This is a genomic window from Spirosoma flavus, from assembly GCF_054778555.1.
The window spans coordinates 230686-288356 of record NZ_BAAGZL010000003.1 but is presented as its reverse complement, the minus strand read 5'-3'; the positions used below and the strand labels follow the sequence as shown (position 1 = coordinate 288356).

The 57671-nt window shown below is 48.3% G+C and carries 50 protein-coding genes and 1 riboswitch (2 of these 51 only partly in view); of the genes, 32 read left to right on the top strand and 18 right to left on the bottom strand.

Annotated features, from left to right (window positions below; genetic code table 11):
• A protein-coding gene (locus tag ACYVF1_RS17850) for a ThuA domain-containing protein (protein WP_461081263.1) crosses the window boundary here: on the bottom strand, positions 1-311 show its 5' end (the start). The gene continues 3115 nt to the left of window position 1, outside the view; 311 of the gene's 3426 nt are visible here — the first part of the coding sequence; its start codon is at positions 309-311; the stop codon falls past the left edge of the window.
• A gap of 156 nt (positions 312-467) precedes the next feature.
• Entirely contained in the window at positions 468-1238 is a 771-nt protein-coding gene (locus ACYVF1_RS17845; protein ID WP_461081261.1) for an META domain-containing protein, read from the bottom strand.
• Positions 1239-1392: 154 nt separating this feature from the next.
• On the opposite strand from ACYVF1_RS17845, the gene ACYVF1_RS17840 reads away from it, so the two are divergent.
• Positions 1393-2307: an LEA/WHy family protein gene (locus ACYVF1_RS17840; RefSeq protein WP_461081259.1), complete on the top strand. Its 915-nt coding sequence runs from the start codon at positions 1393-1395 to the stop codon at positions 2305-2307.
• 295 nt (positions 2308-2602) lie between these two features.
• The gene (locus ACYVF1_RS17835; protein ID WP_461081257.1) at positions 2603-3955 is read left to right on the top strand and encodes an amidohydrolase; all 1353 of its coding nucleotides are present in this window, start codon (positions 2603-2605) and stop codon (positions 3953-3955) included.
• A 64-nt stretch (positions 3956-4019) separates the two neighbouring features.
• On the opposite strand, the gene ACYVF1_RS17830 is transcribed toward ACYVF1_RS17835, so the two are convergent.
• The 3 genes from ACYVF1_RS17830 to ACYVF1_RS17820 all read right to left on the bottom strand — a co-directional run bounded on the left by ACYVF1_RS17830 (position 4020) and on the right by ACYVF1_RS17820 (position 6908).
• Entirely contained in the window at positions 4020-4814 is a 795-nt protein-coding gene (locus ACYVF1_RS17830) for an SDR family oxidoreductase (protein WP_461081255.1), read from the bottom strand.
• A 94-nt stretch (positions 4815-4908) separates the two neighbouring features.
• Positions 4909-5817, bottom strand: coding sequence for a S66 peptidase family protein (locus ACYVF1_RS17825; RefSeq protein WP_461081253.1), 909 nt, complete (start codon positions 5815-5817; stop codon positions 4909-4911).
• 92 nt (positions 5818-5909) lie between these two features.
• Positions 5910-6908 (bottom strand): ion channel, encoded by a 999-nt coding sequence (locus ACYVF1_RS17820; protein WP_461081251.1) that lies wholly within the window; start codon positions 6906-6908, stop codon positions 5910-5912.
• Positions 6909-6958: 50 nt separating this feature from the next.
• Between ACYVF1_RS17820 and ACYVF1_RS17815 the strand changes: the two genes are divergently transcribed.
• From ACYVF1_RS17815 to ACYVF1_RS17785, 7 genes are all read left to right on the top strand, one after another.
• Positions 6959-8632 carry a Na+/H+ antiporter gene (locus ACYVF1_RS17815; protein WP_461081249.1) on the top strand — a complete coding sequence of 558 codons (1674 nt, stop codon included), beginning with the start codon at positions 6959-6961 and terminating at the stop codon, positions 8630-8632.
• A 149-nt stretch (positions 8633-8781) separates the two neighbouring features.
• Positions 8782-9786 (top strand): glycosyltransferase family 2 protein, encoded by a 1005-nt coding sequence (locus ACYVF1_RS17810; RefSeq protein ID WP_461081247.1) that lies wholly within the window; start codon positions 8782-8784, stop codon positions 9784-9786.
• Positions 9732-10541 (top strand): polysaccharide deacetylase family protein, encoded by an 810-nt coding sequence (locus ACYVF1_RS17805; RefSeq protein WP_461081245.1) that lies wholly within the window; start codon positions 9732-9734, stop codon positions 10539-10541. Before ACYVF1_RS17810 ends, ACYVF1_RS17805 begins: the two co-directional genes overlap by 55 nt.
• 92 nt (positions 10542-10633) lie before the next feature.
• A complete protein-coding gene (locus tag ACYVF1_RS17800; protein WP_461081244.1) occupies positions 10634-11803 on the top strand; it encodes a glycosyltransferase family 87 protein in 1170 nt (389 codons plus the stop codon).
• A 43-nt stretch (positions 11804-11846) separates the two neighbouring features.
• Positions 11847-12548: a class I SAM-dependent methyltransferase gene (locus tag ACYVF1_RS17795; RefSeq protein ID WP_461081242.1), complete on the top strand. Its 702-nt coding sequence runs from the start codon at positions 11847-11849 to the stop codon at positions 12546-12548.
• A gap of 68 nt (positions 12549-12616) precedes the next feature.
• Positions 12617-13621, top strand: coding sequence for a family 43 glycosylhydrolase (locus tag ACYVF1_RS17790; RefSeq protein ID WP_461081240.1), 1005 nt, complete (start codon positions 12617-12619; stop codon positions 13619-13621).
• A gap of 135 nt (positions 13622-13756) precedes the next feature.
• Positions 13757-14947: a glycosyltransferase family 87 protein gene (locus ACYVF1_RS17785; RefSeq protein ID WP_461081238.1), complete on the top strand. Its 1191-nt coding sequence runs from the start codon at positions 13757-13759 to the stop codon at positions 14945-14947.
• On the opposite strand, the gene ACYVF1_RS17780 is transcribed toward ACYVF1_RS17785, so the two are convergent.
• Positions 14940-15266, bottom strand: coding sequence for a DciA family protein (locus ACYVF1_RS17780; RefSeq protein WP_461081236.1), 327 nt, complete (start codon positions 15264-15266; stop codon positions 14940-14942). The genes ACYVF1_RS17785 and ACYVF1_RS17780 overlap by 8 nt on opposite strands.
• Before the next feature lie 178 nt (positions 15267-15444).
• Positions 15445-15549, top strand: a riboswitch (SAM riboswitch).
• A 222-nt stretch (positions 15550-15771) separates the two neighbouring features.
• Here ACYVF1_RS17780 and ACYVF1_RS17775 point away from each other — a divergent pair.
• Positions 15772-17061 (top strand): O-acetylhomoserine aminocarboxypropyltransferase/cysteine synthase family protein, encoded by a 1290-nt coding sequence (locus tag ACYVF1_RS17775; protein WP_461081234.1) that lies wholly within the window; start codon positions 15772-15774, stop codon positions 17059-17061.
• A gap of 74 nt (positions 17062-17135) precedes the next feature.
• Positions 17136-18200, top strand: a complete 1065-nt coding sequence (locus ACYVF1_RS17770; RefSeq protein WP_461081232.1) for a homoserine O-acetyltransferase family protein — start codon at positions 17136-17138, stop codon at positions 18198-18200.
• 14 nt (positions 18201-18214) lie between these two features.
• Here ACYVF1_RS17770 and ACYVF1_RS17765 read toward each other — a convergent pair whose 3' ends face one another.
• Complete coding sequence (locus ACYVF1_RS17765) at positions 18215-19306, bottom strand: lipase family protein (protein ID WP_461081230.1); 1092 nt, start codon at positions 19304-19306, stop codon at positions 18215-18217.
• Positions 19307-19440: 134 nt separating this feature from the next.
• Here ACYVF1_RS17765 and ACYVF1_RS17760 point away from each other — a divergent pair, with 134 nt between their 5' ends.
• Positions 19441-20490, top strand: coding sequence for a sialidase family protein (locus ACYVF1_RS17760; protein ID WP_461081228.1), 1050 nt, complete (start codon positions 19441-19443; stop codon positions 20488-20490).
• 34 nt (positions 20491-20524) lie between these two features.
• On the opposite strand, the gene ACYVF1_RS17755 is transcribed toward ACYVF1_RS17760, so the two are convergent.
• A complete protein-coding gene (locus ACYVF1_RS17755) occupies positions 20525-21586 on the bottom strand; it encodes an NAD-dependent epimerase/dehydratase family protein (protein ID WP_461081226.1) in 1062 nt (353 codons plus the stop codon).
• 90 nt (positions 21587-21676) lie between these two features.
• On the bottom strand, positions 21677-23620 hold the full coding sequence (locus ACYVF1_RS17750) for a KUP/HAK/KT family potassium transporter (RefSeq protein ID WP_461081224.1): 1944 nt from the start codon (positions 23618-23620) through the stop codon (positions 21677-21679).
• 250 nt (positions 23621-23870) lie between these two features.
• On the opposite strand from ACYVF1_RS17750, the gene ACYVF1_RS17745 reads away from it, so the two are divergent.
• From ACYVF1_RS17745 to ACYVF1_RS17710, 8 genes are all read left to right on the top strand, one after another.
• A complete protein-coding gene (locus ACYVF1_RS17745; protein ID WP_461081222.1) occupies positions 23871-24641 on the top strand; it encodes an FHA domain-containing protein in 771 nt (256 codons plus the stop codon).
• A 78-nt stretch (positions 24642-24719) separates the two neighbouring features.
• Positions 24720-25751, top strand: coding sequence for a hypothetical protein (locus ACYVF1_RS17740; RefSeq protein WP_461081220.1), 1032 nt, complete (start codon positions 24720-24722; stop codon positions 25749-25751).
• A 90-nt stretch (positions 25752-25841) separates the two neighbouring features.
• Entirely contained in the window at positions 25842-26444 is a 603-nt protein-coding gene (locus tag ACYVF1_RS17735; RefSeq protein ID WP_461081218.1) for an FHA domain-containing protein, read from the top strand.
• Positions 26445-26447: 3 nt separating this feature from the next.
• Positions 26448-27239: a PP2C family protein-serine/threonine phosphatase gene (locus tag ACYVF1_RS17730; RefSeq protein ID WP_461081216.1), complete on the top strand. Its 792-nt coding sequence runs from the start codon at positions 26448-26450 to the stop codon at positions 27237-27239.
• A 21-nt stretch (positions 27240-27260) separates the two neighbouring features.
• Complete coding sequence (locus tag ACYVF1_RS17725; RefSeq protein WP_461081214.1) at positions 27261-28028, top strand: caspase family protein; 768 nt, start codon at positions 27261-27263, stop codon at positions 28026-28028.
• A 25-nt stretch (positions 28029-28053) separates the two neighbouring features.
• Positions 28054-30276, top strand: a complete 2223-nt coding sequence (locus tag ACYVF1_RS17720; protein ID WP_461081212.1) for a serine/threonine-protein kinase — start codon at positions 28054-28056, stop codon at positions 30274-30276.
• A gap of 9 nt (positions 30277-30285) precedes the next feature.
• Positions 30286-31194 carry a tetratricopeptide repeat protein gene (locus tag ACYVF1_RS17715; protein ID WP_461081210.1) on the top strand — a complete coding sequence of 303 codons (909 nt, stop codon included), beginning with the start codon at positions 30286-30288 and terminating at the stop codon, positions 31192-31194.
• A 19-nt stretch (positions 31195-31213) separates the two neighbouring features.
• The gene (locus ACYVF1_RS17710) at positions 31214-32887 is read left to right on the top strand and encodes a LamG-like jellyroll fold domain-containing protein (RefSeq protein ID WP_461081208.1); all 1674 of its coding nucleotides are present in this window, start codon (positions 31214-31216) and stop codon (positions 32885-32887) included.
• Between the two features lie 73 nt (positions 32888-32960).
• On the opposite strand, the gene ACYVF1_RS17705 is transcribed toward ACYVF1_RS17710, so the two are convergent.
• Together ACYVF1_RS17705 and ACYVF1_RS17700 are read right to left on the bottom strand one after the other, a co-directional pair.
• Positions 32961-33752 carry a hypothetical protein gene (locus ACYVF1_RS17705; RefSeq protein WP_461081206.1) on the bottom strand — a complete coding sequence of 264 codons (792 nt, stop codon included), beginning with the start codon at positions 33750-33752 and terminating at the stop codon, positions 32961-32963.
• Positions 33749-34336, bottom strand: coding sequence for an RNA polymerase sigma factor (locus ACYVF1_RS17700; RefSeq protein WP_461081204.1), 588 nt, complete (start codon positions 34334-34336; stop codon positions 33749-33751). Before ACYVF1_RS17700 ends, ACYVF1_RS17705 begins: the two co-directional genes overlap by 4 nt.
• 231 nt (positions 34337-34567) lie before the next feature.
• Between ACYVF1_RS17700 and ACYVF1_RS17695 the strand changes: the two genes are divergently transcribed.
• The 3 genes from ACYVF1_RS17695 to ACYVF1_RS17685 all read left to right on the top strand — a co-directional run bounded on the left by ACYVF1_RS17695 (position 34568) and on the right by ACYVF1_RS17685 (position 39231).
• Positions 34568-36514, top strand: a complete 1947-nt coding sequence (locus tag ACYVF1_RS17695; protein ID WP_461081202.1) for a TMF family protein — start codon at positions 34568-34570, stop codon at positions 36512-36514.
• 277 nt (positions 36515-36791) lie between these two features.
• Entirely contained in the window at positions 36792-38651 is a 1860-nt protein-coding gene (locus ACYVF1_RS17690; protein WP_461081200.1) for a beta strand repeat-containing protein, read from the top strand.
• Between the two features lie 37 nt (positions 38652-38688).
• Positions 38689-39231: a T9SS type A sorting domain-containing protein gene (locus ACYVF1_RS17685; RefSeq protein WP_461081198.1), complete on the top strand. Its 543-nt coding sequence runs from the start codon at positions 38689-38691 to the stop codon at positions 39229-39231.
• A 146-nt stretch (positions 39232-39377) separates the two neighbouring features.
• On the opposite strand, the gene ACYVF1_RS17680 is transcribed toward ACYVF1_RS17685, so the two are convergent.
• Positions 39378-40712: an Nramp family divalent metal transporter gene (locus tag ACYVF1_RS17680; protein WP_461081196.1), complete on the bottom strand. Its 1335-nt coding sequence runs from the start codon at positions 40710-40712 to the stop codon at positions 39378-39380.
• Between the two features lie 212 nt (positions 40713-40924).
• Between ACYVF1_RS17680 and ACYVF1_RS17675 the strand changes: the two genes are divergently transcribed.
• From ACYVF1_RS17675 to ACYVF1_RS17640, 8 genes are all read left to right on the top strand, one after another.
• Entirely contained in the window at positions 40925-41587 is a 663-nt protein-coding gene (locus ACYVF1_RS17675; protein ID WP_461081194.1) for a metal-dependent transcriptional regulator, read from the top strand.
• Positions 41588-41689: 102 nt separating this feature from the next.
• Positions 41690-42766, top strand: coding sequence for an LptF/LptG family permease (locus ACYVF1_RS17670; protein WP_461081192.1), 1077 nt, complete (start codon positions 41690-41692; stop codon positions 42764-42766).
• 91 nt (positions 42767-42857) lie between these two features.
• Complete coding sequence (locus ACYVF1_RS17665; protein ID WP_461081190.1) at positions 42858-43802, top strand: DMT family transporter; 945 nt, start codon at positions 42858-42860, stop codon at positions 43800-43802.
• Between the two features lie 124 nt (positions 43803-43926).
• Positions 43927-45357 carry a DUF6056 family protein gene (locus ACYVF1_RS17660; RefSeq protein WP_461081188.1) on the top strand — a complete coding sequence of 477 codons (1431 nt, stop codon included), beginning with the start codon at positions 43927-43929 and terminating at the stop codon, positions 45355-45357.
• A gap of 6 nt (positions 45358-45363) precedes the next feature.
• Positions 45364-46122: a glycosyltransferase gene (locus tag ACYVF1_RS17655; RefSeq protein ID WP_461081186.1), complete on the top strand. Its 759-nt coding sequence runs from the start codon at positions 45364-45366 to the stop codon at positions 46120-46122.
• A gap of 35 nt (positions 46123-46157) precedes the next feature.
• The gene (locus ACYVF1_RS17650) at positions 46158-47909 is read left to right on the top strand and encodes a hypothetical protein (RefSeq protein ID WP_461081184.1); all 1752 of its coding nucleotides are present in this window, start codon (positions 46158-46160) and stop codon (positions 47907-47909) included.
• Between the two features lie 82 nt (positions 47910-47991).
• Positions 47992-49524, top strand: coding sequence for an MBOAT family O-acyltransferase (locus tag ACYVF1_RS17645; RefSeq protein WP_461081182.1), 1533 nt, complete (start codon positions 47992-47994; stop codon positions 49522-49524).
• Between the two features lie 135 nt (positions 49525-49659).
• Positions 49660-50460, top strand: a complete 801-nt coding sequence (locus ACYVF1_RS17640) for an FkbM family methyltransferase (protein WP_461081181.1) — start codon at positions 49660-49662, stop codon at positions 50458-50460.
• Positions 50461-50498: 38 nt separating this feature from the next.
• On the opposite strand, the gene msrB is transcribed toward ACYVF1_RS17640, so the two are convergent.
• The 4 genes from msrB to prmC all read right to left on the bottom strand — a co-directional run bounded on the left by msrB (position 50499) and on the right by prmC (position 53555).
• Positions 50499-50999 carry a peptide-methionine (R)-S-oxide reductase MsrB gene (gene msrB, locus ACYVF1_RS17635; protein WP_461081180.1) on the bottom strand — a complete coding sequence of 167 codons (501 nt, stop codon included), beginning with the start codon at positions 50997-50999 and terminating at the stop codon, positions 50499-50501.
• 104 nt (positions 51000-51103) lie between these two features.
• Complete coding sequence (locus tag ACYVF1_RS17630; RefSeq protein ID WP_461081178.1) at positions 51104-52081, bottom strand: AAA family ATPase; 978 nt, start codon at positions 52079-52081, stop codon at positions 51104-51106.
• Positions 52082-52304: 223 nt separating this feature from the next.
• On the bottom strand, positions 52305-52595 hold the full coding sequence (locus ACYVF1_RS17625; protein WP_461081176.1) for a four helix bundle protein: 291 nt from the start codon (positions 52593-52595) through the stop codon (positions 52305-52307).
• A 111-nt stretch (positions 52596-52706) separates the two neighbouring features.
• Positions 52707-53555: a peptide chain release factor N(5)-glutamine methyltransferase gene (gene prmC / locus ACYVF1_RS17620; protein ID WP_461081174.1), complete on the bottom strand. Its 849-nt coding sequence runs from the start codon at positions 53553-53555 to the stop codon at positions 52707-52709.
• A gap of 132 nt (positions 53556-53687) precedes the next feature.
• On the opposite strand from prmC, the gene ribD reads away from it, so the two are divergent.
• Positions 53688-54737 (top strand): bifunctional diaminohydroxyphosphoribosylaminopyrimidine deaminase/5-amino-6-(5-phosphoribosylamino)uracil reductase RibD, encoded by a 1050-nt coding sequence (ribD, locus tag ACYVF1_RS17615; RefSeq protein ID WP_461081172.1) that lies wholly within the window; start codon positions 53688-53690, stop codon positions 54735-54737.
• 67 nt (positions 54738-54804) lie between these two features.
• Here ribD and ACYVF1_RS17610 read toward each other — a convergent pair whose 3' ends face one another.
• Both ACYVF1_RS17610 and ACYVF1_RS17605 read right to left on the bottom strand, forming a co-directional pair.
• Complete coding sequence (locus tag ACYVF1_RS17610; RefSeq protein ID WP_461081170.1) at positions 54805-55311, bottom strand: hypothetical protein; 507 nt, start codon at positions 55309-55311, stop codon at positions 54805-54807.
• Between the two features lie 12 nt (positions 55312-55323).
• On the bottom strand, positions 55324-57671 hold the 3' portion of the coding sequence (locus ACYVF1_RS17605) for a TonB-dependent receptor (RefSeq protein ID WP_461081168.1). The gene runs 607 nt beyond the window's last position; 2348 of the gene's 2955 nt are visible here — the last part of the coding sequence; its start codon lies beyond the right edge, outside the window; it ends in the stop codon at positions 55324-55326.

Here is a 57671-nt window from a genome sequence, read left to right as displayed (position 1 = left end):
GCGCCGTATTGCTTGAGGTTGGCTTCGGTGAACTTGCTCGCGTCCTCGGTTGTGTCAACGGCGAAACCGTTTTCTTTACCGAGTTTCATAAGGGCCATTTTCCCCGCCGGAATCGACGAATGCCGGAACCCTTTGGTTTTCGAGAAAACCAACACCCGGTTCAGGGCAAGAGGAGCAGCCGCCGACGACGAAGCCGCTGTCGTACGTTTGGCCATTGTCTGGGCCAGCGCTGTTTCCGAAGTACCAGCTGTAGCCATTGCCAGTGCGCCCGTCAGCATCAACACGCGCGAGGGGAGCCGTAGGTTTTTCATAAAGATTAGTAAGTTATACAGATTGGTTGGACGTATCGACGCGAAAAAAAGGTTAAGTTATTCGGCGATACAATTGACTTTTTGTAAGAAACAAAAATAACAAAAAAGCGAACGCCATCTTGTAACCGTCCGCTTTAAATAAAGGTTAAAATGACACTAATCTACTTTTTTGAAAACCATCTGTACCTTGCCATCACGTAGCAGCATGAGTTTTCCCTGGCCAATCTGATACGTTAACGGGGTGGCCAGCGCATTTAGGAATGCCTTTTCAAGCTCCCCAACCGGACCCATACAAGCCATTTTGGTAGTCGCTAGCGGCCCAAATGAAATCAGATGCGTATCGGCAATGACAGGGCCGCTGAGTTGGTTGCAACCGGTGGTGCCTGTTACCCGGCCTTCGGTCAGCGAAATTTCGAGACGGGGCAGTTCGTTACGTGGACCGCCTGCACTGACGGGTTTTCCCTGAAATTCAGTCAGTACCCAGATGTCCTGCAACGTAGCAACCTGACGTAGCGAAACTCCACAGCCCACATAATTTTTGCCGCGTAAATCAACCTCAACCCGATAATCGAGCCGGTTGTTGGTTTTTTTATCAACGCAGCTATCGGGTCTGAACAGTACGTTCATGTGCCCCGCATCCACAGGAATATTGTAACGTAGCACGCCATCCGAGTCGTTCTGACGCTCTGGTACGTTTGTCTCAATACTGTCTTTTCCTGGTGCTTTGAAACGTAGCATTCCCTTCGACGGGTTGACGGTTAACGTCCAGGACGGGTCATTTCCGTAAGCCACTAATTCGTCGCCCGCTTTTATGTATTTACTATAATCGGCGGGGATTGGGGCGGGCGTAAGCATAGCTGCAAACTGGGTCGATGGTCGGCGGCAGGCAGCGGTTAAAAGAAGCAGGCCAAACAGAAGAGTACGCATGGCAAACGGCAGAATACACTATATCTGTAAGACTATCGGCTGACCGAAAAGTTTAATTTAGGCCGGATTGGCCATTGCCGTGTGATTCAAGTTCTGGAAAAACAGAATGCAGTATAAAATGTTGATATACCTACGCTTAAACGGGTGATACGTTATGAAAAAAGGATGGATAATCGCACTGGTAGTCTTACTACTTATCGGAATTGGCGGCTATGTATGGTATAGTCGGCTGAAAAATGAGGCTGCGGCTGAAGGCGGTCCCTACGATAATACGCTCAAGCCTCGTCTGGAACTAACCCGAATGGCGATTACCGACATCAGTGAGGAATCTATCCGCATGAATATGTATATGCTGATTGACAATCCGTTACCTGTGGGTTTCAAAGCCAATCAGATGGATTATACCGTGTACATTGCCGATACGCCAATCGTGAAAGATACGTATCGTAAGGCGGTTTCGGTTGAGGCTGGCGACAGTACGTTGCTGATGTTACCCGTTACGGTAATGGCTAAAACAGCTACCAACGTATTAAAAACGCTCGAACAGAAAGGTATCGATAGCACTACGTATAAAGTTCGGTCGTCGTTTGCGCTCGACGTTCCAATAGTGGGCGAGAAGACATTTGCAGTTACCATCGAACGACGGATGCCAACTTTTTATATTCCAAAGATTAAAATTGAAGACATTGACTTTGGTAAACTTGGCCTGAAACGTACCGACGTAGCAACGAAGGTGCTAGTGACGAATAAAAATAAGTTTCCGTTTAACATCACCGACGCTCAGTACACTGTTATTATTGACGGTAAAGAGATTGCCGATGGGAAACAGTCCGACCCGATTTTGATTAAAGCGCAGGCCACCACACCCGTTATTTTCCCGGTAACGGCCCGGCCCGGCAAAACGCTGAGTGTGCTCCCTAAAATGCTATTTGATAAAAAGGATACACCTTACGAGGTTGATTTTCAGTGTAAAATGGTTGATAAAGAGAAGAATCCGATGATTCAGCAGAGTAAGTTTATGGCAAAAATTACCGGTACACTGGATGATTTTAAGAAGCTAAAGAAATAGACTTTTCAAGACTTAAATTTGTCTTCAGAGAGCGCCAAAGTATTCGTGGTTTTATACGAATACTTTGGCGCTCTTTTTCGCGTATACATAATTTCGAACAGGATAATAGCAAGAGTAGCTTATAAAGTACTTAGAAAGTTTAAACGAGCATTTTAATGTGTCAGGAAAATTAATGATAGGTAAAGCTAGTGTTGAGGAAAACGTTAGTATAAATAATTCATGAATAGCCATATTTTCTACGTTCACCGTTGTAACTTAGAGCAAAAAATAAAAACGTATATACTTGTATAATTTCATGAAGAAATACTTTTCGGCTTTAGCTGGTCTGGCCATAGGAGGATTGGCCGTACAAAATGCTTCAGGACAGGCAGCCACGCTCAATGCCAAAATGGACAAACTGGCCGAAGGGCTGGAAAAGAAAGTAGTAACCTGGCGTCGTGATTTCCACCAGCACCCCGAACTGGGCAACCGGGAGTTTCAAACAGCGGGTAAAATTGCGGCTCACCTAAAGGAACTGGGAATGGAGGTGAAAACGGGAGTTGGTAAAACGGGCGTTGTCGGTTTGCTGAAAGGTGGAAAACCCGGTCCCGTAGTGGCGCTACGTGCCGATATGGATGGTCTACCCGTAACTGAGCGCGTCGATCTGCCGTTTAAATCCGAAGTAAAAACCGAATATAATAACCAGCAAACGGGTGTCATGCACGCTTGCGGACACGATACGCACGTAGCCATGCTGATGGGCGTGGCTGAGGTATTGACCAATGTGAAAAGCGACCTACGCGGTACCGTTAAATTCATTTTCCAACCTGCCGAAGAAGGTGCGCCGGAAGGTGAAGAAGGGGGCGCTTTCCTGATGGTGAAAGAAGGCGTTCTGGAAAATCCGAAAGTCGACGCCATTTTTGGCTTGCACATCAACTCCCAAACCGAAGTTGGTACGATCAAATATCGCCCCGGTGCGACGATGGCGGCTGTCGATTCATACGCCATTAAAATCAAAGGTCGCCAGGCGCACGGCGCGGCTCCCTGGTCGAGCGTTGACCCGATTGTTACGTCGGCTCAAGTGGTGATGGGTTTGCAGACCATCGTTAGCCGGAACCTGCCGTTGACGGAAAATCCGGCCGTGGTAACGGTTGGTGCGTTGCACAGCGGCATTCGGCAGAACATCATTCCTGAAGAAGCGAACATGATCGGTACGATACGGACGTTCAGCCCGCACGACCAGAAACTGGTTCACAAACGTATCAACGAGATTGCCACGAACATCGCGGAAAGTGCTGGTGCTAAGGCCGATGTGAACATCAATATCATGTACCCCGTTACGTATAACGATCCCAAGCTGACCGATCAGATGGCTCCTTCGCTTGAAGCGGTGGCGGGTAAAAACAACGTGAAACTGACCACGGTGCAAACCGGCGCTGAAGATTTCTCTTTCTATCAGCAGAAAGTGCCGGGCTTTTTCTATTTCCTGGGCGGGATGTCGAAAGGTAAAAAAGTTGAGGACGTACCTTCGCACCACACGCCCGATTTCCAGATTGATGAAAGCTGTTTTGTGTTGGGTATGAAAACGCTTTGCCGTTTAACGACCGATTATATGGAGTTCGCCAGCAAAGGCACTGCGGTGAAAGAGCTGACTGCCAGCGGGAAATAATTATAAGTCATTACGTTAAAATGGGGTGATACGTTCTCTTGACACGTATCACCCCATTTTGTTTTTATGCATCTGTTCGTCTCTTTAGCATCCAGGAAAGCAGACCCGGCAGAAAACGTTTGAGGTAGATGCCGTAGATTTCCTTGCCGCCAATATAAACTTCCTCTTTCTTCTGCTCCACCGCTTTCAAGAGTCGTTTGGCGAACGTATCAGGCGACATGCCCTGATCCTGATTGTCATCCATTTTTCCGTGTTGACGGCCATCGCCACTGAGCGCGTTAAACGAAATCGCCGTTCGGATATAGCCGGGACAGACAATCGTTACGTTCAGGCCAGCGCTGGAAGTTTCGGCACGTAATGAGTCGAAAAAGCCGTGCAGTGCGTGTTTACTGGCGCAATACCCCGATCGAAGTTTAGTTGCCAATTTGCCTGCTACGCTGCTCGTAACCACAAAATGGCCACTACGTTGTTCAAGCATTAGGGGCAAAACAGCTTTGGTGAGCGCGATCACACCAAAGAAATTTACGTCCATAATTCGCTGATAAACTGAAAGATCCGTGTCAACTACGCTGCTACGTTGCGTAATGCCTGCATTCAGAAAGATATAGTCAATACGTCCAAACTGCCGACGTACCGTTTCTACGTGCGCTGGTAGGCTCGCTACGTCTGTTACATCCATCGGCAGAATCAATACGTTGCTTTCGGGTAGGCCAGTTTTATCAGCCACGCGTTGTAATTCATCCTCGCGACGGGCGGATAGAACCAACTTTGGCTTGTACTGCGCCAGTTTGATAGCAATGGCTTCGCCAAGTCCCGATGAAGCTCCTGTAATCCAGACAACAGATTCGGTGAAGGGCATGAGTGAAATAATTGTATGGGCCAAGCTAGAGCTTGGCCGATGACTAAAAAAGCTGGCTTAGTACACGGCCAGGCTGGAGCTTGGCCCATCAATCCTATGTAAAATTGATACGTCCATTTCCGCTTTTCACCACCAATTCTACGTCTTTTCCGATGGGTAAGGCCAGATTGTACGGTACGTGTCCAGCCGGGAAATCGTAGAGTGTGGGGAAGGAGTAAGCAGCTACGGCGTCGGCAATGATCTCATAGGAATCCTTACCAAATTGAAGCGACGTATTGGTCCGCATATCGGTAAACTGCCCAACCACTAACCCGGCTAGTGCTGCCAGCCGACCCGACCGGCGCAGTTGCATCATCATGCGATCGAGCGAGAAAAGCGTTTCGTCGATATCTTCGATAAACAGAATTTTACCGGCGTAATCGAAATCAGTTAGCGTTCCGAGCGAATTGATGAGCATGGTCAGGTTGCCGCCGATGAGTGGTCCCGTTACGTTGCCAAGTCGGTTTAGGGGATGACTAGTGACTGCGTAGTGACTGGGTGGTTCGCCAAATAGCCACCGACGTAGCGATTCCAGCGATTCTGCGCGGTCAGGTGCACCAAAATTGCGGGGCATTAGCCCATGTAAACTAACAATCCCGGCCTGATTGAATAAGCTGAGTAACACCGTAATATCGCTGAAACCGACCATCCATTTCGGGTTTTCTTTTAGGGCCGTTACGTCAAGGCCATCAGCAATTCGGTAGCAGCCATAGCCCCCGCGAGTCGCAAAAATTGCCCGAACGGTTGGATCGTCGAAAAGTCGTTGCAAATCGGTTCGGCGCAGATCGTCGGAACCGGCAAACGGACCGTCAACAGCGTGTAAGCTTTCGCCTTCTATTACGTTGAGTTGCCAATCGTCGCGCATAATGCGAAGTCCATCGGCTAATTCGTCATACGGAAACCAACTGGCGGGCGACACAACGCCAACCGTATCGCCAGGACGTAGATAAGGAGGGAGAATCAAGCGAATTTATGTTTTAGTTTTGTTATCCCGACGAAGGGTGAACATTAAGATTACTCCTTTGTCGGAATGCCCAAATCCGGTTATTTAGCTATTCATTGGTTCAGCGGCACTTCTTCAGTATGATCGAGCGTATCGAGGTCAATCGTTACGTTGCCGCCTTTTTGACTACCATCGAACATCGGTATGAATTTATGGCCCCAGCGTACTTCGTTATAGCGATACGAAAAACGCGTATGCACACTTTGCACAAACGTATCTTCCAGGGCTTGAAGCGACACTAAAAATTCAGTGTCTGATTGCTCAAGATCCTGCAACGTACAGCCATACAGCGGACTTTGCTCCGTAACAGGATGAACGAGCGTCCAGTTGGTCGGGAAAAAAGCGACTTTGTTACGTTCCAGATTCAGACCGTAGTATTTCCGATAGCGCGTACCGTCGGCCTTCGTTTCCAGCCGCGACATTGTTACCGTAATTTCCAGATTGATTAGTTGATTGGAACGAGTGTTGATGATGCGGAACATCCAGGCATTGACATCCAGATAAGGTGCGAGCACCGACTGTTTTGAGAATCGGACGTGGGCCAATGGTCTTGAAAAACGTCCGTAAAGAAGGCCAGTGGCCAGCGCGAAAGCCAGTAAACCCAGCATCGATTCGAAAGCAGCTATGGAACTGGTGAGGAACGTATTGGGCGAAATATGGCCGTAACCTACCGTTGTAAGGGTTTGCGAGCTGAAAAAGAAGCATTTCCAGAAGGGGCCATTCAGGTTCTCTTCGCTGACACCAATCAACGTATCGGCCCCGGCCAGCATGTAAATCCCGGCAAATAACGTATTGACTGTCAGATACGAAAATACTAACCAGCTCCAGAAATTCAGCCAGCTCATCGTAATAAGTCGATTATAGATATTCAACTTATCCCAGAGCGAAGCATTAATTCGCTGAATATTAAAACTGCCGTCCTGATTGACCAGTCGCGACTGAGAATCAGTAATTTTTGTGCCAAATCCCAGGTCGCTACGTCGCCCTTCCTGTTCAACCAGTTCGCTGGTTTTAGGAGCGCGATCAGAAAGTTGGTTTGTAGATGAATTCATAGTGAATAGATTTGTTACGTAACAAACCGTAACGGGCTTCTAACAAAGGTATGGCAAAAATGCCTAGTCCTGTTACGTTACTTCGCCACCCTCCTCATTACGTTATGCACCCCATTGAAATTGTAACGGGTTTACTTATCCTGACCACGCTGATGACCGTTGTGGCCCGCTGGCTACAAATCTCGTATCCGATTCTGCTGGTCATTGTAGGACTACTGATTGGGTGGATACCGGGTTTGCCGCCCGTCATTCTGTCGCATGACGCGGTTTTTCTCATTTTCCTGCCCCCACTACTGTATGCGGCTGCCTGGCAAATCGATAATGTCGAACTGAAACTATATAGCCGCCCGGTGACACTGCTGGCAGTTGGGCTGGTTTTGTTTACGTCTACGGTGGTTGCTTTTGTAGCGCACGCGTTTATTCCTGGTTTTTCGCTGGCGCAGGGCTATTTGCTCGGAGCAATTATTTCGCCCCCCGATGCCGTGGCGGCTTCGTCGGTGATGCGGGGCCTGACCGTACCCAAACGGATTACCACCGTACTGGAAGGAGAGAGCCTTGTCAACGACGCAACCAGCCTGATTATCTACCGTTACGGACTGACCGCTGTACTCACAGAACAGTTTGTGTTGTGGGAAGCCAGCCTTCGGTTTGTCGGAATTGCCGTGGCCAGCGTAGCATTAGGATTGGCTATCGGCTGGATTATGATTCGGGTGCATAAAATTCTGGGTAAGGACCGAATCAGCAGTACGGCCATTACGTTACTGACGCCCTACAGCTCGTATCTGATTGCCGAAAATCTTCATATTTCGGGCGTGCTGTCGGTGGTGACGACGGGCCTTTTTCTGTCGGTACGTACCGATCAGCTTTTCACGCACCAGAGCCGATTACAAACTAACGCTGTCTGGGAAATTGTGATTTTCCTGCTGAATGGGTTGGTTTTCATTCTGATCGGGCTGCAACTGCCAAGTATTGTAGCCGATTTAAACGGTTATACACTTCCCGAAGCCGTCAATTACGCATTACTCATTAGTCTGGTCGCCATTGTATGTCGATTGGTGTGGGTTTTTCCGAGCGCCTACGTACCGCGCTGGATGAATAAAGGTATCCGCACCCGCGAAGAACGACCCACCTGGCAGCAAATTGCCATAATCGGCTGGGCCGGAATGCGGGGAGTCGTTTCGCTGGCGGGAGCGCTGGCTTTACCGAACGTACTACGCGATGGCACGCCATTTCCCGGTCGCGACCTGATTTTGTTCATTACGTTTATTGTCATTTTCTGTACACTCGTCATTCAAGGGCTAACGCTGCCCCTGTTGATCGAGGGACTAAACGTAAAAGAAGCCATTGATGAGAAGCGGGAAGAGCTTCGGCTACGTCGAAGCATGGCGCTGGAAGCCATTACGTACCTGGAGGCCAATCATTCGGCTGGCTCGGTCCATGACGACGTATTAAATTACGTTAAAAATGCCTACGAGCTACGTATCAACGAGTTAAATGGAACGTTACGTGCTCAGAACCGACACGAACGCCCCACCGAATTATATCAGCAGGCTGTTCAGCTTCAGTTAGAACTGATTACGGTGGAGCGTGACGTACTCGTTGGCCTGCGGAAAGGAAGCTTGCTGGATGGCGAGATTTTCAGAAACATAGAACAGGAGCTGGATTTAGAAGCGGCCCGTTTATCGTTGGTGAGACCCGTTGAAGACAGCCCCGGAATCAGCTAATAATGAGGCTTTTTACTTTTTTGTTAGTACCCCTGTCCGATATAGCTAATAATTATTTTATGAAGATACTCTAAATTTTTTGAGTAAAATTACTTAAATTAGCGGACGCTTTGAAAAAGCCTGCCGTAACTTTCTTTTTAAACAAACCTATGAGATTGGAATCTGGTATGATTAGTTTGATTGTACCCGCTTTTAATGAAGAAGAAAATCTACCTGTACTGGTGCATCGGTTAATGGCCGTTATGCAGCAATACAAGTCGTATGAAATTCTGATCATTGACGACGGCAGTTCCGACCAGACTCGCCACGTACTTCGTCAACTCAGCAAAGCATACCCCGTCGTTCGATTTCTTTCTTTTTCGCGCAATTTTGGCCATCAGATGGCGCTACGTGCCGGTTATGACAACGCTCGTGGCGAAGCCGTTATTTGCCTTGATGCCGATCTTCAGCACCCTCCCGAACTGATTCCGGCCCTAATCGAGAAGTGGCGTCAGGGCTATGAGGTAGTTTACACCGTACGGCAGGTCGACAAAAAATTGTCGTGGTTCAAACGCACTACGTCGGCTTATTTTTACAAACTGCTCCGTAACGTATCGGGCCTGGAAATTGAAGACGGTGCGGCCGATTTCCGGTTGCTCGACCGGAAGGTAGTTGATACGTTGAAACAGTTTAAAGAGAATGATTTATTCCTGCGCGGGGCAATTTCATGGGTTGGCTTCCGGCAGTGCCGCATTTTATATGAGCCAGCCGCCCGCTACGCTGGCCGCTCGAAATACTCATTCCGCAAGATGCTGAAGCTGGCGGCTATGGGCATTACATCGTTCTCAACCAAGCCGTTGTATTTGTCAGTATTGCTGGGTTTCGGCATGTCGCTGTTTGCCCTCCTGTTCGGTGCCGAAGCTACGTATGAATATTTCTTCACCAATGCAACCGTATCGGGCTGGACCACGCTGGTCGTGCTGTCGGTGCTGATTGGTGGCGTGCAGTTTATCATGATCGGCATTATCGGTGTTTATTTAGGAAAAACATTCGTTGAAGTGAAGAGCCGCCCGGCCTACATCATCAGCGATACAAGTGAGATCGAGGAATCTGAAACAAAATGGCAAGTTCCGAACCAGGAAGAAGACGATATATTTTATTTACCGTTGACGTAGAAGAGTTCGATACCGCCGTTGAGTTCGGGCACGACATTCCCTTAGGTGAGCAGATTGACGTATCGACCCGTGGTTTGAAACCGCTGGCCGAGCGTTTTGAGATAGTAGGTGCCCGTACTACGTTGTTTACTACGGCCAACTATGCACTTCATGAACAGGAGTTGATACGTCAACTGGCTCAGAAACATGAAATTGCATCACACGGCTACTACCATACTACGTTCGAGCCCGCCGATTTACTCAAATCTCGCCTTGCGCTGGAAAAGCTTTTGGGGAAACCCATAACAGGATTTCGGCGGGCTCGTATGGGTTTTGTCGACCCTAACGATGTTCAATCTGCTGGTTATCAGTATAATTCATCGCTTCATCCCACCTGGCTTCCGGGCCGATATAATCACTGGGGAGAACCCCGGCACCCGTTTCAGGAAGCGGGTGTCTGGCAGATTCCAGCTTCAGTAACACCAACGCTACGTTTGCCGCTATTTTGGCTTAGCCTGAAAAATTTCCCATTTGGGTATTATAAATGGCTCTGTCGGCAGACGCTCGAGTCCGACGGTTTTCTGAATCTGTACGTTCACCCCTGGGAGTTTACAGATTTATCCAGCTACGAAAAAATTCCGACCTACGTTCGTCGGTATTCACGCGACGTACTGCTCGACCGGGTTGAGCAACTACTACGTTATCTGAAGCCGCTGGGCGAGTTCGGCACAATGGGTGAGTTTGCCCGCCAGCTTGATTCGGTTATAAAGTTGTAGGGTTATAGAGTTGTGAGGTTTGTGAACGCGACGGCCAACTCTATAACCCTACAACTCTATAACCTTACAACTCTATAACCGCATTGTTTCCGATGCTATCCTTTTTTCGAAAGCCGATTTTTCGCGACTATCGGTTCATCTTTGGAATATACGGAGCACTGACGCTATTCGCCAGTTGCCGAATGGTCTTTAAATCAGGCTCTAACAATTATAAAATTTTCTTCTACTCGCTCCAGCACCTGCTCGAAGGTGTAAGTATGTACAGCCTTTATCCGGGCCAATATTCTGATCATTATCACTACGCACCCACGTTTGCGGCTTTGTTTTCGCCGGTTTTTGCGTTACCATTTTCCGTTGGTTTATTTCTCTGGCATTTCCTGTTTGCTGGTGTCTGGGTATATGCTATTTACCGGATGCCACTGACGCATCAGCAGAAAGTATTTGCCTACTGGTTTAGTTTACATGAACTATTTACTTCGCTGGTAAACAGTCAGACCAATCCGCTGATAGGCGCTATTCCGCTGTTTGCGTTCCTCTGTTTTGAAAAGCGACAACCATTCTGGGCAGCCTTTTTTATCATTCTGGGCTTCAATATCAAGATTTACAGTCTGGTAGCGGGGGCTCTGTTCCTGCTATACCCCGGAAAAATTCGATTCCTGGCTTCTGCGATTGGGTGGGGAATTATTCAGGGATTGTTGCCGCTGCTTTTTACCTCGCCAGCCAAATTGCTCTGGCAATATGAACTGTGGGTCAATCAGTTACTTATCAAATCCGACGTCGATAAGTGGGCCAATACGTCTATTCATCGGCTGGTACATACGTTCATCTCCCCAGATATTGCCACGCCTGTTATTATTGGGCTAGGCGTACTGCTTTTTTGTACTGTGTATGCGAACGTAAAAAAGTTTACCGAACGCTCGTTTCGGTTGCAGATGGTTGCTTCGATACTCATTTTTCAGGTAATCTTTAATCCAGTGGCCGAGTCGCCTACGTATATCACGGCGGTTACGGGGGTGGTACTTTGGTGGATTTATTGTCCGCAGACGGCGCTCGACCGGGTTCTGTTAATTAGTTGCCTGATACTCACGGTCTTCTCGCCAAGCGATATTTTCCCGGCGTTTCTGCGCGAGCAATTTGTGAAACCATACGTATTAAAAGCGCTTCCCTGCGTACTGATCTGGTTCCGAGTTATTTACCTGATGCACGTATCGACCTCGGAAACTCAGCCGCGCCGTGAGGTAGACATACCGGCCTATTCATAACTCTCTTTTTCTTAACCTAATCTTCCTAAACGTAATGACTTCTATGGCCGCGACCTGGCTGGATTTTTGGCAGCAAGAAAATAAGTTCGACAATGCCATGTCGACCAATTACGCTTACTTCCTGGCGAAAGTCGAGAAATACGTTACGGTATCGAAAGCCAAGAAAGTGCTGGATATTGGTTCAGGGCCGGGAAACCTGGAAGACGCCTGGCATGATCAGGTGGGCGAAATTCATGGCCTGGATATCTCGCAGCGTTACAACGAGATGGGACGCGCCAAACACGCCCAGCACCCAAATGTCTTCTTTCATGATTTGTCTCCCGATGACTATCTGAATTTTAGCCCGGTCGCTGGTCAGAAATTCGACATCATTATTGTGATGAGCGTAGTACAATATTATCGCAACGCCGACGAGGTGGAGCAGTTACTACGTAACATTAAGCAACTGGCGGCTCCCGGTGCCAAAGCGCTCATTTGTGACGTTATGGTCGGGAGCAGTATTGCCGGCGATATAATGGGTATTGTGACACGGTCAATACGCCAAGGTGAGCTTTTCTCCATGATGAAATTGCTGGTCGAACTGCGATTTTCAGCCTACCATGAGATTCGCAAAGCAAACGGTTTTTTAGTGCTACCAGAATTGCAATGGCTGGCACTTGCCAAGCGGGTAGGGTTAAATGCTCACTTCATTAAGTCGCCTATTACGTTGCAAAAAGAACGTAAGAGTCTGCTGATAGAGTTTTGAGCGAGGGATAATATCATAGTATGTTTGTGATCTTATCCTGACATAGCTGCCTACTTTTACCCTACTTTATGCGCGTCAACAAATTCCGGTTTTTTTTAGCGCTTGGCCTGCTTCACGCTGGTTTCACTACGTTCGTGATGGCGCAACAACGTCCGGCTATGTATTTCGCCGACACTACGTATCGTAAAGGGGGATACGCCAAAGACCCACACGTAGTCTGGTTCGGTGGGCGATATTTGCTTTATTATTCAGTGCCGACGGGTAAAGATTCGACTGGAGCGGACCGGTGGGGGATAGGCATTGCGGAAAGCCGCGATTTAACGAATTGGCAGAAAGTGACCGAAATACCACCCGTTGCTACGTATGAGCGAAAAGGCTTTTGTGCGCCGGGGGCATTGATTCGGGATGGGAAAGTGCATCTATTTTACCAGACATACGGAAATGGTAAAAACGACGCTATCTGCCATGCCGTTTCCACAGATGGTATTCATTTTAACCGAAATCCGACTAATCCAATATTTCATCCGGCAATTAGTGAGTGGTCGTGCGGACGAGCCATTGACGCCGAAGTTTTCTATTTCAAAAACCAATATTTCCTGTATTTCGCTACCCGCGATCCGACGTATAAAATTCAACAGTTGGGCGTGGCAGTGGCTCCGGCTACAACCAGTTTTAATCGCGAAGATTGGAAACAAACGGCCACAAATGGTCCCTTGTTGAAGCCAGAATATCCTTGGGAAGGAGAGTGTATCGAAGCGCCTTCCATTATTCAGCGCGGCAACGAGCTGGTTATGTTTTATGCCGGTGCTTACAACAACTGGCCCCAGCAGATTGGGGTGGCACGTAGCAGCGACGGTCTACATTGGGAGCGCATCCAAACTGAGCCATTTCTGAAAAATGGCCAGCCGGGAAGCTGGAACAGCAGTGAGTCGGGGCATCCGCATATCTTCAAAACGCCGACGGGCAAAACCTATCTGTTCTTCCAGGGCAACAACGATAAAGGCAAAACCTGGTTTCTTTCCAATCGCGAAGTAATGTGGGAGAAGGCGAAACCAGTAATGAATGCTAAATGATACGTCATCAGGTTGTTACGTAGCATTCGGAGCAACGTAGCAGCAAATTAATTACGTATTAATTCATTTCCAGGGCGCAGGCTGTAGTTTTGTAGGTGCTAACCTTTCGGTAACAGAGGGTAGCGGCTCAACGCGATGAAGCAGTTTTTCCAGCATCCTTTCTTCTTTAGTAAACGTAACATCGTCATCATCTGGACCTTATTAGGAATCCTGACAGGTGTAAAGCAGTATTATCTGGGTGAGCCCGGCTCGTTCATCAATAATTTTCTCCTGTTTATCAATAGTTTCAAGCACCTGATAGCGCACCAGAACCTGTTTCTGGAATACCCATCTGAAACGTTCGATTCTTACCATTACGGCCCCATTTTCGCTCTGCTAATTGCGCCATTTTATTGGTTGCCTACGTTGCTGAGCGTTACGTTATGGAATGTTTTTAACTCGCTGTTTCTTCTATACGCCATTTATGAACTACCTCTGACCAACCGGCAACGGGCTGTGGTGAGTTGGCTGGTGCTTAATTCATCGTACACCTGCCTGCTGAATACGCAGTTCCATCACATTTGCGCGGGAATGATAATGTTGTCGTATACGCAATTGCATAAACGTCAGGAAGTTTCGGCTGCCGCGAACGTAGCACTGGGTACACTTATCAAATTGTATGGAATCGTTGGGCTGGCTTTTTTCCCGTTTGCGCAGAACAAAATTCGCTACGTTGTTGGAGGAATAGTATCGACGGTTGTGTTCGTTACGTTACCGATGCTGTTTGTTGGGTTCGATTATACTGTACAATGTTACCATGACTGGTACGAATCGTTGTCCTACAAAAATCAGTTGAATGTGAGTCTGGAAAATACCCGGACGGATGTCTGTGTTATGGGAATGTTCCGACGGTTATTCCACGACGGTACGTTATCCAACCTCTACTTTATTATTCCCGGACTACTGGTCTTTGCGACAGCTTACCTGAAAACCAATCTGTTCCAAAATGTTCGTTTTCAATTGAGCATTCTGGCATCCACCCTATTGTTTCTGAATCTAGCCAGTACTGGTTTCGAATCGCCTACGTTTATCATCAGTTTTACCGGCGTAGCAATCTGGTACGTAGTGTCGGCCAAAACGAAGCTGGATAATTTATTACTCGCTTTTGCGCTGCTGATTTCCAGCTTTTCTCCGACCGATATTTTTCCGGCCTACATCCGCGATCACTACGTCAATCAGTACGCATTAATGGTGCTGCCCCTTCTGTTCGTCTGGTTACGGCTACACTGGAGTATCTGGACTGGAATGCCAGAAGAGCATGTTCCTGAAGGTGAGTTGATTAGATAAATACTACGTCGTCGATGACCTCGCTTCCCATGTCTTTATTGATCAACTGAATCAATTTCTGCTTGGCGTTGACCAGTTCGTTACGTAGCGGAGCCGACGAAATGTCGATGTGGAGTTTGCGATCCCGAACGTAGAGCCGATTGGTACGTGAGGCAATGGCGGGGCCCATCATGCGCCCCCAGAAGGCTTCGAGGTAAGTTTCGTTGAAGCGTGCCTGGAGCTGATAGGCTTTGAGCAGCTGACCGATGGCATCCTTCAAGGTGGTGGTCCCTGCCACGCGGGTGGCATTTTCGCGGTTATATCGGTAAGTCTGGTTCATTACGGGGGCGTCTTATGACAAAAATAAACAATCCTTCAACTCGGTAAGTAGCTGTTTCGTTTTAATTCTGAAAAAATTCGTAAGCGGATAGAAAAAGCATCCGACGTTTGGAATCCCACCGTTTGGCTCGTATACTTGCGCCATCAAGTCAATTCTTACGCGTTTTTCAACGCGAATTGATTTATAAAGAAGCGGGGAGAGATCAGGCTCTGCGAACCGCTGGCAACCTACCACACGGCAAGGTGCTAACTCCTGCCTAAAACCATTTTAGGAACTATAAATCGCAATTTACATGCTCCATATCCGATGCTGTATGCCCCTGAGGGCTAGCTAATTACGCCTGATTTTGCCGCCAGAACCGGGAGGGTTTTGCGTGTGCCTACTGAGCTGTAGAGTTGTGTGGTTATACCGTTGTAAAGTTCAAAACCTGGTAGCCAATTCAATATTAGCAATGCTTTACAGCTCTCCAATTTTATAACCCTATAACTATTCAACTACAATAACCATGTCCGAACTTCATTTTGATACACTCCAGCTTCATGCTGGCCAGGAACCCGACACGGCGACAAACTCCCGAGCCGTTCCCATTTATCAAACAACGTCTTACGTTTTCAACGACTCGGCGCACGGAGCTGATCTGTTTGCACTGCGGGCATTTGGCAATATTTACACCCGCATCATGAACCCGACGTCCGATGTGTTCGAGAAGCGCATTGCCGCCCTCGAAGGTGGCGTAGCGGCTCTGGCGGTGGCTTCCGGGCAGGCGGCTCAGTTTATTGCCCTAAATAATATTTTGTCGGTAGGCGACAACTTTGTGTCGACCTCGTTTCTCTACGGCGGTACGTATAATCAGTTCAAGGTTTCGTTCAAGCGGCTGGGTATCGACGTTCGGTTTGCCGATGGTGATAAGCCTGAAGCGTTCGCCAAACTGATTGATGAGAAAACCAAAGCCATTTATCTCGAAACCATTGGTAACCCAGGTTTTAACATTCCTGATTTCGATGCGATTGCTGCCCTGGCGAAGGAACATGATATCCCGCTGATTGTGGATAATACGTTTGGTGCAGGTGGTTATCTGTTCCGCCCCATCGAACATGGTGCGGCTGTGGTGGTCGAGTCGGCAACGAAATGGATTGGTGGACATGGTACCAGCATTGGGGGTGTTATTGTCGATAGCGGAAACTATAACTGGGGCAACGGCAAGTTTCCGCAGTTTAGCGAGCCATCGGAAGGGTATCACGGCATGGTTTTCAGTAGTGTGTTTGGTGTAGGTGGTCCTTTTGGAAATATCCAGTTTATCATTCGGGCGCGGGTAGAGGGCTTGCGTGACTATGGCCCGGCTATTAGTCCGTTCAACTCGTTCCTGTTGCTGCAAGGGCTCGAAACCCTGTCGCTGCGCGTAGAACGCACCGTGCAGAATGCGCTGGCACTGGCCCAATGGCTTGAACAGCACGAGCAGGTTGAGTTCGTGAATTATCCGGGACTGGACAGCAGCCCGTACCACGAACTGGCTAAAAAATACCTGAAACGGGGTTTTGGTGGCGTCTTTTCGTTTAAAGTGAAAGGTGATGCTGATACGTTCGTCAACAGCCTGAAACTGATAAGCCATCTGGCTAACGTAGGCGATTCCAAAACCCTAATTATTCACCCGGCAGCTACTACGCACCAGCAGTTAAGCGAGCAGGAGCAGGCCAGTGCCGGGGTAGAAGCGGGTGTGCTACGTATATCAGCTGGTATCGAATACATTGAAGATATTAAAGCCGATCTGGCGCAGGCATTTGCCCAGATTGCATAAGCGGTAACTATATACTATTTGTTTCAGGTATCTGGCTAGAAGTCAGGTACCTGAGACAGAAAATCGTTTTTTCGTTGGACGTTCAATACTTCGATTACAAATATTCGTTTCCGCTTGAATCGGGCGGGAGTCTGCCGGGGTTTCGGCTGGCCTACACTACGCGTGGTACGTTGTCGCAAACGCCTGACCAATCGAACGTAGTATGGGTATGTCATGCCTTGACAGGTAATGCCGACGCGGGCGACTGGTGGGGCGGTATGGTAGGCGCGGGCAAATATTTTGACCCGGCCAGAGATTTTATTGTCTGCGTGAACGTACTGGGTTCCTGCTACGGATCGACGGGACCGTTATCGGTAAACCCGGCAAACGGGCAAACCTACTTCCACGATTTTCCCACCATTACCATCCGCGACATGGTAAACGCGATGGATCTGCTACGTCAGGAGTTGGGTATCGAAAAAATTCAGACTTGTATTGGTGGTTCCGTAGGTGGCGAACAGGCCATGGAGTGGGCCATTCTGCAGCCTTCGCTCATCCAGAACCTGATATTGATCGCCGTTAGTGCTGTGGCTTCGCCCTGGTGTATTGCCTTCAACGAAGCGCAGCGGATGGCCATAGAAGCCGATCCGACTTGGGCTGAACGACGTAACGACGCCGGACGTAACGGTATGAAAGCCGCTCGAGCGATGGCTATGATTTCGTACCGCAACTATGATACGTATGGCTTCACTCAGGCTCTCGATAATAACGAACAGCTGGATGATTACAAAGCGGCTGGTTACCAACGCTATCAGGGTGATAAACTAGCCGACCGTTTCAATGCGTTTACGTACTGGACGCTTTCGAAAGTGATGGATTCGCACAATGTCGGGCGAAATCGGGGGAGTATTCTGAACGCGTTATCGCAAATTAAAGCCCGGGCACTGGTTGTAGGTATCCGGTCTGACCTGCTTTTCCCGCCCTCCGAACAGCAGTTTCTGGCTCGCCATATTCCTGACGCGGCTTACGAAGAAATTGATTCGCTTTACGGTCACGATGGTTTCTTAATTGAATTCCGTCCTTTAACCAACATTATTCGTAAGTGGATGGCCAGCGCTGAAACCACAAACCGCCCGGTAAAAGCTTCGACTAATCAGTAAACGTAGCAGTCGCATTAATCCGGCAGTTTCTCCGCCAAGTATAAATAGGGTGTGTGAAAATGGTGGGTAAAAATTTTATCCTTGCTGTTAGGATATTTAGTGAAATACGTACTGTCGGTCTGTAAAACAATCGTTGTCCCCGTCCGGACGTAGTGGTTGCTGTTGTAATACGCCGGTGCTACGTAGCCATTCAGGTTTTTTTTAACCGTATTTGACGCCACCTTACCAAGATATTTCTGATAATTTTTCTGGGCTTTAAGGGCCGGTTTGCTCAAACTGTTGTAAACGTGTCTTAAAGCGATACGTGTCAGCAGCTTTTGTTTTTTGATAAGTGCAGGTGCTCCCGCAAATGGGTTTGTAGGATTGAAATCGTTTACCGTCTGAACCGTGAGCGGTACTTCAGGAACCCAATCGGCAGCATTTACTACGTTGTAAGCCCAGCCATTTTGGGTCATGGCTTCGTAGGCATAAGCGAAATACAGATTTCCGGGCTTGGGGCCTGCGCTGCAATACGTTTTGAACCGAATGTCGGGAGGTATTCGAGAGTGAGATTGCAGATTTTTCAGATGCGCCGTCAGCAGATAAGCGATAGCCCCACCCTGACTGTGCCCCAGAATAATTATATCTTTTGTGCCTGCCTTGTAGGTAGAATCCAGTTTAGGAAGTATGTCTTTTGTCAGAAAAGCCGTACTGATCAGCCAGCCTACATGTACAGCGGCCTGCGGATTAGAAGCCAGTTCATATTGAAAACGCTCGGTATCACTTAACTGCAATTCTCCTTTGGCGGGCACCATTGCAGCATAAAAATTTGCCAGCCAGCTAACGCTGTTAGCCGTAGTTCCGCGAAGGCTAATTACGGCTACACCCTGATTATTCGTCCATAAATCCCAGCGATTGTCAAGTCCAACGATAGCCGAACGATAAACCGGTTTGAAAAACTGCGGAGTCGGAAACGCGCTGACGTAAGCTGAATCGCCAAAGCGGGCCGATACTTTAAGCATTTCAATGTACTCAGCTTTGTCGAAACCTGGTTTTAGTTTCTGAGCGAAGAGTATGTTGGGCAATACAAGAAAAATAAGTAGTGCTACCGGAGACTTTTTCATCATGACAAATTGCGATTTCACGTATCGAAAGTACAAAAGAATAAATGACGTTTCAGCAATGCCACCTGATGGTTATTGGCTAATTCACATTAAAAACCGAACCGGACCTACTTTTAAGACAATAGTCAACAACTGCTATGCGCTATCTTGTTCTTTCTGTAGTACTACTTTGTACTGCTGCTATAGTAAGGCTAAATGAAGATAATGAGACGGTTGTTGCTGCGGGGCACCTTCCAGTCGTGGTTTCTGACGACAACGGAGAAGTTCATTTAGTGTATGGCCAGGACTCAACCCTGTATTACGTGGTCGGTACTAAGCCATCTACATCGTTTAGTCAACCCTTAGCGATTGCTACGTTAAAACAACTGGTGGCAGGGTCGAAACGAGGCCCGCAAATAGCGGTGACAGCTAATTACGTAGTTATTACGGCGGTCAATAAAGAAGGCGACATATTTGCTTACTCGCTCAACAGAAAAAGCGGAAAATGGTCGCCCGCCGTGCGAATCAACGACGTACCGGCCATTGCCAAAGAAGGATTTCAGGCGGTGGCAGGCGCAAAAGCGGGTACTTTCTACGCTACCTGGCTTGACCTGCGCGAAGACAACCGAAACAAACTCGTTATGGCTGTTTCCCAGGATGGCGGACGTACCTGGTCAGCGAATCGGGTGGTTTATCGCTCGCCGAGTGGGACTATTTGTGAATGCTGCAAAGTGTCAATTACTGCCAAAGAAAACGATGTCTACATCCAATTTCGTAACTGGCTCAATGGCGCTCGTGACCTCTACCTGGCTCATTCAGCCGATGGTGGAACCTCTTTTACATCCCCGCAAAAGCTGGGTTTAGGAACCTGGAAGTTGAACGCCTGTCCAATGGACGGAGGGGCCGTTTCGCTCTCAAAAACGGGGACACCACTTAGCGTATGGCGTCGGGAAAATACAGTATACATGTGTCGACCAGGTGAACAGGAACAGGCCGTGGCTACAGGCCGTAACGTGACCCTAACCACCCGTAGAGCAGACACGGCTTTGGCCTGGGATGAAGCTGGTGAGGTCTGGTTAAAGGTTAATGACAACAAACCCGTGAATCTGGGCAAAGGGCAGATGCCGAGCGTAGCATTCTCCAGAAATTCAGCGATATGTATTTGGGAATCAAATGGACAGCTGATTCAGTCAACTGTCCATCTATGATACCAGCCAGGAGCAGGTCATTGTTCTAAAAGTGTTATTTCAGAATAGGTTCCAGGGCAGCCCGATTCTCATCGAGCCAGGCGTGAATGTCGGTTACGATTTCGCGGATGCCTAATTGTGGTTTCCAACCCGTCAATTTTGTTACGTTGGTGTTGTCGGTGATGTATAGCCGAATGTCGGCCGCCCGGTTTTCGGTAACCTGTTTGATCGGAATCGTTTTTCCGGTTATTTCCTGGCAAATGTTGGTTAGCTCTTGTAAGGAAGCGCTGCTTTCAATTCCGCCCCCCGCGTTCAGAATCTGGCCATTTACTTTATCAAGGTTGTGTAATTGCCAGTCAATCAGTCGGTAAAGATCAGCGATGTGGAGCATGTCGCGGGTTTGTTTACCCGTGCCGCCGTAGCCAATGTATGCAAGCTGCTGCTCAAAATAGTGCTTGGCAATCCAAAGCACCATTACGCCCTGATCGACTTTGCCCATTTGCCACGGTCCCGTAATTACGCCACAACGGTTAATTACGGTTTTCAGGCCATAAAACTCATTGTACTCCTGAATGAGCAGTTCCGAAGCCAGTTTGGTCGTGCCATACAATGACCGGGCGCCATCGAGTGGGAAATTCTCGGCAATTCCTTTGGACGAAACACCTGGAACGGGCTGATTATCACTAAGTACAAACCGCGTGTCAGCTTCCTCGAAAGTAAGCGTTTCGATGGTTTTGATAGGATAAACGCGACTTGTCGACAGAAAAATGAAATTAGCCCGGTGTTTCAGTGCGTAATTCAGACAATTGACCGTGCCGAAAAGATTCGTATTAATCAGATAATCGGGCGTGCCATCTAACCCCGCCAGCACCGATGGTTCGGCTGACGCTTCAATCACCGTATCGACCGGGGGCAACGTATCGAAATCTTCTTTGTTACGTATATCACCGTGTAGAAATTCAATACCAGCCGCTTTAAGCCGCGATAGACTTAGTTCGGAACCTCTACGTTTCAGGTTATCAAGTGCAAAGATCTGGTAATCTGGATATTGTTGTTTCAGCGAAATAGCCAGCGACGAGCCAACAAATCCGGCCCCGCCGGTAATGAGAAGTTTCATAAATAAATGAGCGAAAGAGTGAATGAGTGAAAGAGCGAATGAGTGGTTTTGCAACTAATCGCTCTTTCACTCATTCACTCTTTCGCTCATTTATGATGTGATACGTTTGAGTTGAACGTTTTCGACCGGGCGGATAACCAGGGGTACTTTCTCGATTTTCACCGAGCTGCTGTCCAGGCCGAACCAGCGGTCTTCGGGCGTAGTGAAACTTTTGATGTTGAAATACAAATTCATAATCAATCGCTCCGTGGTCGGAAGTTCGTTTTCGAACGAGAGAAATTTCTCTAAAACGACAAAACGGAAATCACCTATTACGTTCTGTCGGCTGAGCGACTCATATCGGCTCGTAATGTCCACCTCCTTGTTTTTTACCATGTCCTCAATCACTTTCCGGAAGAACAGATTGATACGTTGTTCGACCCGGAAACCCAGCTTAAACGTGACTTTATAAGCATCGTCGGGCGCAATAGTGTTCACTTTGTATTCCATCGTGTACGGGTCGTCGGTGGTGTCGACGTGGACAAACCAATAGATATCGGCGCGTTTGGGCCGTTTCTGAAAGATGGAATAAATGATTTTGGACTCGATTTCCGACTGCCGGGCCGCGTTGCTCATAAAGACAATGTGCGTGGCGTATTTCGGAATACTAATGTCGCGGCTAAGTTCTTTGATAGCCTGTATGTAATGGTCAATGCGGACGTATTCGGTCAATCGAAGCTTAATCTGGAAGGCGCGGAGCCAGATGATCATGACCGTAGCCATCACTCCGGCAATCAGGATGGATACCCAGCCGCCGTGTGTAAATTTCGCCAGGTTAGCTACCAGGAAGCAGCTTTCTACCGCCAGATAGAAAACCAGAAAAAGCACAACCAGCCAGGCGTTGTATTTGTGCGAGTACATGTAATAGCTGAACAGCACCGTACTCATCATCATAGTTAACGTAATGGCCAGCCCATAAGCGGCTTCCATGCGCGAGGATTCCTGAAAATAAAGCACTACCCCGATACAACCCGCAAAAAGCAGCCAGTTGATACTCGGAACGTAAAGCTGCCCTTTCTGATTGGACGGGTACCGAAGACGTACTTTCGGCCAGAAGTTGAGCCGGATGGCTTCGCTGATGAGCGTGTAAGCTCCAGTCAGCATGGCCTGACTGGCGATTACCGTTGCTGCCGTTGCCACGCAAATACCTATAATCAGAAACCATTCGGGCATGAGCATATAGAATGGGTTTCGTTCGCCCAAAGGCTGCCCAGCCAGGCTTTCTATAAATGCCCCCTGCCCAAAATAATTCAGCATCAGACAGGTTTTTACGTAAACCCAACTAACCCGAATATTAGCCCGGCCACAGTGCCCCATGTCTGAATAAAGCGCTTCGGCACCGGTTGTGGACAGGAAAACGGCACCCAACAGCCAGAAAGCCCCCGCCTGGCCGGTCAGGAAGTCATAGGCATACATTGGATTCAGAGCCGCCAGAATAGTAACGTCTTTGACGATATGAAGCAAGCCGAGCGTACCCAGCATGGTAAACCAGACCAGCATGATTGGGCCGAAAGCAGTACCCACTACGCTGGTACCTAACGTCTGAATCAGGAACAGTATCGACAGAATACCAATAACAATAGGAACAGTCGGGATGTCCGGATAAAGAATCAGCAACCCTTCTACTGCTGATGAAACCGAAATTGGCGGGGTGATAATACTGTCGGCCAGCAACGAACTCCCACCAATAATGGCGGGAATGGTAAGCCAACGGGCATGTCGACGTACCAGCGCATACAGGGCAAAAATGCCACCTTCTCCCCGGTTGTCAGCTCGCAGAATCAGGATAACGTACTTGATCGTCGTTTGTAACGTAACAGTCCAGAAAATGCAGGAGAGTGCGCCCCGAACGATATTGGCCTGAATCGGCTCGGACGTGCCTACTATGGAACGTAGTACATATAAAGGTGACGTGCCAATATCACCGTAGATGATACCCATTGCCACCAGCAGACCAGCGGCTGTTACGGTATCTAAATGCTTCTTATCTTCCATAGAACAGGCTTGCGCCTTTCGTTACGAGCAGAACAAAACGGGGCAAAGATAGACGATGTTTAGATTCATTATTCTCGTTTGATCTGAAAGTTAAAATAGCGTTAGAAAGACATACAGTTTACAGTATTATACGGAGATATTGTATAATTTATACGGTTCAGGTCGCCTACAAATAGATTACGTTATCGTAGTGAGGTGACGTTTCAGGAATTGATTATATTGCCAGGCTATTGAGCTACCTCATTCCTGTATGCCAGCTCCGCCCGTTTCTTTTAACGACAGTCAGTTCGAAAAATGGATTGACGATTTCTCCCAGCTTACCAGTTATACAATTGGCAGAGGAACGGCGAATGACATTGCTATTGCCAATCCGAAAATAAGTACGCAACACGCCCGACTGATCCAATGTGCGCCTACTACGTTCCTGCTGGAAGATTTGGCCAGTAAGAACGGCACGTTTGTGAATGGCTACCGAATTACACGGAAGCTCATTAATAACACCGACGTACTACGTCTGGCTGATGCCCAATACACTGTGGACCAATTGCTGCTGCTACGTAAGCAAAAGGCTGTTATGCCTGCTACGTTCGAGCAACCTGTTGAGCCTGCTACGTTTCAGTCGGCCAATCCTCTTGATTTTACGCGCCAGTTTGCCAATCTCAAACAGGTCTACGAACAGTATCCGCAACTACGTCGGGACTGCCGGAATCGTGATAAAATGATACGTACCGGGAGCGTGATTCTGTCGTCGGTGGTGGGCATGAGCGCCGTGCTGGCCAGTGGCGGGGCAGCCGCTCCCCTGTTGCATATTTTGTCGAGTGCGGGCTTGAGTATGTTAGTGCCAACCCTGTGTTCTACGTTGTTGTCGACCGAAGAGAAGCTGGAAGTACTTGATAAAGAGTATCGTGAAAAGTATCGCTGCCCCAATCCAGATTGCCGCGATCCGTTTGGCGCGCGGGAATGGGAACTGCTCGCTCAGCAGAAAACCTGCCGCCGGTGTCAGGCCATCTGGGTAAAGTAATTTTTTTGACTCCCTCACTTACCTTTTTTCAATTCGCCCGATATACACACATCGTTCAATACGTATCCTTTTGTAACTATGAGACAACTCTCCAGTCAAACCGATTTACCAACCGACGCTATTCCTATGATACCGAGAAGACCACCGGCCCCTTCCGATGCGGAGACTGACCGTAAAAAAGCGCTGGGTATCGCGGCTGCTACGTTGCTACTGGGTGGAGCGTCGTGGGCCGTCAGTCAGAAAATCACCGAACGGACACGAAAAGGCCCGCAGGAACCAGTTAGCTCAACCGCGGTTGAAACAGCGACCGGATTCGGAGACGATACGACATCTGTCGACAAAGCCAACTCAGCCACAAATGTTACCGTTCGGGCTTTTCCTGAGTTAGGATCTAAAACAATGTTACCCAATGATCTTGACGTAGCAGGGAAAGTAACGGATACTATGACGTTCGGAGAAGCGTTTAAAGCTGCCCGCGAGGAGGTTGGAGTAGGGGGGGTATTTGGCTGGCAGGGGCGTTGGTATAATACGTTTTACAAAGAAGAATGGCAGGATTTGTCGCTTAAGCAACGGCAGGATTTTACTGAAATGGTTACTGCCGAAGCGCTACCGATACGTCCATACGTAGCATCGACGCATCTTCATGATGATTCCAATGGGCACCAAAAACCTACTATTATCGAAGGGGTTTTTAATGGTCATCGCGTCATGGGTCTTGACTTTAATCATGATGGCGTTATTGACACATTAGTAATGGACGACGTTGACGGCTACACTTATAAAATCGTTGATGCCCGTGGCGACGATGGGCTGGACACCATTCGTCAGTACAATTCGATGAGTGGAGAGTTGACCGCCGAAATACATCTGCAACACTCCTGTATTCTTTCTAATGAACAGTTCAGTCAGGGGCTTGAAGAAAGTATGTCCAGGGAAATTGTTAACGAAATTCTTGATGAAGATGTGACCATGTCTCATGCGGCATCAGGCGCAGGGAGTAAGGCAGTTGAAGATTCGGACTATAATGATACCCATCACCCGGCCAATTCCTACGAAGCCGATGACGCTACGTATGTGAATAACGGGGACGTTCGAGAGATGGACGAATAGGTTAGATTAATGTATGAAATATGGTGTATAATGTAGTAAGTAAAAGAGCTGTCATGTATCATATATTATACACCATACATCCTTAAACGTATGGGTGGTTTTAAAACGACGCTGATTACCTGCCAGCAGTGTGGTCGACGAATTATGGTTCGGGGGGCCGACGCTGAACGGGGCTCCATTATATGTTCGCATACGGGTTGTGGTGCAATTAACATGCTGGAAACGAGCGGCTATTACAATGAAGCGTTTCTAAATGAGTTACCGTCGCTCGGCCAGCTAACGTATCAGGGCGATTCAAATCGAACCTATTCACTCCAGTTTGGGTCTAACGTAATCGGTACCGCCAGCTCCTGTACTGTCCAGGTAGAACGTATCGTCCATAACGGTCGCTGTTTTATCAGTCGACGGCATTGTACGTTAACTGTTACGTTCGATAAATGGACAGGGTTGCTACGTTACCAACTCCAGGATGGAGCCGTAGACACAAATACGCAGGTTATGCACCACAGTAAGAATGGCACACAACTGAATGGCGCTACGTTGGAAAAAGCCGAATTAATCGACGTACCGGACGGGGGTGTTATTACGCTGGGCGGGGTTGATAAATTCCGGTTGACTCACGTAGCGATTAGCCCTGCGGAACTCAATAGCCAGAAAGTCATGACAGTTTTTAACCCTGATCAGACACAATAGTCGATGCTTATTCAAACCGCTTTACCGCTTGCATTTTCACATGTTGGCCAACGGCAAAGTAATCAGGACGCGTTATACCCCGCTCCCGGTGCAGCCAATGAGCAGACAAGCTTGTTCATCGTCTGCGATGGCATGGGCGGGCTTGATAAAGGAGAAGTCGCCAGCCAATTGCTCAGTGACGCCGTAGCGCAGTATGTATCGGGCATGGGTTTTCCTATACTCGACAGTGTGCACATGCAAACGGCTATTAATCAGGCTTATAGTTTATATTATACGTACTTAAAACAGCAGCCTTTGGTGGGTCGGATAGGGTCGACAATGGCTTGCCTGCAATTGCATGATCGGGGGGCAACGGTTGCCAGCATAGGCGATTCGCGGGTGTATCAGCTACGTAGTGGGAAAATTATTTTTCGCACGCAGGATCATCGGCAGGTAAACGAAATGGTGGAGGCTGGCATTATCACGCCCGAACAAATTCCAACACACCCCTGGCGAAACCGCTTAAGTCGTTCCGTAGCAGCTAGTTTAGCCGATGCTGACGAACAATCCAGTCGTTCGATGCCCGACGTAGTGCTGTTGACTGACATACAGGCGGGCGATTATTTTTTTATGTGTACCGATGGCGTTCTCGAACGTCTGGATGATTACTTGCTGACCAGTCTGTTGGCAGAGGACGTACCAGATCTGACAAAAATGCAGGCCATTCAGGGTTTGTGTGAAGGGCAGACAAAAGACAATTATTCAGCCTATTTAATTGGTATTCAACACGTAGCGGAACCTGTGGGACGAATGTAAATGATACGTATGCTTTTATATATGGCCCTACTTTTTCTGATGAGTTGTCAGGAAACGGTTTCGCAGGGGCGCACCTTTGCCGTTGTAGTTGGCGTGTCTGACTATCAGGCGCTATCGTACGCAAACGGCGATCTGCGGTTTGCGGATCAGGATGCCCGGCAAGTCGTTACTTTTTTGAAGGGTAAAGAAGGAGGCAACGTGCCGGCTTCGCAGATACGGTTCCTCACCAATCACAACGCTACGCAAGCGTCGATACAACAGGCGCTAACGCTTTTCCACCAGGCTGAACCGGGCGACCGGGTCATTTTTTACTTTTCTGGCCATGGGATGCCCGGTAGTTTTGTGCCCTACGACAGCCGCCCCGGCGATACGAGTAAATTGTTGACGCACGCCGATATTAAAGCAGCCTTTCACGCGTCAAAAGCGAGCACAAAATTATGCATTGCCGACGCTTGTCTGTCGGGCAGCATGACCCAACCGCAAACCACGCAGACCAGCACCCTGAAAACATTTGCGCAAAACGTAGGCAATGAGAAGAACGTAGCGATGATACTGGCCAGCCGGTCTACGCAGGGAGCGGTAGAATCCCGTCAACTGGCTGGCGGAGCCTTTACGTATTTTATGCTGAAGGGGCTGAGAGGGAGTGCTGATCAGGACAAAAACCAGATTGTGACGATACGTGAGCTGCATCAATACGTAGCGCCAAGAGTAAAGCAGCTTACAAGAGGGCATCAGACTCCGGTTTTTTACGGTCGATTTTCAGATAACTTACCTTTGGCTTATCTTTAACTTGCTTTTTACTATTGATAGATCTATGAGTCAATCGTTTACCTCTTTTCATGATTTCAGGCAGAGGTACCCCATCCGACCCAATGAACCTGGGGCGTTGTTGGGAAGCGGCTCGTATGGTCGTGTGATAAAGGTTGAAGATCAGCTCGAAACGGAATGGGTGGCCATTAAAATCAGTGAGTTCAAAGGCAACGACGCCCGTTCGCTGAAGGCCGAAGTAGAATTGGCGCAAAAGGTGCCCAGACAAGCCAATATCGTTCGTTACGACGCCTGTTATCGACTCGAAACCGATACGAGTGTGAGTGATTTTGCCATCATGAAATATTATCCGGATGGCAACCTGGCGAATCTGCTGCAACACCAGAAACTCACGCCCGATCAGATTTATGACATTACGCGGGGTATTCTGCTGGGGCTTCAACATTTGCACAATCACCGAATCGTTCACCGGGATTTTAAACCGGCCAACATCCTGATCTCTCGGGATAATGCCGGACGCTTTGTGCCAAAAATCGCTGACTTTGGACTGAGTAAACTGGTAACCGACGATGAACTCGACAGTTCCGATTTTGACCTGAGCGACGGTCGCGGTACGCCTTCCTACAAAGCGCCCGAACAGATCGAAGGTAGTCGGGTTAGCTTTAATCTTGATTTATGGGCGTTCGGCGTCATTCTTTACGAAATGCTGACGGGCGAGAAGCCGTTTCGGGCTGACCTGAAAAACAGCAGTGAACAATCGGTTCGACGCGAGATTGAAAAGAAAATTGTAACCGTTAAACTGCCCGCTCGGCTGGATAAGGTTGCGGAGCCATACAGGACCATTATTCGCCGATGCCTGATCCGTGACATTCACCAACGCGTTCGGAAAGAAAACGAATTGCTGGATTTGCTCGACCAGATTCCTCAACTACTGGCGGAAGCAAATACGTTACTGGCTAGTCAGCAATACGAACCGGCACTGGCGATTTTTGAGAATATTCTCGCCAAACGCGAATACCTGGCCGAGGCTCAGAACGGTGCAGATATCTGCCGAAAAGCATTGGCTCAACAGCGGCTTACGGATTGGCTGCAAGACGCTCGCCAGTTTGTTCAGCAATGGGAATTTGAGCAGGCCAAAAAACGCTACGAGCAAATTCTGCAGGTGAGTCCAGCCGATGCCGAAGCCGCTCGTGGCTTGGTTACGTGCCTTGAAGAGCTTCGCCCGAAACCGGTGATTGAGGAGTCGGAATTGACCGATACATATCAGCCAGAGGAATCAACCGATATTTTTGAACCCGCGCCAGTTCTTGTAACGACAGAGAAAAGAACGAACGTAGTGACGGTCTCTGAAAAGGAAATCGTAACGGTGACAGATATGGATGCGGCCCCCAGGCGCTTACGGCGGATGGCAACTTCGGCGCCCGCCAGACCACCAAAGCGCGTGGCGATCTGGCAAGTGGCTTTGTCGGGGGTTATTCTGCTGAGCACACTGGGTTGGTACGTTACAAAAGACTCAGGCAAAGATGATACGTTGATTCCGGCCGATCAGAAAGCTTCCGTTCAACCATCTGATTTAAAGGCCGAAGAGCCATTCAACAGTAAACCCGTTGGCCCTTCTGTCAACGCAGAAAATCCGGCATTACCACCCATCGACGTACCGAAAGGAGGGAGCATTAAAGCTCAAGCCGATGCGTATCTGAAACATGCACAGCAAGCCTTTCATCGGCGAAATTACAGGCAGGTTATTGCGTTTGCAGATATAGCGCTAAAGATCGATCCGAGTCGTCAGGATTTTGCCTGGCTACGTAACGCTGCTGTAAATGAACTTCAGAAAAAACCGGAGGAAGGTGTTACGTCATCTTTGTCTACATCCGTTTCCGTATCACCACCGCCACAAACCACTGAACAGGTAGCAGCGTCAGAACCACCGAAATCGCCGGAACCTACCGCCGAAGAAAAAATGGCCGCTGCCCGTCAGGAGCAACAGGAAAAATATGACCGCTTAATGGAAGATGGTTTTAAGCTGATTACCAAGACGAACGATAAGGCAAAAGCAAAATCGACTTTCGGCAAAGCACAGTCGCTGGCTAAAGAACATTCGCTGAATACGGCAAAAACGGATGCGGCTTATACGTATTGCCTGGAAAAAGGAAGGGGCTATCTCGAACGCGATGCGCCGGATGGGGCAAAAGCCTGGTTTGAAGTGGCTCAGGTGCTGAAAGACACCGACGAGGTCCGCCGGAAAATTAAACAGTGTTCAGCTGAATAATTCGTGAATATGACAAAACCACTACACCGATACATTTTTTTTCTCCTGATTTTATTGGCAGCCATGCCCTCAACCCGTGTTATGAGTCAGGTTGCTACCGGAGCTCGGGTCGTTGATGATGAATACGAGCGTTATAAAAAACGGGCGGATGATCTCTTTAAAGAAGGAAAATACACCGAAGCGCGTCGGCAATACCAAAACTGCCTCGAAGTGCCTGGTTTTGAGAACGATGCTTACGCCAAAAGCCAGCGCGATGAGTGCGCAACCGGAATTTCGCTACGTAGGCAGGCTGATGACGCTTTACGGGCGGGAAAAAGTAAAGAGGCTAATCAGCTATTGATTCAGCTGATAAATCTGAACCCCGACGATGCCCTTACAAGGGGTCAGTTATCTGATTACTACGAGCGTCAAGGCAATCAGTTGTTCAATCAGCAGCAGTACATAGCGGCTAAGAATAATTACAGGGAAGCTCTCAAATACGCCACGGCCACCAAGCGGGAGACCCTCCTGATTCAGATTCGAACTGTTGACGACATTCTGAATCCCGTGCCCAAACGTATTGGCCTGAAAATACTGGCGGGTGCTGTTGCCGTTGGGGCAGGGGTTTACGCCATCGTGCTAAAGAGCGACTATAACGCGAAGCTTGCTACGTTGAACCGGATCAGTCAATCTGCTGACCCATTAAATAGCGGTGAGATTGCCGATCGCATTACGTTTAGTCAGTACGACGATGCTTATAAGGAGGCCGAAGCTGCCCGAAAAAATAACGGTTTATTCAAAGCATGCGTTGGCGTAGCGGCTGTGGCTGTGATTGCCGAAGCGTATTTACTCATTCATAAGCCCAAATCGAAAAACAGGGCAATGTACTGGAAACCCTCTTCCGAGTCTGCCGGGCTGGCCCTGGGGTACTCGTTTTGATTTTATGCACACCATCAACATGAAAAAATTTCTTATCTATTTTGGCTGTATGGCTATGCTGGCGGGCATCCTGTGGAGTTGCGAAACCTGGGAGCTTCCGATGCGTAAGTCGCAGCGTGATTGCAAACCCCCATCGGGTATACTCAATGTAAAAATGGATTTGTTGAGAGCAGAGTTTTCAATTGCTGAAAATAGCGGCACAATCGATAAGGTAGAGTGGAGTTTTGGCGATAAAAGTACGAGCACTACGGTTACAACTGGTTTGTCGACTACTTATACCTACCCGGAAACGAACCCGCCATCCAATACGTACACTATCAAAGCGACCCTGACGAACACTTGTGGTGATATAAAAGTGCTTCAGCAGGACATCGTAGTGACAAGCGCTGTTTTGCCTACCGTAGCGCTGGAACCAGTTACCAATTTCTTCAATACGTCAGCTATTCCCGTAATAAAAGTTACGTCGACGGGTAACGCGCCTATTACGCGGTATGGCGTCTACTATTCGACTAACAACCTGACGCCGAATGTTGGTGATTCGAATCTGGAATTAGCTGGTCCTGTGACAGCCGATACGTCAATACCTTTGGCAATGACCAATTTACAGGAAAACACCCAATACTACGTCAGGGCATATGCGTATAACGCGTATAAAGGTCCCGGTTTTAGTCAGGTACAGACGTTTCGGACTGGCTTTAACCCGGTGGTTTTAATCGATGGCCCGATAGCGACGGGTATTTCGACGGCAGTCGTAAATTTTCGGGTAAATTCGCTGGGGAGCCCGGTTGCCGAATCTTACGGAATCGTTTATTCATTAGACCAACCCAATCCCGTACACGGAAATGCCCCTAATTTTAAGGTTGAAAAGCCACAAATCGGTATTAATCTCATTACCTTAAAAGACCTGATCCCAAATACCAAATACTATTACAGACTGTTTACAAAACAACCCAACAATAAAGATTTCGTCTACGGAAATGTTGGTACGTTTACAACGGCTGTCGATCCCGTTGCGCAGGATTTAGTGGCTTCTGTCGCTTTCACCGACCAATCGCTTCAGGATGTCAGTGGTTTCGGTAATCATGTAAAATTGGTGGGTAATCCCGTATTTGTTGCAGACCATACAGGAAGACCCAGTTCGGCCATCCAGCTCGACGGTGTGGACGATTATTTTTACATGCCCGAAAACACCAACAGTAGTTTAAATCCGGACGCGCTCTCGGTTAGTATCTGGATTAAACCGGCACCGCTCACGGGTGCAAACCGAATGCAGATTTACAATAAATCGAATTTCGAAGACAGTAATAATGAAGTATATAGTTCACTACTGAAGCGGGAAAACGACGTTGGCCCCGGCCTTACCATCCTGACCGATATTAAACAGAACAGCAATTGTGTGCCCGGAAAAGGTTGGGAAAGTTTTCCGGTGACCACCAGCATTGAGATGGATGTATGGCACCATCTGGTATTCACGTATAGCGGAAACGTGGCCCGTATGTACCTTGATGGGGCGTTATTATCCTCGAAAAATGATTTGCCTTCCGATCGAATCGATAAATGTCCCGGCGGTGAATTGCGATTTGGTGCCGCTCCGAAAATAGTAAGCTGGTATTTCAAAGGCGCGATGGACGATATACGTATCTACAAACGCGCCTTGACCCCTGCCGAAGTGCAAACGCTACGTAATCAGTAAGAGTCTCCGACTGTCGCGCTAGCGACTATCAGGATAGCTACAGCCGACAGGCTCCGGCTGTCGGGCCCTTCAATTAGTCTATTTTTCGCAGCACCCGTTGTGCCAACTCGTGAAAAGGATTGTCTTTTTCGCTGCTGATACGTTTCAGGGTGGGCAGTGCTTTTTCTTTTTCTTTGTTTTTCACGTAGGCTAGAGCCAGAAACCACTCAGCCTTTTGCCGGAGTTGAAAAGATGGCGTTGCCTGTGCACTAATGAGTAAAGGAATGGCTCCACCCGGCTGATTATTAGCTAAGTAACTCAAACCCAGGAAATAATTCTTGTAATACGTTGTCTGTTTGTCGGCGGGTAACGTAGCTAGCTTGGAAATTACGTCGTCGTACTTCCCGGCTTTGTAACTGCTCAGCGCATCCAGAAATCCACTACGTGTAGCAGCCGAAATGCTGCCTGATGGAAAATCTTTCATCAATTGGTCGCCTGAATCGGGGGCGAACGTTTCGGCATAGGCTAGTTCGGCTTGTCGGGCTGATGTCTGTTGAAACGCGTAATAACCAAATCCAAGGAGAAGCAGCACCGAAGCCGCTACCGCCCAGTATCGCCAGGTTGTTAATGGCCGAACAACGGGTTCTACGGACTGACTTGTTTCTGGAGCCGATGACGTAGCATCGTAGTGCGCTTTTGCCTGTTCCAAAGCCCGTTCAATGCCTAACGCCCGAAACCCCAGCCGGATGCTACGTTGCCGATCCACTTCCTCGCGTAGCTCGGTATTGTCTTGCATATCATCTTCGAACGATGCCCGGTCGGTGGCCGACAGCTCGTCCGTCAGATACGCTTCAATGATTTCGTATTGTTCTTCCGACAGCTTCATAATCCTTGCTGCTTGGCGGTTTTCTGGTAAAATGCTTTCAATTTTTCGGCGCAGTCGTATCGTTTCGACTTCACCGATGTTTCTTTCATGCCTAGCCGCTCAGCGATTTCACGTAGCGAAAGTTCATCTACGTAAAACCACTCGATGAGTTTCCGGCATTCGTCCTTTAGCTGATGCAGCGACTGGCGAACGGCATTCACTACGTCCATTCGCTCCAGGTCATTCACTACGTCGGTCAGGTCCGGGCTGTCGAACGTATCGGTCATCGTGCTACGTGTGCGCATCCGGGCTGAGCCTAATTCCGTGAGCCATACCCGTTTGCAATACTCAAAAACAACGGTCGTGATACGTGTACTCGCTTGGAGCTGATACTTTCCCGTTTCGACATTGAGCAGAAAATTGAGCATTCCTTTCTGAAAAGCGTCTTCCGCGTCCATGTCATTACCATTGTTTGTATTTACCCAGTGCCGAAACGAAGGCCATACCTCTGCATACAGAAACTGGTAAGCCCGTTCGTTACGTCGGCTCAGCGCATCGTAAAATTCCTGTTCAGTTGAGTATATGGGTAAAGATCGAGTGGCCATACGTAACGGAATTGGCGAGGATAAAACCCACGGGCTCATCGCAGCCGTGTTCGGACAACCCGATAGATAACGTCAGAGATGAATCGGAGATGTTGGCAAAAGGTAAGTCAAAATTTTTAGAAAAAAATAACGTAGCACTCACTTACCTTTTCAGGACTTCGCAGATACATAGGCAAAACTAATGTTGGTGCCCTGATTCATTTTTATACAGATACACAAAACGATACGTTTATGAAAAAACTTTTTTACCTGATTCCACTATTGACTGTCCACTCGCTGCTGGCTCAGAACAACTACGTCGCTAACACGGCAAATTCGCCTGGTCCTGGCACCAATAATACGCTGGTAGGCCCATCTGCAGGGGCTAATACTACGTCGGGTAGCGATAATGCCTTTTTTGGAGTGGGAACTGGTTTTCAAACGACGGGCAACGCCAATGTTTTTCTGGGTGCCTGGACAGGCTATGCAAATACAACGGGCAGTGATAATACCTTCGTGGGAAACAGGGCGGGTACACAAAATACGACGGGCAATGCCAATGCTTTTTTGGGAAGCGGTGCGGGCAATGCTAATACGACTGGTGGTGCTAATACGTTTGTTGGGATCAGTGCGGGTCGTCAAAATACGTCCGGTGTTTTCAATACGTTTATGGGAGTTGATGCCGGCTTTAATAATAAGACAGGTGGTGACAACACATTTGTGGGGGCGAAGGCGGGTTTATCTAATATAACGGGTAATTATAATGCTTTTTTTGGCGCTTATGCAGGTGGGAATAACACGACTGGCATTTCTAATGTATTCTTGGGTCATTCGGCAGGACTGTATACTACATCGGGTAATAATAATGTATTTACAGGTACAAATGCGGGGCTCTTTAATACTGAAGGTAAACTCAATGTGTTTGTTGGCTCTGAAACAGGATTCAGTAACACCACGGGCTACAGTAATGTCCTAATGGGAACAAGAGCAGGTTATAAGAACACCACGGGCAAAAATAGCGTCATGATCGGTGATTCAGCCGGATTTAATAATACTGTATCAAACAATCTGTTCATTGGCTCCAAAGCAGGCTTCTCCAGCACGACTGGCACACTTAATACGTTCCTAGGCTATCAGGCGGGATATAAAAATACAACGGGCGGCTACAACGTATTCATCGGTCAGCAGGCAGGGGCGGGCAACACCACCGGAAGCAGCAACCTGTTTATGGGTTCTTACGCCGGCCAGCAAAATAACGGCTCCTACAACCTGTTCATGGGCAACGGCTCGGGCCAGAATAATACGTCGGGGCTGGGTAATACGTTCATTGGCGATGGCTCTGGATATGGAAATGCCACGGGCCAGAATAACACCTACATCGGGCGGGCGGCTAACTTTTCAGGTAATGCAGCAGGCACCCAAAACACCTTTATTGGCTTCCAGACCGGTACGGGTGGAGCCAATGTTAACAACTCGACCGCTATTGGTGTCAACGCCGTCGTGACGGCCAGCAATTCGCTTATTCTGGGGGCACCGGGTACCCGGATAGGCATTGGCAATTCTGCCCCCAACAACACGCTGGAGCTTACTTCAGGGGTAACCAATCAATCGGGATTGCGGCTGACCAACATGACCAACTCTACCCCAGCCGCCATGCCGAATCAAACAAAGTTTCTATCCGTCAACGAACAGGGCGACGTAGTGATGGCTAGTATAAACGGCTCAGCTCGCGAAGGAATTAGTGAATCACTCTGGCAGCGCAAAGGCTCGTTTCTGCAAAGCACTCAGAACGACGCAGTTATTATTGGGGAGGGTGTCAGCAAGACGCCATCGGATTACAACCTGTTCGTGAGCAAGGGCATTCTTACCGAGAGAGTCAAGGTCGCCATTAAGAACACCGCTGACTGGAGTGACTACGTATTCAACCCGAATTATTCGCTAAGGCCGTTGAATGAGGTTGAGCAATACATCCAACAGCACGCGCACCTACCGGGCGTACCTTCTGCACAGGAAGTTGTTGAGAAGGGCGTCGACGTAGCGAAAATGGATGCCAAGCTGCTCGAGAAGATCGAAGAACTAACGCTATATAGTATTCAGCAGCAGAAGGAAAATCAGGCTTTGAAAAACGAAGTCAGCCAGCACCAGAAAGAAATTGACGCCTTAAAAGCGCTGGTCAAACAGCTATTAGATAAGAAGTAATCGAATGGGTTTGTAGTCGTAGTTCAGTAAGGGACGTAACGTTTTGCTACGTCCCTTCTTCATTCTTCTCTTTGTCTTATTTACCGCATCTCTTCTGCCGCTCAATAAATCAACTTGCCTTCAGAACGGCTATCGTCGATGATTAATGATTTTTCACAAAAAAATAATGTGCTGCTTACTTACCTTTTGGGGACTATACAGATACATTACCAAAGCAGGAATCAATCCCTGATTCAGTTTCACACAAACGCTTAAATCTCACATTAACAGTACGCTCATGAAAAAACTTCTTTATCTGATTCCGCTACTGGCCGGTCATTCGCTACTGGCCCAAACTAACTATGTCGCCAACTCGGCAAACTCGGCTAGCCCCGGCACCAACAACACACTGGTAGGTCCATCGGCGGGGGCCAATACTACGTCGGGTGCCAATAACGCATTTTTCGGTTATCAGGCGGGGCTTAACACCACCACAGGCAGTGGTAATTTATTTTCGGGCTATCAGGCGGGTTTCAACAATAACGCAGGTACTGGGAACGCATTTATAGGACAGCAGGCGGGATATACCAATAGCTTGGGCCTTAATAACGTATTCGTGGGTAGTCAGGCGGGATACGGTAATGCTACTGGCAATGGTAACGTATTCACAGGCTCTTTAGCTGGTCGATCCAATACGACAGGTAGTGGCAATACGTTTGTAGGTGGCAACGCGGGGTATAATAATACAACGGCTAGTTCCAATACGTTTATGGGAGCCAGCGCAGGCTATACAAATACAACAGGTACTTTTAATTCATTTTTTGGCGCTGCCGCAGGACAAGCCAACACTATAGGTAATTACAATGTGTTTTTGGGCGTACAGGCAGGACTTAACAATACGTCTGGTAGATCGAATGTATTTACAGGGTATAATGCTGGATTAGCCAACACCACAGGTGACAATAATGTGTTTATGGGTGCTGCTGCGGGGGGGAATAATACGATTGGTCACCAAAATACATTTAATGGAGCAAGTGCTGGTGGAGCTAATACAATAGGCACTAATAATGTGTATATGGGCTTTTCGGCAGGACTAAGTAACGCAACTGGCAGCAACAATGTATTCATCGGCGTTCGAGCCGGTTGGCTCGGCACAACCGGCAATAGCAATCTTTTTATGGGCTACGAGGCTGGGTCAAGCAATACTGGCAGTTATAACTTGTTCATTGGTAATGGATCGGGTTCTTACAATACGTCGGGGCTGGGTAATACGTTTATCGGCGATGGTTCGGGTTATAGTAACAACACGGGGCAAAATAATACGTACATCGGCCGGGCCGCCAACTTCGCGGGTAATCCAGCAGGTAATCAGAATACCTTTATTGGCTTTCAGGCACGTACCGGTGGAGACAATGTCGATAATTCGACCGCTATCGGCGTCAATGCCGTTGTAACCAAAAGTAATTCAGTCATTCTGGGTGCACCGGGTTCGAGCGTGGGCATTGGCAACTCAGCTCCTAACAATACGTTGGAAATCACCAAAGGGACGGCCAACCAGTCGGGTCTTCGACTCACCAATCTCACTAACGGTTCACCTGCTACGTTGCTGAATCAGAATAAATTTCTGAGTGTCAATGAAAATGGGGACGTAGTGATGGCCAGCGTGAATAGTTCAGCGCGGGAAGGCACAGCGGAATCATTCTGGCAACGTAACGGCCAGCATTTGCAAAATTCACAAGGCGGGGCCGTTATTATTGGCTCGAACGTAACGAAAACACCAGCGGGCTACAAGCTCTACGTCGAGGAAGGTGTATTGACTGAAAAAGTGAAAGTTGCCATTAAAAACACCGACGAGTGGAGCGATAAAGTTTTCGAAGACGGCTATCGGCTACGTGGTTTATCGGAGGTGGAGCAGTTCGTTAAAGAACACAAACATCTGCCGGGTATTCCCAGCGCGGGCGAGGTGGTTGAGAAGGGCATCGATCTTGGACAAATGAACGCCAAACTGCTGGAAAAAATAGAAGAATTGACGCTCTACGTCATCAGTCTGAAAAAAGACAACCAGCAAATGCATCAGCACAGCACCGAGATGCAACGGGAAAATCAACTTATGAAACGCAAACTGAATCGGCTGGCCAATGCTACGTATCAGTTGTAGCAACGTTCCAAAGCATTAAAACGTTAGTCCGGAAATCATGAGAAAAATTCAGCTTATTCTAATGCTGGTCGGGCTGGCAGTTGGTACGTCCTATGCGCAAACCTCGCTCATGCTTACTATGAACGTATCAGTCGGTCAGCAACAAACTCAGCATGCTGCTACGTATCTGTCGGCACGTAATGAGGTTGCGGTCCGCGCCAGTGCCAATTACACGGCGGGTAGTGCCGTTACGTTGCAGCCGGGTTTTGTGGCGCAGGCAGGTTCGGTGTTTTCGGCCAGTATTCGTCAGGTACCAGCCCAAGCTGATGAACCCGGTTCACAATTGAGTTTGCGGGCCTATCCAAATCCGTTCGGACGAAATACCCGAATTGAATACGTACTACCCCAGGCGACGCAGGTTGTACTGACGCTGACGGATGCGCAGGGGCGTGTGCTGAGCCAGCCGTCAACTGCTACGTGGAAAGAAGCAGGAAAATATGAGGTAGAAGTTTCGGGAGAAGATTTGCCCGTAGGTACGTACTTGTATCGACTGGAAGCTGGCTATCAGCAGAAAACGATACGTTTGGTAAAGGGTAATTAAGAGTTATACACACCGTTCGACTTTCTCTTAAAACCGGGCTAACATACAAGTTAGTCCGGTTTTTTGTAAGCTGAACAGCCACATCCGGAAGTGAAAATTTACCCTCGTTCGAACATGGCCGTTCAGCCTACAAAAGCAACGTAGTATCAGGAAATTGTATCCCACAGCAGATAACCGTTGAGGCCAATGATGATAACGGCCACTATCCACGACGTCACTTTTACCCAGCCAGGATTCACGAAACGGCCCATTTTTACTTTATCACTTGTAAATTGAACCAGCGGTACAACCGCAAAACTTAGTTGCAGCGATAGAATTACCTGACTCAGCACAAGCAACTCACTAGTGCCCTGCTCGCCATATAGGATAGCTACCACCAGCGCCGGAATAATGGCGAGCAACCGCGTAACAAGCCGACGTAGCCAGGGTTGTATACGCAGATGAAGAAAGCCTTCCATGACAATCTGACCAGCCATCGTACCCGTCAGCGTAGAGTTCTGTCCCGACGCTAGCAAGGCCACTGCAAATAAGCCGCCCGCCAGTTTTACACCAAGAATTGGATCGAGTAGACGATATGCATCCGTGATGTCTGCTACGTGCTGATTGCCCGAATAATGGAATGTAGCCGCTGATAAAATCAGAATGGCAGCGTTAATAAAGAACGCCAGAAACAGCGAAACGGTAGAATCAATGGTAGCGAATTTAATGGCGGTTTTCCGGCCAACATCGTCGCGGCTGAAATCGCGGGTTTGTACGATGCTCGAATGCAGATATAGGTTGTGCGGCATCACCGTGGCACCCAGAATACCAATCGCAATGTACAGCATTCCCGGATTTGTAACGATTTCAGGTCGGGGTACCAGTCCACCAACAATGCTCGATAAAGCCGGTTGCGAAACGATTAATTCGTATGTAAAGCAACCTAGAATCAGGAAAATCAGGCTGGCTACAATGCGTTCAATGAGTTGAAATCCTTTATTCTGAAGGTAAAGCAACAACAGTACGTCCAGCGCAGTAATCAGAATTCCAACTGTCAGCGGTAATCCAAAGAGTAAATTTAAGGCAATGGCCGATCCAATTACTTCGGCCAGATCGGTAGCGATAATGGCAATTTCGGCCAGTACCCAGAGTCCAATGCTGACCGGACGACTGTACTGATCGCGGCAAGCCTGCGCCAGATCGCGACCCGTCGCAATGCCCAATTTGAGGGCCAGATGCTGAAGCAACATGGCAAATAGATTCGAAATCAGGATTACCGACAGCAAACGATAGCCAAAACGTGCTCCACCGGCAATATCAGTAGCCCAGTTTCCGGGGTCCATGTAGCCGACTGCTACCATCAGACCGGGACCGAAATAGGCCAATAATGTTCTGAAAAAACCACTGTTGGCAGGCACATGCACAGAGCCATGTACATCGGGCAGCGATTTCTCCGCCTTCTCTGCTTGTCCAGCTTTTAGAATTGTATTTAATACTTCCATCGAATTATCTGTAACGTGGGCGGAAGCCCATAGTCGTTAGCTTTATACGGCGGGCTTCCGCCCACGTTACGAATTACTAACGATACAAATGTAAGGAATATTTAAATAAAAATTTAGACTAGTCTAAATTTTTAGAAAGTTTAACATTAAAACTAACTTTGTAGCTAAACTGTTTTCGCTTCTTTTGCTGTTTTACCAAGTAGTACAGCTTTATGCATTCGTTCACCGAGGAAAATTATCTAAAGACGATTTACTATCTGGCTAGTCGACAGTCAGCTGTAGTAAGCACCAACGCCCTGGCTGAGATGACAGCTACGAAAGCGGCTTCGGTATCAGATATGTTGCGTAAACTTGCTGACAAACAGTTGATTCATTATAAAAAATATCAGGGCGTTCGGCTCACGGAAGAAGGCGAACGTGTGGCGTTGCAAATCATTCGGCGGCATCGGCTCTGGGAAGTTTTTCTGGTCGAAAAACTGGGATTTGGCTGGGATGCCGTTCATGACATTGCGGAAGAATTGGAACATATTCGATCGGAGGAGTTGGTGACTCGTTTAGATACGTATTTAGGCTGTCCACAGTTTGACCCCCACGGCGATCCTATTCCGACTTCGGCCGGGCAGATGCCTCAGACGGGTTATCAGAAACTTTCGGAAATTAATCCTGGTAATCGTGTTCAACTGATGGGAGTGCTGGAACATTCAACCGAGTTTCTGCAACATTTAGACCATTTGAATCTGACCCTGAGTTGCGTCGTAACCGTGGTTGAATCGAACGCTTTCGATAAGTCATTACTGGTTCAACTCGAAAGCGGTCGTACAGTTTTTGTCAGCCATGAAGTGTCTAGAAATGTATTGGTTGATGAGAGTCAATAGGCTCCGACAGGCTCCGGCTGTCGGTTGTAGATACCAGTTAGTCGCATTAGCGACTCCGACAGCCGGAGCCTGTCGAGGCCTGTCGCTGACAACTAACGATTTATGAAGCTTTTAGATTGGTATATACTTAAGCGTTTTCTTCAGACCTACATCTTCGTAGTGCTGGTAATCGTGCTGGTGGTGGTGATGATTGATTACACCGAAAAGGTTGATAATTTTCACAAAAACAATGCACCGGGCTCCGAGATTTTCTTCAATTATTACCTCAATTTTATTCCGTACTGGGCCAACTACATCAGTCCGTTGATGGTGTTTATTGCTACCGTGTTTCTGACCTCGCGGCTGGCGGCACGTACTGAAATCATTGCCATTCTGAGTAGCGGAGTAAGTTTCATTCGGTTGTTGTTTCCCTACGTAGTGGGGGCGACTGTGCTGGCCGTATTGACGTATTTCATGGTCAATTACATTATCCCAAAGGCCAACAAAACCCGTATTGCGTTCGAGATCAAGTACATCAACGATGCCTATACCTACTCCGGACGTAACGTGCACCTGAAAATCGCCCCTAATACGTATGCGTATCTGGAAAGCTATAATAATCAGAGCAATACGGGTTACCGATTCACGCTGGAGAAAGTGGAAGGAAACCAGCTAAAGCAAAAATTATCAGCCGACCGTATCGAATGGGACGCCAAAAAGAAGAAATGGGCAGTTTACGATTATAAAATCCGTGATATCAACGGATTACAGGAAAAACTGACCCCCGGCACCCGCGTCGACACTACGTTGAATTTGAAACCCGATGACTTTGATTCAGATTTCAACCTGTTCGAAACCCTGACCCGCCCCGAACTGAATAAACACATCGCCCTGCTGCAAAGTCGCGGTTCCGACGGTCTGGAAACGTATCTGCTTGAGAAATACAGTCGTGATACGCGTCCGTTTGCCATTATTATTCTGACCGTCATTGGCGTCATCATGTCGGCTCGAAAAAGCCGTAGAGGAGTAGGCTGGCAGGTGGCGCTGGGGTTCTTTCTGGCGTTTACGTACCTGCTTTTCTTCATGTTAGCGAAAGGTATTGCCGAATCTGGCAACCTCAATCCGATTGTGGCGGTTTGGCTGCCAAACGCTATTTTTGCAGGCATCGGCGTATTACTGTACAATACAATACCACGATGAAAGAGCGAAAGAGTGAATCAGCGAAACCGGGCCGCCGGAGCGGAGTGTTTTTCGCCTTCTTTCACTCTTTCATCCGTACTTTCGCTCTTTAATGAAAAGCTCGCCTTCCTTTACAGACTACTTTCAACTCCACTTTATCGTTCTGATTTGGGGGTTTACGGCTATTCTGGGGAAACTACTGGAACCGCTCGATTCGTCGGCGGTTGTATTATTTCGGACGTTGCTGGCGGTGCTGGGGCTAGCTGCTGTGCTGCTGATACGTCGTCAGAGTTTTGACGTAGCGCCTAACGATCGCTGGCGTTTGGTGGCGACGGGCGCACTGATTGGCGTGCACTGGGTACTGTTTTTTCTGGCGGCCCGGTTGTCGAACGTATCGGTCTGCCTGGCAGGAATGGCGACTAGCTCGCTCTGGGCTAGTGTGCTGGAACCCATAATACTACGTCGCCGGATTCGCCTGATTGAAGTGGTACTGGGTGTTGTGGTGCTGCTGGGTCTTTATGTGATTTTTCGCTTCGAATTTGATAAAGTGGTCGGACTGTCGGTGGCTGTCTTGTCGGCTATGATGTCGTCTTTGTTCACTATCATCAATAGTCGATTTACACACCGCTACGATGCATTGGTTATCTCGTTTTATGAGATGGCGGGCGCATTAACTGGCGCTTTTGTACTATGGATTCTGGGGCAGCAAATCGACGTATCGGCAGCCGGCATTGTTCAATACGTGCCTGTTACGTTGCTGCAATGGCTCTGGCTTTTGGTGCTGTCGCTAGTGTGTACGGTATACGCTTATTCGGTAGGAGTTCGCCTGTTGAGAAAGTTTTCACCCTATCTGGCCATATTAACCGTAAATTTGGAGCCAGTGTATGGCATTATCCTTGCCGTTTTGATTTTTGGCGATACCGAACGCATGACGCCGGGCTTTTACCTTGGTACGCTGGTTATTCTGGCGGCCGTGTTAGCGTATCCGTTTCTGAATCGACAAACCACTAAAACCACCACGCCCACTGGGGGCGACTTGGAGATAGATTTGAAATAATGTTCAAGATTCAACGAGTGAAAGAATGAGTGAGTGCAAGAGCGAAAAATAGCTTTCGTCAGCCATTCGCTCTTTCATTCTTTCGCGCTTTCACTCTTTGAACCTCGAACAATACCATCATTGCATGAAACACCCGCTTCTAAACCGGCTGGCGACCGTAACCGTTGTTCTGTTGTTTTTACTGGCCTACGTGCCTTTAGTGCTGCTTTCTTTTCATAATCATCCGTCGCCCGCCGACGATTATTGCTTTGCTGATACTACGTTGCGGTATGGCTTCTGGCAGGCTCAAAAATACTATTATGATGGCTGGACGGGCCGTTATTTCTCCAATATGCTCGTACACGGCAGTCCGTTAGTGTGGGGTTGGTACGACGGCTATCGGTTCATTCCGGTTCTGATAGTGACGGCTTTGTTACTGGCGTTGTACGGTTTAGTGAACGAACTGCTACGTACCGAAACACTTAAAACGCGTCTGATTGCTACTGCTACGTTGTTTTTTCTCTTTATCCTGGCGATGCAAAGCACGGTTGAGGCTTTCTTCTGGATGGCTGCCATTGCTACGTATACTGTACCAACCATTCTGACGCTCCTCCTGCTGACAGTTATCAGTCGGTGGTACCGGTTGCCAAAAGGGCCAATAAAGCCGCTTACGGCGGTGTGGGCGGGTTTTCTGGTATTTGCCAGCATCGGTTCCGGCGAAACCAACCTGATTTTATTATTGCTACTGCTGCTGTCCATTGCCGGATACCGACTTCTGTTTCTACGTACGTTCGATCCATTTCTGGCGTGGTTGGTTGTCGTAGCTTTCGTGTCGGCCTGGATATTGTTTCGAGCGCCGGGTAATGCCATTCGGATGGGCGGCAATCCACATAGTGGCGAACTTGTTACGTCGATGGTGTCATCATTTGGCTGGCTGGGCCGTTGGCTGGTGACCTGGTTCGTTAAAACTCCTATTCTTCCTCTTTCAATACTGTTTCTGCCAATCGCCCGACGACTGGTACGTTCGGGAAGCGCTGTACGTGAGTTATTTATGTTGCCAGCCGGTCTGGTAACACTGGTTTATATTGGGATTCTGGCCGCAACGATATTTCCGTCTTATTACGGAATTGGTATTCCGCCCTTCGCCCGGACAATGAACGTACTATTTATTTTCTTTACACTCGGCTGGTTCTACGTTCTGACCGTTTGGGTTGGCTGGTTCGAACGTCGCGGGAAAATGTCTACCGCGCAGGTTGGTTCAGTGGCAGTGCTGTCTTTGGCGGGTGTCTGGATTGTGGCTAGTATCTGGTTTAGCTTGTCGATCAAGCAATTATATAAAGACTGTCTCAGTGGTAATGCCGCTACGTTCGACCGGGAAATGACCGAACGGCACCAGCAATTGATCGTTCCGGCTGATACGTTACGTCTGGCGCCGATCAGCGTTTATCCGCCCAGCCTGTTTATCGAAGATATCAAAACCGAACAAAAGCACTGGTGGAATCGCTGTCACTCAGGCTATTACCATCACAAAGTAATCCTGCTCGATTCTACGCTCACCGCAACTGCTCATCGCTAAACTCGTATGTCGTCTGTCTGTATTATTGTTCCCTGCTATAATGAAGCTGCACGATTGGCGTCTGATGTGTTTGTAGCCTATCTTCAGGAAGCGCCAAACGTGCATTTCTGCTTTGTCGACGATGGGAGTGCCGATAAGACCAGCGATGTATTAACGCAGCTACAAGCTCGCCAACCCGAACGTATCGAGGCACTTATTCTTCCTGAAAATCAGGGCAAAGCGGGAGCAGTACGTGCCGGGATGCTTCATTGTGCAAGTCAATCATTCGATTATTTGGGGTACTTTGATGCTGACCTCGCAACTCCACTAACCGCTATTGCTGATTTAGTCGAAGTGCTCGACAGAAATGCTCAGATTGACCTTGTGCTAGGTTCTCGCATTAAGCATTTAGGGGCTGATATTCAGCGTACTCTGTTCCGGCACTATGTTGGTCGGGTAGTTGCTACGTTCATCAGCAATATTCTGGATTTGCCCGTTTATGATACTCAATGTGGAGCAAAGCTGCTTCGAAGCAACGTAGTGAATGCGTTGTTTACCAAGGAGTTCATAAGCCCGTGGCTGTTTGATGTAGAGTTATTGGCCCGATATATTCAACAAAATGGGCGAGCCGTGTTACTTGAGCGTGTAGTTGAACAACCACTTCGACAATGGATTGAACAAAGTGATTCGCGGCTCAGCTCGACGTATGTGTTTCGAATGTGGTATGAACTCTACCGAATTAATCAAACGTATAAGAAAACTTCAGCTGGGCCGTCGGGCGGTTAACTAAAACGAGATATTTTGAACCGTAACTGCTATTTATGACCAAACTATATCGACTACTGGCCGCTCGGCCGTTTACGATAGCGCTAATTGTGTTACCCATTTCCGTTTTCTGGGTATACTTTTTCGCGCTACGTTATAATATCCCGTTTTTGGACGAGTTTGAAAGTATTCCCTATTTTCTGGATCGGTTTCTGGGGGCCACTACGTTTACCGATTCCATGAGTGCGTTGCTACGTCCCAACAATGAACATCGGGTCGTATACGGTCGGCTGGTAGTGCTGGGACAGTATTTTTTGACGGGTGGCCTCAATTTCGGAGGACTGATGCTATGGGGAAATGCCTCACTTGTCGTCATTTTTTATTTGCTCTACCGCGCACTACGTCGGGCCGAAGTGCAGCCGGGTTCAACCATATCGGGCCGTCGGTTGGGGAGTAGAGCTTTGATCGGTGTAATGGTGGCACCGTTGTTGCTGTTTATGGCTCAGAATTACCTGCTGACATTCATGGCGATGAACACCTTGCAGTACCTGTCGCTCATCATGCTTGTTTTCATTACGTTCTTCGTACTGGCAACTGACCAGCCGATGTATCTGGCCGGAGCATTGGCCTTGGGTACGTTTGCTACGTTCAGCATGGGAAATGGGATGCTGCTTTGGCCTGCGGGCGCCGGTATGTTGCTGTTACAACGTCGTTGGGTTGGTATGGGTATTTGGATGATGGTCGGCGCACTGAGTATCTATCTGTATTTTCTGGGATATCCGGTGCAGCAGGGTAATGCAGAAGGATTTGCGTATATCGTGCAGCACCCGCTGAAAACCATCGCTGGTTTCTTGATTTTTGCGGGTAGCGTTTTCGATCTGTTTCCGGGACTCGCTTTCGAAAATCGGGTTTATCTGCCCTTTATTGCTGGTTTAATTCTGATGATTGGGCTAGTATATTGGTTCATTCAGATGCTGTTGTCGGCTATTACACGAAAGAATACGTCCTTTTTTCAGGTTTATCTATTTGGTTGTCTGCTGTTTATGTTGGCCTGCATTGCGCTGGTAGCGGTGTTCCGTCTGCGGATTTATTACAGCATCGTGCTGCACACGTCCTATCGAACGAACGCAATGGTGCTTTGGGCTACGGCGAGTGTACTGCTGTTCAGTCAGTTGTCGGAGAAAAATCGGGAGCGATTCTGGCCGATGGTCTGGCTGCTGTTTCTGGGACTGAACATAGTAACGTATTTCACGTACGTGCCAAAAGTTATCGAACGAAAAAAACACCTGCAGGGCCTGACGTACAACCAGATACATAATAATATCGGTTTAGGTGGGAGCCGGCATACCAATCTGGCTCGTTTCATTTCGGAACAACTGAATACGATGCACGAACGGGAGTGGTACGATATACCGAACCCAGCCATTACGGCTGATGAAGCAAAACTAAGTCAGGCGATTCCAGCGACGGCGAATAACGTATCATTTCGAGTTGAAAAACAGCCGGATTTTATCGTAGTCGAAAATGATCAGCCGGATTATACGATTGGATTGAATAAAGGAACGTATCTGGTTCTGAAATCGGATAAGCATACGTATCTAATGTTTGCCGAGAAAAAGCAAATTCAGGGCAGAAATCCATTTCGAGTGCCACCGGGTTTTTCGGTACCGCTACCGATTTATCTGATGGAAGGCGGGAAATACCAGCTTGGCCTGTTCAATACGTATCCCGACCACAGTGATATTCAAATGACAAAACAATACGTCGACGTGCCCGCAACGGGTGCCTGGCCGACGCAGAATTTTTAAAAGAAGTCGATAGTCATTCGTCAATAGTACTTTTCGCTAATTGACTGACGACTACTGACTAGCGACTGACGACTATAGAATAATGCTCTTTAATTCGTTACAGTTTTTACTGTTTTTTATTGTCGTAACGCTTAGCTACTTCAGCCTGAAGTGGCAGGGGCGATGGATACTGCTGTTGGTGGCTAGTTGCTACTTCTACATGGTGTTTCAGCCCGCCTATATTCTGATTCTTTTTCTGACCATCATTATCGACTACGTAGCGGGCATTTGGATTGAAAAATCTAGTGGTAAATCGCGACGTTGGCTGTTGATTTTGTCGCTGATTTCAAATCTGGGTATACTGGCGTTCTTCAAATACCTTGGCTTTTTCACCGAGAACGTAGCCACTTTTTTCGACGCGATTAATATGCCGCAGATGGCCGAAAACGTAACGGCGCTGGTCAATCGCATTTTCGTGAAAGTGCTGCATGTGTTCGGACAAAGCGGTATTTCGTCGTATAAAGACAACATGAGTATTTTGCCCATTGGCCTCTCGTTTCACACGTTTCAGGCCATGAGTTATACAATTGAAGTGTACCGGGGCAATCAGAAAGCTGAGCGGCATTTTGGTATTTACGCGCTCTACGTTATGTTCTACCCGCAGCTGGTGGCCGGGCCTATCGAGCGACCGCAAAACGTTTTGTGGCAGTTTCACAAGACCTTCGCTTACGATGCCGAAAACGTAAAAGCGGGACTGATGCAGATGGCGTTCGGGCTATTTAAGAAGCTGGTCATCGCCGACCGGCTCGCCATGCTCGTCGACCATGCTTATGGTCATCCAGACCAGCATAATGGCCTGACGCTACTGGCTGCTACGTTCTTTTATACATTCCAGATTTACTGCGATTTTTCGGGCTATTCCGACGTAGCCATTGGGGCCGCGCGGGTGATGGGCTTCGACCTGATGGAGAATTTCCGTACGCCTTATCTTTCCCAGTCAATCTCGGAATTCTGGCGACGCTGGCACATTTCGCTCTCGACCTGGTTCCGCGATTATCTCTATATCCCCCTCGGCGGTAATCGCAAAGGGGAAGTGCGTCAGTACATTAATATGCTCATTGTGTTTCTGGCAAGCGGGCTCTGGCACGGACCAAACTGGACGTATGTGATTTGGGGCGGACTAAACGGGTTGTATCAGGTTTTGGCCGTGCTACGTGATAAACTCCTGGCCAAAGCTGGTTTCTCCCGAACGTCGCCCGTCATGGCTACCTCGCCCGTTCATGATAAAGAAAGCCGGAAATCGCCGGTTCGGGTAGTTGTAAATACGCTCATTACGTTCACGCTTATCATGCTTACCTGGGTGTTCTTCCGGGCACGTAGCGTGGGCGACGCCTTCCTGATTCTGAAACGTATCGGTACGTTATCTTTCAGCGACCGAATTGATACGCCGATGAACAGTACGGAGATGTGGTTCAGCCTGTTTCTAATTATTTTCCTGCTGGTCAAAGAAGCAAACTTCCTGACTATTCCAACACGTAGCACGGTCCGTTTTGCTACGTTATTTGTGCTGATTACCTTCGTTACCTATCTGTTCGGAGTTTTCTCATCGAACCAGTTTATTTACTTCCAGTTTTAAAAATTAAAATAAAATTAAAAAATATCGGTCTGAGAGCTGACTTTTAGTATATGAAATCGTCAAAAGATTCATATGCATCCTCGATACTGTATCGGGTTCGAAAAAGTCAATCGCTCAATAGTCAGATAGTATATTTTGGGAAACAAAACTGAGTTCGCGAAGAAGTTATTAGGCATTCATCCGCAACAGGGTGTACAATATTTGCCGACCGAACACATTGGGTCAACGTATCATGGTTATTACGTGCCCCAGGATTTCCTGTCTAGCCAGTCAATTTGTTACTGCATCGGCGCGGGCGATGACATCTCGTTTGACACTGAGTTAAAAGTGCTCTATGACGCGAAAGTGTTCATTTTCGACCCAATGCCGGAGGGCATCAATCATTTTAATCAGCTAAGGGAATACACCCGAATGAACTGTGGGCTGACCATTCACAGCAAAGACCCATTTACGTATCGTATCACAGCCGACCAATTAAATACCGTTACGTTCGTAGAAATAGGGGTCTGGAATAAAAAAGATACGCTGAAATTCTACGAACCCATCCGGGAAGGATATCCATCGCATTCAGTCTACATGTTTAAGGAATCGGGTAGATATATCGAAGCACCCGTTGATCGATTGAGCGCACTGATGCAACAACTAGGACATACTTCGGTCGATTTGGTGAAAATCGAGATTGAAGGAGCTGAATATAAAGTTATCGACAGCATCCTGGAAGATAAGCTGGATATCAAGTTGATTCTGGTTGAATTTGATGAAATTCATAATCCGAGCGACAAACTTTTCCACCTGCGTATCAAAAAAACCTGCGACAGACTTAGGAAGGCTGGCTACGTACTCGTTCACTCCACCGATACCATGAAACGCTCGTTTCTGCGGAAGGACGTATTCGAATTGCTGAAGGAGAAAAGCGGCCAGCTTCAATTGGCCTAATACCCGGATGGAGTTCCCAACAACGTAACGAACACGGTTTACTGGAAACTAAGCGCCACGCCATTCACACAATACCGTAAGCCAGTTGGCTCCGGCCCGTCGTTAAATACGTGGCCTAAATGGGCATCGCAAACGGAGCAGCGTACTTCGGTTCGATGGCCGTCGGGTTCGGTGTAAATGGCATTTGGTACGTAGGGCGCATAAAAACTAGGCCAGCCCGTTCCCGATTCAAATTTAGTCTTCGACGAAAAAAGCGGATTGCGGCAGCAGACGCAGTAATACGTTCCCGAGCGGTGTTCGTGCGTGAGTTCGCTGCTGTTGGGCCATTCGGTGCCGCTCTCGCGAGTGATGTTGTACTGCGACCGTGTCAGCGTTTTCTGCCATTCATCATCGCTTTTTTCGACGCGTCGATCCCCCGGCGATGTAGCACCAGCAGGGCGTTTGTGGGGTGGGCGAGGGCTGGCTACGAACGTACCGTAACCCCAAAGCAGGCCAACAATTAAAAGGGCTATCAGCAGAAATAATCCGGTTGGTTTCACGATTAAAGAGCATTTTTAAAGAGCGAAAGAGTGAATGAGCGAAAGTAGCTGACGCGTTCAATCTTTCGCTCTTTCACTCATTCACTCTTTCGCCCTTTTTTACGTTACCGCCCAATGGCCACTTTTCGCAGGATAGAATCGATCACCTGCAACGTAGTGACGCCATCGGCTTCGGCCTCGTAGTTGAGCATAATCCGGTGATTGAATACGTCAGGCGCTACCTCTTTTATGTCTTCCGGCAGTACGTAGTCGCGCCGGTCGAAATAGGCGAGGGCTTTGGCGGCCAGATTCAGGTAGATCGTCGCGCGGGGCGACACGCCAAACTGGATGTACCGGGCTTCGTCGCGGAGGTTGTATTCCAGCGGCCGGCGAGTAGCAAAAACGAGTTCGATGATGTAGCGTTCGAGGGTTTCGGAAATGGTGATGCCATTAATTTCGTTCCGAATGGCTACCAGTTCTTCTTTGCCAATTACGGGACGAACTTCGTAATCGAAATTCATATTCGACATTCGGCGCATCACCTCCAATTCTTCGTCTTTGTTCAGGTAATCAACGAAAACCTTCATCATAAACCGGTCGACCTGCGCTTCGGGCAGCGGATACGTACCTTCCTGTTCAACCGGGTTCTGGGTTGCCAGCACCAGAAACGGGCGGTCGAGTATGAACGTTTCTTCGCCAATGGTCACCTGCTTTTCCTGCATGGCTTCTAGTAGCGCCGACTGCACTTTGGCTGGCGAACGGTTCACTTCATCGGCCAGAATCAGATTCGCAAAAATAGGTCCTTGTTTTACCTCAAATTCAGCGGTTTTCTGATTAAAAATCATCGTACCAATCAGATCAGCGGGCAGCAGATCGGGCGTAAACTGGATGCGCTGAAAATCAAGCTCCAGAACCTTAGCCAACGTATTAATCGTCAACGTTTTAGCTAAGCCGGGAACGCCTTCGAGCAAGATATGTCCACCCGTAAATAAACCAATGAGCAGCCGGTTCAGCAGACGTTCCTGCCCAACCACAACCTGGCTCATCTCGCTGAATACGTCGCGAATTTTCGTATGATAGGTGAATGAAGTGGTCGATTGCATTCTTATTTAAGTTGTAAAGTTATAAGGTTGTAGAGTTGTAAAGTTATACCATTGCGTGCGTTCCGGTAGGAAATCGCAACTGTACAACTTTATAACCCTACAACTTTACAACTCATTATTCGAGCCCTGAGAATAGCGCCTTCCTTTGTTGTCAGTTTTATTCAAGTAAAGAAGCAAGCTGTCGATCATTCGGCTTACTACGTCGCATTGATCGTATAACTCATCAAATTTTTCTTTGGTAACGTAGTGATTGTCCAGAGAACGACAACTGCGATTTTACTTCTGTCAATGAGCCTCTTGCTATTCCAAGAAATTGAACGAACTCTCCTCGATTACCCCGTCCGAATCCTTCAGCTATATTATCCATTACCGAGCCTCCCGAACGGCGAATCTGACGTTTCAAGTCCAAATCGTCCAGAAAGGATTTGTCGCGGGTGGCTTGGTGAATATTACTAGATAGAAAACGCGCTTTCTGCCATGACTTGAGATCCTCCAATCGGTTTACGGTGGGCATTTTATGTTGTAGAGTTGTAAGGTTATAGCGTTGTAAAGTTGTAAGACGGGTAAACCACTCTTGCGTCAGCCAACTCTATAACTTTATAATCCAACAACCCTATAACTCCACTCAAAACGTCGCCCGGATGCTCCGGTCTTTCCCGTGAATGTCTTTATATACGTGGATGTTCGTGAAGCCTCGGTCGGCGAAAACCTGACGGGTGGCTTCACCGAAACGTTCGTTGATCTCAACATAGCAGGCTCCACTTTTGGTCAGGTGGCGCGTGCAAAAATCGGCCACAGCTTTGTAAAACACCAGCGGGTCGTTGTCGTCGACGAACAAAGCTATACCAGGTTCGTAATCCAGTACGTTACGGTCCATATCGGCCGCTTCCGAGCGCGTTACGTAGGGCGGATTGCTCACCACACAATCGTAACGATGCACAAAATCAGCTGGTACGTTCAAAATGTCCTGAATTTCGAACGTAACGTCAGCCTTCAGATTTTCGGCGTTACGTCGTGCCAGTTCTAGCGCTTCGTCTGATACATCCCAGCCCGTTACGACCGACTGGGGCAGAAAGCGTGCCAACGTAATGGCAATGCAGCCGCTACCGGTGCCAATGTCCAGAATGGGTACATCGTCCGTGCGGTCGGCGAAATCGTGCATGATGAGACGTACCAAATCCTCGGTTTCGGGGCGGGGAATCAATACGTCGGGCGACACTTCGAACTCCAGTCCGCAGAAAATTGTGGTACCGATAACGTGCTGAATAGGCTCCTGTCGATTCAGTCGTTCCAGAATCTTGAACCAGTCGGGTTCGGTGCGGTTGGGCGGAAGCGGCTTATCCGTCAATACGTCGGTCTTGCGTAAGCCGAAATAATGATCGAGGAGCATAAACGCCATTTCGCGCGCTTCCTCGGGTGGAAACGCCGTAATGTTTTTACTCAGTCTGTCGTATAAAGGTTTGGCGGTGGCCATCAGGTTCTGTCGAGTAATTTTGCCAAAAATAGGGAAGTTTACGTTTGTTTTGCTCCAAGTTTCGGGTTTATAGCGTGTCTGCCAACACGGAACCTGAAATACCAGAACTTTTGCCTGCCTATGAATCCATTTATGCTTCGCGCACTCGAGTTAGCAACACTGGGCCGGGGCCATGTTAGCCCGAATCCGATGGTCGGCTGCGTTATTGTTCACGAAGTTGCTGGCAAAGAGCCACGTATCATCGGCGAAGGCTGGCATCAGCGCTATGGCGAGGCTCATGCCGAACGTAACGCCATTGCGGCTGTGCATCCAGACGATGTGCACTTGCTTCCCGAAAGTACTGCTTACGTAACGCTCGAACCGTGTTCGCATTATGGCAAACAACCACCCTGCGCTGATTTGCTGATCGAGAAACGTATCGGACGGGTGGTTTGCTGCAACGACGACCCCAATCCATTGGTAGCCGGAAATGGATTTGCTAAACTTCGTGCGGCAGGTATAGACGTCAAAACCGGGATTTTGGCAGAAGTCGGGCGTGATTTAAACGCTCGTTTCTTTACGTTCATGGAGAAAAAACGCCCTTATATTATCCTGAAATGGGCTGAAACATCAGATGGGTTTATAGCGGGAAAAAATGGCCAGCCCGTAAAAATCAGTGGCGACTTGTCGCATCGACTGGTGCACCGATGGCGGAGTGAAGAAGATGCAATCATGGTTGGAACCAACACGGCCCGTAACGATAACCCTCGTTTGAACGTACGTTTATGGCCAATCCATTCTGGGTCAGGCAAAAACCCGATACGTATTGTTTTTGACAGAAGCCTATCACTCCCAACCGATCTACATTTGTTCGATGGCTCCCAACCGACGATCGTTTTTCATGCAAGCGTAACTGGGCGAACTGATACGTTACACAATGTGAGCTATGAGTTTACGGAATCACTCATATACGCATTAGAGATTCTTCGACAACGTAACATTCAATCGATACTAGTGGAAGGAGGTACTACGTTGTTGCAATCGTTTATGGAGGCTGGGCTTTGGGACGAAATGCACGTATTTCGCAGTCGGGGTATGTTGGGAGAGGGTATAGCGGCTCCCCGTGTTCGAGGAAAACTGGTAAGTCGTGAAATGGTAGGAGAGGATGAGTTGACGATATATAAAGAGCGAAAGAGTGAATGAGTGAAAGAGCGAATTTCCGGATTGACCTTCGCACTTTCGCTCTTTCACTCATTCACTCTTTCGCTCTTTAACTTTGTGCTACCGGCGTGGCGTTGGCGCCGATGTTGCCGCTGGCTACCAACGTAGCACCCGCCATGATTTTTACGTTGGCGTCGTAGGTGCCTAGCTTGTCGTAAAAACCGGTTTCGCTGATGGTGAAGAACTTGTTGCTGGCAAACTCACCTGTCTTACCGTTGATGGAATCGAGAGGTTTCAAGGGGGTTGCTGAACCCGCGTTCAGTTTACCCTGATAGATGGATGAGGTATACGACGTACCATCGGCCGTATTGTATAAACCCACTTCAACCAGCGTTACCGATGCGCTGTATTTGTAAAAAACTACGCGGCCATAGATGTTCTTGCCATCGGCCGAAGCCAGCGTATACGCTTTGTAAGTAGATACGGTTCCACCACCCGGAGCGGCACTCGTGTTAGGCTCGTACGTCTGTTGTTCGCAGCTTGTCGAAACGATAATCAGACAAAAAAGCACGACTAGCGTAGGTATGAATTTTAGTATATTGAAGCGATTTTTCATCGGGAGAATAGATTAGAAATTGAACATCAGACGACCATAGTAATAGGCACCGTTAGAGCCTTGCTGATTGTTGGAATACAGGTAAAAACCCTGATTCTCTGGTCGTAAAATATTGGGGTATTTGTCAAAGATATTACTACCACCAATCGACACTTTCACGTTCCGACTCAGTGCATAACCAATACTCAGGTCGACGACGGTTTGTGGAGAAAATGTCTGGTCGTAGTAATTTCCTTTATCATCCGACGAAACCGACCGCTCGGTTACCGATCCAAAATACGTGCCCCGTAGCATGATATCTGTTTTCCCGAAACGATACGTTGCCGACCCGATAAGTTTGGTACGTGGCGTTCCGGTTTCGAACTGCCCGATAACGTCGCGGCTGAGGTATTTTCCGACAATCTGTTCAGACGTGAGGTTTGCTACGTTCAGATCCAGCGTTTTCCGGGTAAGAATGGTGTTCTTGCTGAAGATGGTCGCCAGCATGAAGTTCAGGCTTCTGTTCCGGGGCATGTTGTAGGTGTAGTTGCCAACAAACTCAATACCTTGCGACCGAACATTAGCCCCGTTGACAAAGAACTGCGCTTCGCCACCGCCGATCACCTCGTCGTAATTATTACCCACTTCCGAAGCGTTGAAATAGCTGGTGCGGAAAATGCGATTGTCCACATCGATCTGGTACGCATCGACGGTGATTTCAAGACTGCGCATGGGTTGATACGTAACACCGAAGCCATAAGTGCGGGAGTTTTCCTGTTTCAATCCTTTGATTCCCAGTACACGGGCGGCCGTACTATTGTTCGGATAGGTGGTTACATCGAGCGGTTGTGGAATGCCGTTCGCGTCGGGTACGAAAGCGGTTGCCGTGTGCGTATAGTTCAGTTCCTGTAACGAAGGAGCCCGGAACCCGCTGGCAATTGAACCACGTATCGTCAGCTTGTCGGTCAGGGCGTAACGTAGCGCCAGTTTGCCAATCGATACGCCCCCGAAATCCGAATAGTTTTCCAGCCGAACGGCGGCCGCTACCAGAAATTTACGGGTCAGTTCAAGTTCGGCATCCAGATAGGCGGCCATTGTGGTGCGGTATTCGTTACGTTCGTTTTTCGGCCCGAAACCGGCAAAGCACTGGCAATTTGACGACAGGTTTTTCACGGTAACCTGCTGACCAGCAAAAACGGAAAGGGGTTTGCCGTCGGCTCCAACAATGGGTTGGCTGCTGCCATCTTCCAGCGGTTTGCCATCGGGCCCAACCAATAAGCCCGGCTGCGTAACGGTCAGAATACCAGCGTCGCCATAAGCGAAACTTTCGTCCTGGCCCTTCATGATCTTGTAATTTTCAATCCGCATTTCAGCCCCAAACGCGATGTTCAGCCCGCCCATGATTTCCTTGAAATAGCGCGAAAAATCGAGGTTGGTGGAGTTCTGGCTGAACTGGTGCGTTCCCAGATACATATTTACCGGCGTGTTCGAGCCCAGCGATGCGTTCATGGTGTTGACCATTCCGATTCGCATCGAATTTTGCCCGAACGTATTACTGAAATCAACGCTGAATTCGCCAATCTTACTCTTGATGCCAACTGTATTCGAAATGTCGGACGTATTGGACGTCATCTGCGGACGGAACCCGTTCGGATACAGTAGGTAATTGAAACGGTCAGTTTGCGCCGGACGGCGGAAATAGCAGGAAAAACCCTGTAGATTTTTGTACGAAGCCCCACCAAAGCTATAGAGGATTGTATTTGGGCTTATTTCGTAACCTGCGTTGTAAAAAGCGCTCCCGAGCGTAATGGCTGGCATACCGGCATACACGGCGAAGTCGGCTTTGGTCAATCCGCGCGCACTCATCAGGCCCGTTTCGGTTTTCAGGGCCGCGATTTGTGATGCGTTACCAGCGACCTGCGCGTTAATGAGTTCGGGGTTGGTGATGATTGGTCGACCGTATTTATCAGTACGTTGATTGTTCAGGTACGTATTATCGAAAAAGCCCCAGTCGTTTACAAACGGACGTAGCGTAGGCCGTTTTTGCGTGATTTGCCCCGAAATATTGAGGTAGCCTTTCTCCGCGATTTTAAACCCGTAATTGGCGTCGAACTGGTAGTTGAAACCGTCGGGTTTGCCGTTGTTGGTTAGGTCACCCGCGCCACCGCCTGAGTTCAGGTAACCACCGCCCGTGAGGCTACCGGTTAGTTTATTCGTTCCTTTTTTCAGGATGATATTCACCACGCCCGCCACCGCGTCGGAGCCATACTGAGCGGCTGCTCCATCCCGCAGAATTTCGACCCGGTCGATGGCCGAAGCCGGAATTGTCATCATGTCGACCGACGTAGAAGGGCTTCCCACGGCGGTTCCCGTAATCAGCA

What these genes read in the sequence shown, in the direction of transcription:
- ACYVF1_RS17845 (WP_461081261.1), bottom strand. Translation starts at nt 1,238, where the DNA reads ATGCGTACTCTTCTGTTTGGCCTGCTTCTTTTAACCGCTGCCTGCCGC.
- ACYVF1_RS17840 (WP_461081259.1), top strand. Translation starts at nt 1,393, where the DNA reads ATGAAAAAAGGATGGATAATCGCACTGGTAGTCTTACTACTTATCGGA.
- ACYVF1_RS17835 (WP_461081257.1), top strand. Translation starts at nt 2,603, where the DNA reads ATGAAGAAATACTTTTCGGCTTTAGCTGGTCTGGCCATAGGAGGATTG.
- ACYVF1_RS17830 (WP_461081255.1), bottom strand. Translation starts at nt 4,814, where the DNA reads ATGCCCTTCACCGAATCTGTTGTCTGGATTACAGGAGCTTCATCGGGA.
- ACYVF1_RS17820 (WP_461081251.1), bottom strand. Translation starts at nt 6,908, where the DNA reads ATGAATTCATCTACAAACCAACTTTCTGATCGCGCTCCTAAAACCAGC.
- ACYVF1_RS17815 (WP_461081249.1), top strand. Translation starts at nt 6,959, where the DNA reads ATGGCAAAAATGCCTAGTCCTGTTACGTTACTTCGCCACCCTCCTCAT.
- ACYVF1_RS17810 (WP_461081247.1), top strand. Translation starts at nt 8,782, where the DNA reads ATGAGATTGGAATCTGGTATGATTAGTTTGATTGTACCCGCTTTTAAT.
- ACYVF1_RS17805 (WP_461081245.1), top strand. Translation starts at nt 9,732, where the DNA reads ATGGCAAGTTCCGAACCAGGAAGAAGACGATATATTTTATTTACCGTT.
- ACYVF1_RS17800 (WP_461081244.1), top strand. Translation starts at nt 10,634, where the DNA reads ATGCTATCCTTTTTTCGAAAGCCGATTTTTCGCGACTATCGGTTCATC.
- ACYVF1_RS17795 (WP_461081242.1), top strand. Translation starts at nt 11,847, where the DNA reads ATGGCCGCGACCTGGCTGGATTTTTGGCAGCAAGAAAATAAGTTCGAC.
- ACYVF1_RS17790 (WP_461081240.1), top strand. Translation starts at nt 12,617, where the DNA reads ATGCGCGTCAACAAATTCCGGTTTTTTTTAGCGCTTGGCCTGCTTCAC.
- ACYVF1_RS17785 (WP_461081238.1), top strand. Translation starts at nt 13,757, where the DNA reads ATGAAGCAGTTTTTCCAGCATCCTTTCTTCTTTAGTAAACGTAACATC.
- ACYVF1_RS17780 (WP_461081236.1), bottom strand. Translation starts at nt 15,266, where the DNA reads ATGAACCAGACTTACCGATATAACCGCGAAAATGCCACCCGCGTGGCA.
- ACYVF1_RS17775 (WP_461081234.1), top strand. Translation starts at nt 15,772, where the DNA reads ATGTCCGAACTTCATTTTGATACACTCCAGCTTCATGCTGGCCAGGAA.
- ACYVF1_RS17765 (WP_461081230.1), bottom strand. Translation starts at nt 19,306, where the DNA reads ATGATGAAAAAGTCTCCGGTAGCACTACTTATTTTTCTTGTATTGCCC.
- ACYVF1_RS17760 (WP_461081228.1), top strand. Translation starts at nt 19,441, where the DNA reads ATGCGCTATCTTGTTCTTTCTGTAGTACTACTTTGTACTGCTGCTATA.
- ACYVF1_RS17755 (WP_461081226.1), bottom strand. Translation starts at nt 21,586, where the DNA reads ATGAAACTTCTCATTACCGGCGGGGCCGGATTTGTTGGCTCGTCGCTG.
- ACYVF1_RS17750 (WP_461081224.1), bottom strand. Translation starts at nt 23,620, where the DNA reads ATGGAAGATAAGAAGCATTTAGATACCGTAACAGCCGCTGGTCTGCTG.
- ACYVF1_RS17745 (WP_461081222.1), top strand. Translation starts at nt 23,871, where the DNA reads ATGCCAGCTCCGCCCGTTTCTTTTAACGACAGTCAGTTCGAAAAATGG.
- ACYVF1_RS17740 (WP_461081220.1), top strand. Translation starts at nt 24,720, where the DNA reads ATGAGACAACTCTCCAGTCAAACCGATTTACCAACCGACGCTATTCCT.
- ACYVF1_RS17735 (WP_461081218.1), top strand. Translation starts at nt 25,842, where the DNA reads ATGGGTGGTTTTAAAACGACGCTGATTACCTGCCAGCAGTGTGGTCGA.
- ACYVF1_RS17730 (WP_461081216.1), top strand. Translation starts at nt 26,448, where the DNA reads ATGCTTATTCAAACCGCTTTACCGCTTGCATTTTCACATGTTGGCCAA.
- ACYVF1_RS17725 (WP_461081214.1), top strand. Translation starts at nt 27,261, where the DNA reads ATGGCCCTACTTTTTCTGATGAGTTGTCAGGAAACGGTTTCGCAGGGG.
- ACYVF1_RS17720 (WP_461081212.1), top strand. Translation starts at nt 28,054, where the DNA reads ATGAGTCAATCGTTTACCTCTTTTCATGATTTCAGGCAGAGGTACCCC.
- ACYVF1_RS17715 (WP_461081210.1), top strand. Translation starts at nt 30,286, where the DNA reads ATGACAAAACCACTACACCGATACATTTTTTTTCTCCTGATTTTATTG.
- ACYVF1_RS17710 (WP_461081208.1), top strand. Translation starts at nt 31,214, where the DNA reads ATGAAAAAATTTCTTATCTATTTTGGCTGTATGGCTATGCTGGCGGGC.
- ACYVF1_RS17705 (WP_461081206.1), bottom strand. Translation starts at nt 33,752, where the DNA reads ATGAAGCTGTCGGAAGAACAATACGAAATCATTGAAGCGTATCTGACG.
- ACYVF1_RS17700 (WP_461081204.1), bottom strand. Translation starts at nt 34,336, where the DNA reads ATGGCCACTCGATCTTTACCCATATACTCAACTGAACAGGAATTTTAC.
- ACYVF1_RS17695 (WP_461081202.1), top strand. Translation starts at nt 34,568, where the DNA reads ATGAAAAAACTTTTTTACCTGATTCCACTATTGACTGTCCACTCGCTG.
- ACYVF1_RS17690 (WP_461081200.1), top strand. Translation starts at nt 36,792, where the DNA reads ATGAAAAAACTTCTTTATCTGATTCCGCTACTGGCCGGTCATTCGCTA.
- ACYVF1_RS17685 (WP_461081198.1), top strand. Translation starts at nt 38,689, where the DNA reads ATGAGAAAAATTCAGCTTATTCTAATGCTGGTCGGGCTGGCAGTTGGT.
- ACYVF1_RS17680 (WP_461081196.1), bottom strand. Translation starts at nt 40,712, where the DNA reads ATGGAAGTATTAAATACAATTCTAAAAGCTGGACAAGCAGAGAAGGCG.
- ACYVF1_RS17675 (WP_461081194.1), top strand. Translation starts at nt 40,925, where the DNA reads ATGCATTCGTTCACCGAGGAAAATTATCTAAAGACGATTTACTATCTG.
- ACYVF1_RS17670 (WP_461081192.1), top strand. Translation starts at nt 41,690, where the DNA reads ATGAAGCTTTTAGATTGGTATATACTTAAGCGTTTTCTTCAGACCTAC.
- ACYVF1_RS17665 (WP_461081190.1), top strand. Translation starts at nt 42,858, where the DNA reads ATGAAAAGCTCGCCTTCCTTTACAGACTACTTTCAACTCCACTTTATC.
- ACYVF1_RS17660 (WP_461081188.1), top strand. Translation starts at nt 43,927, where the DNA reads ATGAAACACCCGCTTCTAAACCGGCTGGCGACCGTAACCGTTGTTCTG.
- ACYVF1_RS17655 (WP_461081186.1), top strand. Translation starts at nt 45,364, where the DNA reads ATGTCGTCTGTCTGTATTATTGTTCCCTGCTATAATGAAGCTGCACGA.
- ACYVF1_RS17650 (WP_461081184.1), top strand. Translation starts at nt 46,158, where the DNA reads ATGACCAAACTATATCGACTACTGGCCGCTCGGCCGTTTACGATAGCG.
- ACYVF1_RS17645 (WP_461081182.1), top strand. Translation starts at nt 47,992, where the DNA reads ATGCTCTTTAATTCGTTACAGTTTTTACTGTTTTTTATTGTCGTAACG.
- ACYVF1_RS17630 (WP_461081178.1), bottom strand. Translation starts at nt 52,081, where the DNA reads ATGCAATCGACCACTTCATTCACCTATCATACGAAAATTCGCGACGTA.
- ACYVF1_RS17625 (WP_461081176.1), bottom strand. Translation starts at nt 52,595, where the DNA reads ATGCCCACCGTAAACCGATTGGAGGATCTCAAGTCATGGCAGAAAGCG.
- prmC (WP_461081174.1), bottom strand. Translation starts at nt 53,555, where the DNA reads ATGGCCACCGCCAAACCTTTATACGACAGACTGAGTAAAAACATTACG.
- ribD (WP_461081172.1), top strand. Translation starts at nt 53,688, where the DNA reads ATGCTTCGCGCACTCGAGTTAGCAACACTGGGCCGGGGCCATGTTAGC.
- ACYVF1_RS17610 (WP_461081170.1), bottom strand. Translation starts at nt 55,311, where the DNA reads ATGAAAAATCGCTTCAATATACTAAAATTCATACCTACGCTAGTCGTG.